The sequence below is a fragment of the Teredinibacter purpureus genome, assembly GCF_014217335.1.
GTDB classification, from domain to species: domain Bacteria; phylum Pseudomonadota; class Gammaproteobacteria; order Pseudomonadales; family Cellvibrionaceae; genus Teredinibacter; species Teredinibacter purpureus.
Genome location: NZ_CP060092.1, coordinates 2,497,374 through 2,555,044 on the forward strand (window position 1 = coordinate 2,497,374; position 57,671 = coordinate 2,555,044).

Below are 57,671 nucleotides of genomic sequence, written 5' to 3' on the forward strand. Positions count from 1 at the left end.
CTTCTAGGCCTTGAAAGACCAGTAAAGGACAGCTGATGTTGTTAACAAAATGAATGGGTGAACGGTCTAGGTAGCGTTGTTTGTGTGTGGTGTAGTCGCCGATTAACGAATCTAGATAGCGAGCTTCAAATTTGTGTGTATCGCGCACGAGAGTTTCTAAATCGCCAATACCATAAAGGCTTACCCCAGCATTAAAGGTTTGGCTAAAGGTGAGTGCGGCAAGTACGGTATAGCCGCCCGCGCTACTGCCCTTAATGATCAGTTGATTAGGGTTGGCCCATCCTTGGGATACAGCGTAGTTGGCCGCAGAACATACATCTTCTACATCATAAACACCCCATTTTTGGTGTAGAGAGCGCCTAAACGTTCGGCCATAGCCGGTGCTGCCGCGGTAGTTTACATCAACAACTGAAAAGCCTCGGTTTGTCCAATATTGTATTTTTAAATTAAGTGCGTTTTCGGTAGCGCCGGTTGGGCCTCCATGGCAAATAACAATACAGGGAGGGACGCCGTTGTCGTTTTTAAAATGTGCATTTGTAGGGGGGTAATAAAACCCATAGGCTTTGGCTTTGTGGTTTTCTCCCGTTGGGAACTCAATGGCGGTGGGTATTGATATATCCTTTTTACTTAGAGTTAAACCGCTCGCGGTAATGGCGTGGAGTTTTTTATCCTGTAAGCAATAAATACTGGGCATAGCGGTAGGCGAGGCGCCTACGAATACGCCCGTGGTGTTTGCTGAACGTGTATCGCAACTTATGCCGGTAATAACGCTTAATGATGAGGCTGCGTCTATAGGGGTTATTGTGTTGTTATTGAGGGTTAAAAGCGCGAGGGACCAGCTGCCGTTTCGTGTGAGGGTTAGGAGGATTTCACGCTCATTTAAAAAATCGTAGGTGGACATGCGAAAGGTCCACTGAGGTGTGGCGCATTCGGCCGTTTCTTGCGTTACAGGAAGTGGTTTGACGTTTTTCTCAAGTAGGCTGTGGTAAGGGATGCGGTATAGGTTCCACCAGTTATTGGTATCGGAGACGAAGAATAAATCGCCGTTGGGTGCGAAGCGAGGCTGAAATAGGCTTTCCTGGCCATTACCGGCCACGTGATTGGCGTAGTTTTTGTTAAATTTACCGTTAAGCGCGCGTTTATCGAGCCATAGTTCCGTCGCATCCCACGGCATGTTGGGATGGTTCCACGATAGCCAGCTTAAGTATTCACCGCAGGGCGATAGTGTTGGGTTGGCGTAAAAATCGTCACCGTAGGCAATAACACTAACGTCCATCTCGATAGGGGGTTCTTGGCTGAGTGATATGGAGACGAGCTGCGTTAGCGGCTCTTGTGACGCGTCGCTATAGTGCTGTTCACAAACGGCTATGAGTTGTTGCCCTTGCGAGTCGAGCGTTATATCGGCAAAGCGTCGATCGGGGTTCGCGTGTAGAGAGGGGTTATCGGGTGCTGTGGGAGTACGTGTTAAGCACGTGGGGGTGAACGTCGGTTGGCCCATATAGGCGTGATAAACCTGTTGGTCCTCGCCAAGTACAAAATAGAGATTGTCGCCGTCAATGCAATAACTGCCTCCGCCATACTCATGCACTCTAGATTTTGCGCTAAGGGGCCGTGGCAATATGCAAGTAGGCGCTTCTACCTCTGGGCCGCTTAGGTTGGCCATCATTATAGCTGTACGGCCTTTTTCTTCCGCGAGAGACTCTAACCAAAAGAGTCGATTATTATTGAGGCACGGCTCGCTTAGGCGTGGCGTTTTGCCGGCGACACAATCAGCAGAAATAGCAGATGGCCATGAGCCGTGCGAGAGTGTCTTTGGGGTAGGGTAGGGCATATTCGTTCGATAATGGTTGATTAGGTTACAATTAGCGTAGAGTTCCCGCGGTTACATTTTTATAGTGGGTATACACCTGTGCCAATCTCGAAGGCACGTCTTTGGGTAGGCACTTTTCCATTATGTCTTCAGTTTTTCAAGCACTTCATTATCGAAGCGAGCAACTCGCTGGCGCTCGACGCGTATGGGTTGCGTATAGCGGTGGCTTAGATTCAACAGTGCTGCTACATCAGTTAGTGGAGTTAGGGTTGAAAAACCTTGTCGCGGTTCACGTTAACCATCAGTTGTCCTCTCGTGCGCAGGGCTGGAGCAAGCATTGCGTTGAGCAGGCAAAAAGTTGGGGTGTTAGGTGCGAGGTCCATACGGTGGTCGTGGCGTCTGCGGGAGAGGGGCTTGAGTCGGCCGCTCGGGAGGCTCGGTTCAATATTTTTAATCGACTAGTAGAAGCATCCGATATTTTACTAACGGGACACCATGCCAATGATCAGGCGGAAACACTCGTCTTTCGATTGATGCGTGGCGCTGGATTAAAGGGGATGTCAGGCATGCCGCCACAGCGCGTATTAAATGAGCCGTTGGGGGCGGGGCTGTTGTTACGGCCATTATTAAACGTCACTCGCGAAGCGCTCGCCGCTTATGCGGCGGATCAACAGTTATCGTGGGTTGAAGATCACAGCAATGCTGATACCCGGTTCGATCGAAATTTTTTACGCCAAGAGGTGTTACCCCTCATCGAGCAACGCTGGCCGAAAGCGGTCAAGCGCATTGCCTCTAGCGCACAGTTGTTACAGCAAAGCCATGCGCTATTAGACGATTACTTGTCTGAAGATTTAAAACAGTGTTTACCCGTAAGTGAGCGTGTTGGCCATAGCCTTGACCTCACCGTTTTATCGGGGTTTTCATTAGTAAAGCAAAATCACTTACTGCGTTATTGGCTTGACTCATTGAATGTTCGCCTTCCTACGCAGGCGCAACTCAGCGAAATTCATAAGGTGGTGATGGCTGCAGATGATGCCTTTCCGCAGGTGAGTTGGGGGCGTGAGACTCATCAGTATTGTGATGGTTGCAGTGTGCACCGTTTTCGTCAGCGGTTATACATTGTGCCGCGACTGCCGGTAGGGGAGCGCACGGAAGTCATTGTGACATGGGATGGCGTTGGCGAATGCACGTTGAATGACGGGTTCGTGCTAGGCGCCATTCCATCTGAAACGGGTTTTGGGCTGCCTGCAGGGCGGTACCAGATTCAAACGCGCCAAGGTGGCGAGCGTTGCCGCCCCGAGCAGCGAGCCCGGTCGCAAACATTAAAGAAACTACTTCAGGAGTTTGAGTTGGAGCCTTGGCTGCGAGATAGGGTGCCATTGATCTATCGTGACGAAACCTTGGTGGCAGTAGGTGATTTATGGGTCTGTCAGGGGGTTGCCGTAGAAGGTGGCGCCGCATTGAGTTGGGCATTCAAACCCGCCAGCTAGGTGTATTTCAGATTGAGTCAGAAGCCGCTTTCTGGTACTCTGGCGCCCCATCTCAGGGGCAGTCTTCGCAAGGTTAAGGATCACGTTTTCCCTAGCTTTGCAAACCGCCAGATCGATGCGGTTTGCTGCGAAAATGGTCACTTTCGCCCCAAACATCAAAACTCCTAACATTCAGGCGCAGTAACGTTATGCAACCTCTTATCACCTTGTCTTTACGGCGTGTGAGAGTGGACCTGTGTGAGCACTACCAACAGTCAATTTAAGGGCTTCAATGACTCAATATATATTTGTAACGGGCGGCGTTGTGTCGTCATTGGGGAAAGGTATTGCTTCGGCATCCTTGGCAGCAGTTTTAGAAGCGCGAGGCCTTAATGTCACTATTCTTAAACTAGACCCCTATATCAATGTTGATCCCGGCACTATGAGCCCTTTTCAGCATGGCGAGGTGTATGTCACGGAAGATGGCGCAGAAACTGATTTAGATCTTGGGCATTACGAGCGCTATATCCGCACAAAGATGACCAAGCGTAATAACTTTACTACCGGCCGTGTTTACGAAACGGTACTACGCAAAGAGCGCCGTGGAGATTATCTTGGCGGTACCGTGCAAGTTATTCCACATATTACAGATGAAATTAAACGTCGCATATTAAGCGGTGGCGAGGGCTATGATATAGCGCTCGTTGAAATTGGTGGCACCGTCGGTGATATCGAATCACAACCCTTTTTGGAGGCTGTTCGTCAGCTTAAAGTTGAAATGGGTGTTCAGCGCGCATTATTAATGCACCTGACACTAGTGCCTTATATTGCGACAGCTGGCGAGACAAAAACAAAGCCAACCCAACATTCGGTGAAAGAGCTTCGCTCTATTGGCCTTCAACCGGATATCCTTTTGTGCCGTTCAGAGCAAGAAATTGATGAAGATTCACGTCGTAAAATATCGTTGTTTACGAACGTTGAAGAGCGAGCCGTTGTACCGTTGGCCGATGCCGATTCAATCTATGCCATTCCGAAGTTATTGCAAGGTTTTAACCTCGATAATATTGTTCTCGATAAGTTTGGTATTGACGCGCCCGAAGCTGATTTGAAAGAGTGGGAGCACGTACTCGAATTAGAGAACAATGCTACCCAAGAAATTACGGTTGCGATGGTCGGCAAATATATGGATTTGCTGGACGCGTACAAATCCTTAAATGAAGCACTTAAGCATGCAGGTATACATGCCGGCGCTGACGTAAAAATTAACTACATCAATGCCGAAGATATAGAAGAGCAAGGCACCGGAATATTGGCCGATGCAGATGCTATATTGGTGCCAGGTGGTTTTGGTGAGCGTGGCTTAGAAGGTAAGTTAATGTCCGTGCAGTATGCGCGAGAAAATAAAGTGCCGTACCTCGGCATATGTTTGGGTATGCAATGTGCGGTTATTGAATATGCCCGCAATGTATTAATGCTCGACGACGCCAATAGCACCGAATTTAATCCAAAATCAGCGCACCCCGTGATTGGTCTAATTACAGAATGGATCACCTCCGATGGCGACACAGAAAAGCGAGACGAAAGTTCTGATTTAGGCGGCACTATGCGTTTGGGTGCACAAGAATGCCACCTTGAGAAGGGCTCAAAAGTCTCGTCTATTTACGGAAAAGATTTAATTGTTGAGCGCCATCGCCACCGTTATGAAGTGAATAACCACTTTTTGGATCAATTGAGACAAGCCGGATTGCATATTGGTGGGTGGTCGGCCGACGACACCCTCGTTGAAGTGGTTGAGCTACCTGACCACCCTTGGTTTATTGCGTGTCAGTTTCATCCAGAATTTACCTCTACTCCGCGTGATGGACATCCCTTATTTTTAAGTTACATCAAAGCTGCAATGGCAGAGCGCGATTAAAATAGCGTCTAGGAGACAGTATTTGAAACATAAAATTATTAAAGTTGGCAACCTTGAGGTTGCCAACGATAGGCCCTTTACACTTTTCGGCGGAATGAATGTTTTAGAATCCAAAGAGATGGCTCTAAAAGTGGCGGAGAAGTATGTAACCGTCACGCGAAAGTTAGATATTCCTTACGTGTTTAAGGCATCGTTCGACAAGGCAAACCGCTCTTCTATTAGCTCTTATCGAGGGCCAGGGATTGATAAAGGCCTCGAAATTTTTCGAGCCATCAAGGAAGAGTTCGGCGTACCGATTATTACAGATGTGCATGAACCACATCAGGCGGCAATGGTTGCCGAGGTTGCAGATGTTATTCAGTTGCCGGCTTTTCTTGCTCGGCAAACGGATTTGGTCGAAGCAATGGCTAAAACGAAAGCGGTTATTAATGTAAAAAAACCGCAGTTCCTAAGCCCAGGGCAAATGAAAAATATTGTTGAAAAATTTGCAGAGGGTGGCAATGAAAACCTCATCCTATGTGAACGTGGAGCCTGCATGGGCTACGACAACTTAGTTGTCGATATGCTGGGTTTTCGCACTATGAAAGAAGTGAGTAATGGCTTACCCGTTATTTTTGATGTAACGCATTCCCTACAGTGTCGCGACCCCTTGGGCGCAGCGTCTGGCGGTCGTCGACATCAAACGGCGGAGTTAGCGAGATCCGGTATGGCCGTTGGGCTAGCGGGTTTGTTTATCGAAGCTCACCCGAACCCTGCAGAAGCTTTATGCGATGGTCCCAGCGCGCTTCCGTTGGAAAAACTGGAACCATTTTTGGCGCAAATGAAAGCGGTGGATAATTTAATTAAAGTTTTACCACCATTAGATATTCAATAGTTATTAACGTTAGTGTAAACAAAGAGAGACAGTCACTATGAGCAAGATTGTAGACGTAGTTGGTTTTGAGGTAATGGACTCCCGCGGTAACCCAACCGTTATGGCGGAAGTGGTATTAGAAAGCGGTGTCGTTGGAAGTGCATGTGCACCGTCTGGAGCCTCTACAGGTTCCCGTGAAGCCTTAGAGCTGCGTGATGGCGATAAAAGTCGTTACTTAGGTAAAGGCGTATTAAAAGCTGTTGCCAACATTAACGATACTATTAAACCTTTGTTAATAGGCAAAGACGCTGGCGCGCAACGTGAACTCGATAGCATTATGATCGATGCCGACGGCACTGAAAACAAAGGTAACTTCGGTGCGAACGCCATTTTGGCTGTTTCGTTAGCGGCTGCTAAAGCAACTGCCATCGACAAAGGTATTCCATTGTATGCCCATATTGCCGACCTAAACGGTACTTCTGGCCAATATTCAATGCCCGTACCCATGATGAACATCATTAATGGTGGAGAGCACGCGGATAACAATGTAGATATTCAAGAGTTTATGGTTCAGCCTGTTGGCGCACCTAGTTTTACCGAAGCATTGCGTATGGGCGCTGAAATATTCCATAGCCTGAAAAAAGTATTATCGGGCCGAGGTTTGAATACTGCCGTTGGTGACGAAGGTGGATTTGCTCCTAACTTGCCGTCCAACGAAGCGGCTTTAGAGGCTATTGCTGAAGCGGTTGCTAATGCTGGCTACAAGCTGGGTGAAGACGTAACTTTAGCGCTGGATTGTGCTTCTTCAGAATTCTATAAAGACGGCGTATACGACATGGCCGGTGAAGGTAAGACGTTTTCCGGTGAAGAGTATGCGGATTACCTAGCAGAGCTTTCGGCTAAGTTCCCCATTTTGTCTATTGAAGATGGCATGGACGAAAGTGATTGGGCGAGCTGGGAGATTCTTACCAAGAAAATTGGTGATAAGGTTCAGTTGGTAGGCGACGATTTGTTTGTGACCAACACTAAAATCTTGAAGCGTGGTATCGATGAAGGTATCGGTAATTCTATTTTGATTAAATTCAACCAGATTGGCTCTTTGACAGAAACGCTAGACGCCATCAAAATGGCTCAGGATGCAGGCTTTACCGCTGTAATCTCACACCGTTCTGGCGAAACCGAAGATACCACTATTGCCGATTTGGCTGTAGCCACTGCGGCGGGTCAGATTAAAACAGGTTCTTTGTCTCGTTCAGACCGTATAGCCAAATATAACCGTCTGCTTCGCATTGAAGCCGAATTGGGCGAAAAAGCGGTATACCGTGGCCGTGCAGAATTTAAAAACTAAGCGTTTGAGTGTAGAAATTTAATATAAGGCCGGCTATTGCCGGCTTTTTTTGTGTGCGGCTGAAACTCTTACTTTGTAGCGCATAACGGAACGAGTTGCAGGCCAATGAGTTGTCGATAAGCTGTATGCTTGAAGCTTCTACTTTACTTTTGTACGGATAAGCAATGAGCCGGCTGTAGTGTTAAACTGAGTCGGTTGGGCGGTAACCATTATATTGAGGGTTGCGTATTCTATTTTTTAATACTGTTTGAGTTATGACATGTCAGATAAATTTTTTTTCAAGGGTCGCCAAGCTATACGTGAAAATCACGTTAAATTTGGCTATGAAACAAACGCTATAAGCAAATCCGGGAGTAAAAAGTATCCTTTGACGTTAGTTGTTACCAGTGAAAAACGCAGGCAAGAAGTAGAAGCGTTGGTAGCGAAGGCTCACTTATATGCAGATATTAGCGTAGATAGCCGCGAGGGTGCCGTTGAATCTATTAGTGAACTCACTCTACACCTTAATAAAAGTGAAACAGTGACGCTCGATAAGGTGCCTGGGCGTAACGACCCCTGTAGTTGCGGTAGCGAAAAAAAGTATAAGAAATGTTGCGGCTAGCAGTTTGTAATTTTCTCGAAGACTAAGGCGTTTAATACAGTTATACCCGTATAAAAAAGCCGGCGACCCATCATGGGTCGCCGGCTTTGTTTTCCCTATCTACGTTCGGCCGAAAACAAAATAATTAAAGCTGTTGTGATAGGCTCAGCGTTTTTATACCGTGCTTTTCGTTTATAACATGCTTTCTTCATTACACACGACTTTTAACAGATCGCTCTGGTCTGTTTTGAAGGTGTTGTACCCACAGCCATCGCCACACAGAGCATAAATACTGTCTTCTTCCGCAGCCAATTCCCACGTTGTTCGGTTGCCATACAGTTCGCCTGGCGCTGTACAGAAGATGATGACATTACCGGGGATCTTAATGCTTGGCGAAGAACAGCTGCCGGTATTCGTAAAGGGTGAATATACGGAGAGCATATTACACGCAGGGCCGCTGCCATAATTTCGTTGTCGAGCAAACGCGACAGCTCGCTCGGTAGAGGGGCTGGGAAGGTCACATTCCATTCGGTCGTAAATGGTAGTGCCTTCGTTGACGATGGCAAAGGTAATTAATTCGCAATTCTGTGCTGGTTCCAGCGCACTTGCGTGGGCGCCCCAAAGGCAGGCGATACTCACACTCATGATGGTGGTTAATTTTTTAATCTGCATAGTAATGTCCTCAAAAGTTAATGATGTGCGACTCAACGCGTTCCATGTGTTGTGCACGTGCAGAACAATCTGCCATGAATGTGCTCTACGGCCTGTAAAGCATTACTTATTGCATAAAACCAAAAGTTTCACCTTGTCGAGAAACGAAGACAATTGTTTCGTTGCTATCTTGTTGAGGGTTTGCGAAGAGTGTTTGTGCTTGCCCGTTGGCAGGTAATGCGTTTGAAAGGCTGGCTGTAAAGGTGTTGCTGTGTTCAGTGTTTAAAGTGGCGACTGATAGCCGGCATTGAGTCGCTTTACATTGCACGTCGATTAACGAAAAGTCGGCCAGTGCTGGGCTTTCAAAGAAAAGATCCAAAAACACGTCCTCTTGTTCCGTTGCCCAGCTTGGATCTGGCTGTTCTTCTAAAAAATATGATTCCATTTTCTCTGAAAGATTAAAATTCTTATCGCCAACGATATGGGTGTTAATCCATGTGTTAAGTTGTGATGTAGTGTTGTCTACTGTGGGGGATGCAACGGTCTGAGACGCTTCCGCGGCGCGCTGTGATGCGGTGACTTGTGCTGCAGCGCTGTTTGTATCGGGGGAGCGGCTAAGTGTTGGGTTAGGCCGTAATAGTGAACTGTGTTGACCGTGCATTAAATGCTTCGGTAGTGAACCACTTTCATTTTGAATGGTGTCTTGAGTCGGAATGGATACATTGCACGTAGAGGTGTTGTTCTCAACGAAGTGACGTCCGGACCAATGCCCCATTCCAAAGAGCATCATCAATGACGGCACTGCTATGGCGATCGAACGTTTTTTCATACAGGCACCCTTTATTGATATCCAATGGCTTTATGTTGTTTTCTTCGTAATGCCGTTCTACGGTAATTTTTTAAACGGTATGTGTGCTTAGAAACACTAATTATTAGGTTTGTGCGGGCGGTAGTCCTGAAGAACATCTAAAGTTTTGGTTAAAAATAAAATTAACCTTTATTAAATGGCTAAATTAGTGCTAATGAACAATTGTTGATGTTATTTGTTTGTTTAAATTTCCATCTTAATAGTGAGGCGATAAATTACGAGGTCGAGATAAGGTGTGACGCTAGAGGAAAACATTGAGTTGTTGAAGAAGGTTGATCAGCAGGCGAACGGAAAAGGTATTGTAGTGATTTTAAAGTTGCGGATTTTTACGTTTTTTATTAGATAATGTATTAACTAATTTTTTCCTTACGTTATATTTCGGGGAAATTACTAATACCTAAACGTGTTGTCAGGGCAACAAAACGAGGTAATGTGCGCATGCCTGAAAATTTTGGTTCAACCTTTATCCATAAAAGTTTGAACGGTTCGTGTTTTTCAATGGCTTCAAGTAGATCCAGTGATTGCTCATGCTCTCCGGCGGCGGCGTGATAGCGAGCGGTGGAAAATGGTGGCGTACCTTGCCCAATATCGGCCAACTCTTTTTTGATATTAGCTAACCAGTGGTTGAGTTGTTTAAGGCCTCCATCGTTAAAGGCTTTGTTCGCGGAGGCGATATCCTCTTCTGAATAGCCAACTCTTTTAAATGACTGTAAATAAAATTCGAAGGCCTTTTTTTCTATGCCTTGTATTTCGTATAGTTTCATTCCTGATCGGTGATAATTGATAGAGTCTGGGTCTAGTGTAAATAGTTTTGCTAGGCTACGGCTTGCATTTTCGTAGTCTCCACCGATTGAAAATATCCATACATGAGAGGGCGATGCGTAATGCGCTGGTTTAAGGGACATGCCAATTTTGTTGTGGTGCAGAGCCCTATCAAAATTTCCCATGGCTAATAAACAGGTCGCGTAAGCGATATGGGCTTCCGCGAATTGCGGAGCTGCCGATATGGCGCGAATATAATAGTTTTTCGCAAGCAATAGATTGTGATGGATAAACATGCTCACTGACGCGAGCTGGTTTAACGACTGGTGATTTTTAGGGTTAAGGTAAATGGAGTGTAAAAATGCTTTCTCAGCTTCTGCGGCGTAAGTTTTTTTATGGGCAGGTGGTGAATAGAAATATTTGAATAGATACCCTTGCCCAAGGTAATAGTGGATCTCTGATGTGTTTGGATTACTGGTATCCAAGGAATTTAGTAATACAATCGCTTCGTCCAGTGTCTCTAGGGTGCGGTTGTTATCGGTAATGAGGTAGACGGATTTTAGGAAAAATTCGTCGGTTCGATAGTCTTGCATACCAAAACCGTTTTCGTCTTCGATATTTTTATCGGTTATTACGACATAGGCTACACTCGCGAGTAACACGGTTAGGAGGAGTGCAATCCCATAGCGGTAGAGTGTGAGGTTAGCTTTAGGTGGAGCTTTAATTATGTTGTCATTGGCCGCGCCAAAATTATGTTGAACAGGAACTAAAAGCCGATAACCGTAACCACTAATCGTTTCAATAAATGAAGGTGATTGGGGAGAGCAGCTAAATATTTTTCGTAAGTTACTGATAGCCACGGATAAAGTGTCGTCGGTTGGGTGTTTGCCTGCCCAAGCGGCTTCAAGAATAATGTCTTTCTTAACAGGCTCTCCATCATGCTCCGCGAGGACTAGAAGCACTTTTAATAAGCGCTTCTCTAAACGTTTTGATGTTCCTTCTTTGGCCGCAGAAGAGTGAATGGGGTCTATTAACCAGTCGCCAATTTTTATCGTTTCATTTGTATTCATAGGTGCTGAATGATTAGTACGCATAGATGTAGACGCTCAAGCTTACCACTTGGCTGTAGTCTTTGTATGGGTGCAAATCACTTATTGGCGGCATATACAGTATTCGGGCGGTAGTCCTGAAGAGCCTATGGCACATGTATCGTCATGTTTTTTTTGCGTCTATTTAATAGGGTTTAATCGGTAAAGTCTTTTCCAAAAAGTTATCGAGCAGGACGTTCTATACGGTTTTGGTAAAACAGTGATTATGTTCGCCCGCGATCTGAAAAATTTCTTATCCTGTAGGCTATGTTAATTGATCTAATTTTCTCAAGGCCAGCGATTTATTTGAGCGAATGAGGCTAGTCTATCCATACCTTTAAAGCAGAAGGGTTTTTGTCTTGCGTAGGCTGACCGTTGGGAGCGATGGATGTCGCACTTCTAACTTGATATTGAGGTATTTATAAAAAATATTACTTAAGTTTACCGGGGGTTGTCTTATGCCGCGTTGCGGTATCCAGCGTTCGGTCGAAAAGTGGCAGTGGCAGATTGAATTGAGGCAGAGGTTTTGCGTCGTGGGCTTTTACGGCGAGAGGTATTGCTTAGTGAACTCTGCTTATTAAGGTAGAGTACTGGCGCTGCCATTTTTATAAATACTGAGCGGCTCATTTCAATAGGAGGTATCTACCTGCGGGGTTATCTACGTTTTAACGAACCAAGTCTTAAGTTGTAACGAGTAGAGAAAGTAGGCATTCAATCAGATTTCCCGTGTGATAAAACTCACACAGGTTAAGTTCGCGCGCCCTTGTGAGGGGTTCTATGCGTTGCGTTAGTGTTTATTGATGTCGTTGCTTCGTTATTCGGAAAATGTACAAAGTGTTTGATTAAATCTTACGTGATTTGTGTGATTACACTAATAAAGTTAGTACTATGGATTTACTTCGTTAGTCCTTTTTTTTGTGTCGAGTAATCTAATTGCTTACGGGTATCATTCTATTTTATAGTCTTCCCTCGTGTAATTTTTAGTACAAAAGGCTAGCTTTTTTTTGTAGTACAAATGGGCTTGTTTATACATTGAACTACATGGTTAAATGCGGTTCTCAATTTTCTAGTTGATGGTATTACTGGGGTTCTTGTGGCTGTACGTCGTTGTTATGTAACTGTTCTTTTTGTCGATCTTTGTGCTTCCACAAAGCTGGGGGATGTATTAGACCCTGAATTATATGCTGATCTGCTAAGGCAGGTTCGCGAACTCGTTGAAGCGACAGTTATTGATTGCAGCGGTGTTGTTAATCAATTCTATGGTGATGGTGTATTGGCTATTTTTGGATTGCCAGAGCCGTTGGAAGATGATGTCACCCGTGCAATTAATGCGGCCCTAGCATTGCACGAACTGGTCGAAAAAATATCAGTTCCTCGCGTTAAGGGTATGCCCGAAAAATTGCAGTTTCACACAGGGTTAGACTCCGGTCTTGTCGTCGTTGAAGAAGGCGATTTTATTCAAGGGCGTTATAAAATAATTGGCGATAGTTTGAATACCGCGGCTCGCTTATCCGATGTGGCTGCGCCTGGCGAAATAATTGTATCTGAAAAAACAATTTCAGGTGTTCTTCCTTATTTTTCTACTCAGCGTATACAACCTCTTTTTCTAAAAGGTAAATCTGAAGCACTACAGGCTCACCGGATTTATTCTCAATCTAATGTTAGTTGCCGTTTCGAAGCCAGTGAAGTAAGGGGGTTTACCCATTTTATTGGTCGCGGCCGTGAACTGGCGGAATTAAGTCGTTTGTTTGCTGAAGTGGAAGCTAGCCACGGGAGAAGTGTTTGTATTGTTGGTGAGGCGGGCGTAGGAAAATCTCGTTTAGTTGATGTTTTTATTCAACAAGAGCGCTCGAATATGAGCGATATTCACCGTATCTATTGTAGAGAGGAGGATGATGCAGGGCCTATACAGCCTTTAGTCCAGCTCCTGCAGTCGGTCGCAGGTGTCAACGAGGTAGCCGATTACAAACAAATTAAAAATGGCCTAAAGCGTCGTTTTGACGAGTTGAGTGATGAGCAAATAGCGTTACTGCTTTCGTTTATGCGAGGGGCTGCTAACGGTGGCGCACCCGGAACGGTCAAAGGACATGAGGATATCGGCCGTGAACTCAAGCAAATTGCCGATGTTATCGTATTGGTTGTTGGGCTGATTACTGCTCACAAACCAATGGTGATATTTTTTGATGATTGGCAAAATGCAGATGAGCGTTCTCGGTATATTTTAAATTACGTACTCATCAAGACCACCCACCAAAAAATAATGGTGATTAGCACAACGCGAGCGGTGAGTGGTGAGCACGAAAGGCGTTTTAGCAATCAAATTACTGTGGGTACCTTTTCCTTTCAAGAGTCAAAACAAGTTGTCCATAGTCTAATTGATGAAAGCGAACTTGGTTTGGCGGTGCGTATTTACGAGCAATCGGGTGGCAATGCATTGTTTATCGAAGAGCTGTGTCGCTCAGCTATGGCCAGTGAGTTAGATCTAAGGGTCCTTAAAGATAGTTTGAAAATACCAACGTCTTTACATGGTTTAATTGCTGCTCGGATGAGCCGCTTAAGTGATGAGGGTCAAGCGATAGCGCGCGCAGCAGCGGTGATTGGTCATGTTTACGATATCCCGTTACTGGAGTTTGTTCTCGAACATGGTGTTGCAGAGCATCAAATACAAGCGTTGGTGGACGCCGGAATATTCTTCTCTTCTGATTCGCACCGAGCAATACATTTTAAACACGGTGTCATTAGGGATACGCTATACAGCGCAATAGGTTTGAAAGAGAAAAAAATGTTACATCAACGTGCTGTGGGGGCGTTGCTTGTTCATAACGACTCCGAGCCCGTTGAAGCGAATTATGAGCGTCTCGCCTACCACTACAGTCAGTGCGGCGATACGATCAAGACAATTGAGTTTGCCATTAAAGCGGGGAAAAAAGCGTTAGAGGTTGCTGCGTTGGATCGAGCGCGGTATCAATTATTTAACGCGCTCGCGGCCATGCGAGATCTTGGGCAAACGCGTGAGGTTATGATTCAGTATGTCGATGTAACGCGGCGTTACGCGTTAGCGTGTTCGTATTACCCTAATAAAAAAGACTTGGCTATTCTAGAGTATGCTCTAATTTGCGCGCATTTTATTGAAGATAATACGGCAATCGAGCAATCTGAATACTGGTTAGGTTGGGTGAACTATACACTTGGAAATGCGGATAAGGCGCTAATACATTTTCAGCGTTCTTATGCTGTTGTATCGGCTTCGGGTAATGGCATCTCATCTTCCTTTCGCTTGTTAACTCTGGGGCAAGCACTTTCAGCGTCGTCGGATAATAAAAAGGCCATTGAGTATTTTACAAAAGGTTTTAAAGGCGTTAATCCTGGCGAAATCGATATTTATGGCGAATTCGAATTAAGCTATGCACTAGCCTGCAGTGGAATGGTCTTGGCCGATATGGGTGATTTTGAAGAGGCCGAAAATAAATTAGTGGCATCAATGGAATTGATCACCGGTAAAGGTTTTGCGATAGAATCGTCGGTGTGTGCGTTTTATTCCGCTTCGCTTCTATGGCGCGGTGAATGGTATGACGCGATGCTATTTGGACAGCGCGCAAGGTTTCGTGCCGAGCAGGTAAATTCTCCCTATGCGTTTACTTTGGGTAAAGCGATGGAGGCCTATGCTAGCTGGAGGCTCTCTGCAACGCCTTCGGCCATTGCTGCATTGGAGCAGTCGCTCCAGTGGTTTGAAGGGAAGCAAATATACCTGCATCTCTCAATGGTTTATGGCTGGCTGTCGGAGGTAATGACTGAAATTGGTGAGTTGGCAAAAGCGGCTCGATACGCGAATAGCGGGGTGCAATGTGCTGCACGAGGTGACGTGATTGGTTCAAGTATGTGTTTGCGCGTGCTTGCAGAGCTTAGTGTAGGGGGCGAAGTAGAGGGGTTAGAGAGTGCAGAGCACTATATTGCAAAAGCAAAAGCGAATGTAAAACATCGCGATTCAAAGCACGAAATGGCCGTCGTCAATCTTCAGGAAGCACGTATTGCCATGCTAGAAAACGATTTGGTTACCGCAAAGATACTTGTGAAAAAAGCGTTGCTTGAATTTAATAAAATGGGAATGCACTGGCATTTTCAACAAGCGGAACGTTTATTGTCCGACCTCAAGGTAAATACAACGGAGCCGGCTTAGGCGTTGCATAGCATTGTCCATGCGATGCGCTTTTTCGTCCGTTAGAATAGGTACTGGAACAGTGCCTTACCGCTAAAAGCGGCTGCTTGTCGAAATGTTGCACGAATCGCCCTAAATTGGCTCGATTATCCTTAAATTTTTTGTTCTAAATTGAGTCTTGAAATTCCACTAAATTCAAACAAATGTTAGACTTCTGGGGTAAGTAGGACAATTTTTAAAAAAGGAATGGAGTGAAATATGGAGCCGTCGTACCATCAAGATGGAGTGGAAACTCAGAAAATAGTTGCGTTACTTGCAGAAAGTAGTTTGATGCAATCACTCAATGAAATTCAGCTGGAGCACGTAGCGCGTAGTTTTCGTATACGCACGTATTTAGCAGAGCAAACAGTGATCACTCAAGACGAAGAAAGTGCCGATGTATATTGCCTAGCGCGTGGCAGTGTAAGAGCAACATTATTTTCGCCTTCTGGGCGAGAAATATCCTACCAAGAGCTGAGTGTAGGCGATTTTTTCGGTGAGCTATCGGCCATCGACGGCGCGCCGAGATCTACCCATGTTATTACGAATGAGGCAAGCCGCTTCTTGGTTTTATCAAAAAGTAAATTTTTAGAGCTTCTGCAACAATACCCCCAAATGGGTACGGCCGTGTTACAAAAAATGGCTGGGCTTGTACGGTTTTTGTGCGATAGAGTGTACGAATACAGCGCTCTGGATGTCAATTGTCGTGTGCGTAGTGAGCTGATACGTATCGCTCAAACTAAAGGGGTGCCGGTTGATGGCGGCATATTGATCGACCCGATGCCTACCCATCAAGAACTGGCCAGCCGCATAGCCACTCATAGAGAGGCCGTCACACGAGAGTTAAATCGAATGGCGAAAAGTGAGGGCATTATTGTTCGTAAGGGTAAGGGGGTACTGGTTCCCGACCTTAACGTATTAAAAGCGCTTGTACCCTAGTACTTAAAGCGTTCATCGATGTTCTGCTGTCGGTGTTCTATATAGTCTGGAGCCGGTGCTGAGTATCGTACATTCTTCGGCTCATTGTCTCTTAAACCATTACGGTAACGGGTAGTGTTCTGCTACTCTTTATCTGTGAGTGAGTGATACCTACGTATCCGTCGTACTCTCCCCCAACATATCAATGTTAAATCCCTTTCTTGCGCTAGATGTAAGCGGGGTATTTAGGTGTAATCTTGTAAATGGAGTTTGTTGTGAATTTGATTGCCAAGTTTTTTAAAATTATAAGTTCTGAAACAAATCCCTGGCAAATTGCCTTTGCAATTATGTTAGGCATGATGGTGGGTATTTCACCATTAATGCGGTTGCACAATGTTGTTATTGTGTTTTTGGTGTTGTTTTTTAGAATTAATATTGCCACTTTTCTACTAGCTATCGCAGTGTTTTCTGGCGTCGCTATAGCGCTGGACCCATTGCTGATATCGGTGGGCGAAAGTATTTTAACGTCCTCTGGTGCAGAATCTACTTGGCAGGTTTTTTATAACTCTAGCTTTGGTCGTCTTTCTCAATTTAATCATACCTTAACGATGGGAAGTTTTGTTACGGGCTTAGCTATGGCTATCCCTTTGCTTTTACTGAGTAAAGCGTTTGTTGTGCAATACCGAGACAAAATTATGGTAGCGGTGAATAAAATGCAGATAGTACGAATGTTGAGAGCGAGCACTTTTTTTCAGCGTATGTCAGGGTTGGGAGATTAAGGTAATGAAAGTTATCCGTTGGAGTGGGCTAGGTATTTTTATTGGTGTAATGAGTGTGATATTACTCGTGACACATTTTTTTATGGATAGTTGGATTCGTACTGGCTTCGAAATGGTGGCCTCCGATACGGTAGGTGCAGAGGTGAATGTAGGGCGAGTTGAGCATTCTTACCGACCATTCGGTGTCACCTTGGTTGGGCTGCAAATTACGGATATCGATAAGCCTACGCATAATAAGGTGCAGGTAGAGTCCATTGCAGCGACCATTGATCTATGGCCGCTGTTAATGAATAAAGTCATTGTTGAGCAATTAACGGTAGCGAAATTAGAGTTTGATGTGAAGCGCGTATCTGTAGGCGCTGTGTTTCGCGAATCGGCGGTGAGAACGTCTAAAGAGGATGATAACGATACAATCGGTTTGGGAGTGGAAATCCCAAGTGTTGATACTTTATTGGCGAGTGCTTCCCTGAAAACACCGACGGCACAACAAGCGTTGGAAGATTCTTATCACGCTCACGATCAAGAGCTACGGCAACGCTACAATGATCTACCCGACGAAAAAGTACTGGAGCACTACGAGGAAAAAATTAAAGCGATAACGGAGCGCGACTATGGAACACCGGCCGATTTTCTCACGGCACAAGAAGAGTTGAGCGCGCTAAAAAAAGAATTGGAAGTAGAGAAGAAAAAGCTAAGTGTATTTAAAAATAGCGCTAGTCTTGCTTCGAAAGATATCGGGGTCAAAATTGCGGGACTCAAGGCTGCGTCGGAAGACGATTACGATAATCTAAAAGGAATGCTCGCAGGCGATTTAGCGGGTTTGAGTGAAATAACCGCTTTGTTGTTTGGTGAGCAAGCGAAGGCTTGGTCGAAGCGATTGTTTTCGGCGTACAATATTATTGTGCCAATGCTAGAGAGTAAAAAGGCGCAAGATCTTGATGTGGAGCGAGCTTCTGGTCGATGGGTTGAATTCTCTGAAACAGGGCCTCTTCCTGATTTTTTGATTAAAAAGGCGCATTTTTCGGCCGTATGGGAGGGGCAAGGGTTTGATTCGACCTGGCAGGATATTACGACCGAGCATGATGTATTAGGCCGGGCGACAACGTTTAATGTTGCCTCTTTAAATACACAAAAATGGAAGTCGTTAAGTTTGGACGGAGATTTTTGGCTTGCGGCATCAGGGTTGAAAGCGAATCAAAAGTGGGCAGTGGAAGAAATCGTGTTAAATGAACTGTCACTTTTCGCCGATAATGCGCTAACGGGTGAGCTTAAACAGGCAAATCTTAATAGTGTTGGAGATTTGAGTATACGAGACGGGGAAATGCTTGGTGTAGGTAACATCGATTTGATTGATCTAGTGCTGAAAATGGAGGGGCGCAATACTTTTACGTCGAATGTTGCAACGATGCTAAATGAGTTAAAAAATATTCGTATGGAGGCGGGTGTTACCGGTGATTTTCAGAATCCAGTGTTTAGCTTAGCGTCTGACCTTGATAAACAGTTGCAGAAATCGCTTGCTTCGGGCGTTGGCGCTGAAGGCCAGGAACGGTTAATTGAATTACAGAAAAAGCTTGGTTTAATGGGCAGCGATACGGTTGATGCGGGTAATGGAAAGCTCGGCGATTGGCGTCAATGGCAAGATATTGCTAACGGCAAAACCGAAAGCATTCAGGGTATGTTAAACGCTAAGCTAGAGGATCAGATAGACAAACAGAAAAGTCGTTTGGAAGATGAATTAAAAAAGCGGTTTTTCTAACCGGTTTTAATGGCCCAAAAAATATCCGGAAAAGCGTTGTAAGGCATCACCGGATATTTTTTGGGTTTTGAATAATCTTGTTTTAGATGTTATGACGTTACGTTTCTTGTTTGTTGGCTAGAGTGTGTCGATGATGCGTTGCTAAAAAATCAATTATTGGCCCTGAAGGCACGACACCTGTTGGATTTATTGTGTCGTGGCTTTCATAATAATGTTTTTTAATGTGGGTCATGTTGATCGTGGCTGCGACGCCTTTATGTTGATATAGATCTCGAGTGTACGCCCACAGGTTAGGGTAATCGATAATGCGTTTTAGATTACATTTGAAATGTCCGACATAAACTGCATCGAAGCGAATTAACGTGGTAAATAATCGCCAGTCGGCTTCGGTAATGGCGTTACCGGTGAGATAACGTTGATGCTCTAAGCGCTTTTCTAGCCAGTCAAGCGTTTCAAACAAGGGCGTTATCGCTTCTTCATAGGCCTGTTGTGTTGTGGCAAAGCCTGCTCGGTAAACACCATTGTTCACGGCCTCATAAATTTTCTCGTTTAGAGTCTCTATTTCAGTGCGTAATGCCTTCGGGTAGTAGTCGCCAGGCGTGGCTCCAACATCGTCAAACGCTGAATTAAACATTCGGATAATGTCAGCGGATTCGTTGCTTACAATCGTATTTTGCTTTTTATCCCACAGTACGGGTACGGTTACGCGGCCAGAATAATCGGCATCGGCGGCGGTGTATATTTCATGATAAAACTGTGCGTTTTGTATGGGATCGGCTATTACTCCGTCGCCCGACGCAAATGTCCAGCCCTTTTCCCGCATATACCAATGAACAACGGAGATGTCGATTATGTCTTCCAACCCTTTTAGCGCCCTGAATATCATGGTGCGATTCGCCCATGGACACGCTAATGAAACATAGAGGTGGTAGCGGCCTTTTTCAGCCTTGAAACCGCCTTGCCCTGTAGGGCCAGCGCTGCCGTCAGTTGTAACCCAATGCCTAAATTGGCTTTTAGAGCGCTCAAAGTGTCCATTGGAGGCTTTGGTGTCGTACCAGTGGTCTTGCCATTGGCCGTTAACGAGTAAACCCATAATGATTGTTGTCCTTAGCGTGCAGAATTTTGAAGTTTAGCATTACAGTTTTGCGGTACGGCTGTCGAGTGAAAAGGCGCCCGCACCCGAACTGACCAAAAGTAAAAAGCCACCTGCAATGGACAGGTTTTTCATAAAGTTGATCATTTCGCTTTGATTACTGAAATCGTTATGAAATAGAAGCGCCGATACCACGGTAAAGCCTGCCATTAGTAATGCCACAACACGCGTGTGCCAGCCAATCATAATCGCCAACCCGCCGACTATCTCCACCACAATCGCGATGGGCAGTAAAGCGCCCGGAACCCCCATAGATTCCATCCAGCCTTGCGTGCCTTCATAGGCGCCGATTTTACTGTAGCCGGAGGTTACAAATATAAGCGCAAGTAGAATGCGGCCAATAGGCGCGGATAATAATTGAATAGTGTGTTGCATTGATAATTCCTTAAGTGATTTAACGGTATGGGAGCTATTCTATTGATCTTATATTGGGTGATAAACAGGCTCTATTGGAATACACTGTTGTTGGAATTAGAACAATGGAGAGGGGTGATGGGTCAATTAGAAGATATGCAGGTTTTTGTTCGTGTGATTGAGGCCGGTGGGGTAGGAAAGGCTGCGGATCAACTGGGGCTTGCTAAATCGGCGGTTAGCCGTCGATTAAAAGAGTTGGAGGCACGGTTAGGCGTAGAGCTGTTGTATCGAACGACGCGGCGTTCTAGTTTAACGGAGTCGGGTCGGCATTATTATGAGCGTTCGTTGAGTGTTATTGACGATGTGTCTGAGTTGAATGCGCAAACGGCGGATCGCAGTAGTTTACTGATGGGCACGTTGCGTATTGCCGTTCCGGTTTCGTTTGGGCTAGCGCACTTGGCGCCGGCAGTCTCAGATTTTATGGGGAAGCACCCTGGTTTGAATATCCAGTTGAACTTCTCTGATCGGCATATCGATTTAGTGGAAGAAGGTGTTGATCTTGCTTTTCGTATTGGTGACCTTGCCGATTCAACATTGCGCGCGCGAAAAATCTCCCCCATTCGTATTATTCTGTGCGCAAGTCCCTGCTATTTGGCAGAAAAGGGCGCGCCTCAGGTACCTAGCGAGTTAAATGATCACGCATTATTGAAGTATAACGCGAGTTCGGACAGCGACTGGCGGTTGATGGAGCCGAACGGTAAGGAGCACAGGGTGGCACTGCAGCCTGTAATTTCCGCAAATAATGGTGACTTTTTACGTGATATGGCGGTAGCAGGTAAAGGTATCACGGCTACGCCGACCTTTATTTCGTGGCAAGCGATTGCAAAGGGTGAGCTAGTCCCTGTGTTGCCCAATTATGCGCTGCCTTTGCTTCACGCATACGTGGTGTACCCTGGAGGGCGGTATTTACCGCAACGTGCGCGTTTATTTATCGATTTTCTGGCCGAACGATTTGGAGAGCAGCCTTATTGGGATGCTACTACGGCACCTTTTGTGTAGTGAAATGTTACTAAACAAAATGTTTTTGTTATTGAAAACGGGATCGTTCGGCTGTGAATCGTAAAACCCTGATTAACGCTGATCTATTCATTCCCTTTTGATGATAGCTGATGGCAGAATAGGCACAATTCCATTTGCGTACGTTGTTCGTTACGTTCGAATTTACCTTAAGAGTTAAGGCTTTAAGCATGGTCGAAAAAGTTGTCATTAGTGGTACTGGGTTGTGGAACCCGCCTTACGTCATTACCAATGAAGAGTTAGTGACGAGTTATAATGCGTGGGTTGATCATTGGAACAATGAACATCAGCTGGCCATAGCTGCAGGGGAGTGTTTAGAAAAGCCCTACTCAAGTGCCGAGTTTATTGAAAAAGCATCAGGTATAAAACAGCGATTTGCGTATATTAAAGACGGCATTTTAGATGTTAGTCGTATGCGGCCGAGTATCCCTGCTCGTGCCGATGAGGCGTTATCGGATCAAGCTGAAATAGCGCTAAATGTTGCTCGAAAGGCAATGGTCGCCGCAAATAAACAGCCTCAGGATATAGATGCAATTATTGTGTCGTGTGCAATGACTCAGCGTGCGTTTCCCGCTATTGCGATAGAGGTTCAGCATGCATTGGGTGTTAAAGGATTTGCGTTTGATATGCTAGTGGCCTGTTCGGCCGCGACGTTCGGTTTGCACCGAGCGTACGATATGGTGAAGGCGGGCACGGCGAAAACGGTGTTAGTGATAAACCCTGAGTTAACGTCTCCTTTGGTGAATTATACCGATCGTGACAGCCATTTTATTTTTGGTGATGTGGCGACCGCCGCGATCGTTGAAGAAGGTGCGTCGTCAACCGGTGAGCACGTATGGGAAATTTTGGGCACACACGCCGAAACTGTTTTTTCTTCGAATATTCGCGCTAATTTTGGCTATGTGAATCATGCAAATGATTCCGACCCGGCATCTAACGATAAACTTTTTTCGCAAAAGGGTCGCAAAGTATTTAAAGAGGTATGCCCTATGGCTGCTACGCATATTAATACACACTTACACCGTAGAGGTGTGGATATTGTCGACGTAAAACGTTGGTGGTTACATCAGGCCAATATTAATATGAACCTGTTAATTACAAAAAAAATATTAGGCCGTGATGCTACTGCTGAAGAAGCGCCGATTGTGCTAGACCAATATGCCAATACGGGGTCAGCAGGCTCCATAATTGCGTTTCACTTACACCAAAAGGATTTAAACCGTGGTGATATCGGTTTGTTATGCTCTTTTGGTGCAGGTTATTCCATTGGTAGTTTAGTACTGAAAAAACAGTAATAGTTGCTTGGGTGTCCTTTTACTTTATGTTTAAGCGATTATCGCAAGTAATAATATAGCGACAATATTGGTGATTTTTATCATGGGGTTTATTGCTGGTCCTGCAGTATCTTTGTATGGGTCACCTACGGTGTCGCCGGTCACGGACGCTCTATGAGCGTTCGAACCTTTTCCTCCTTGAGCGCCATCCTCAATCATTTTTTTTGTGTTATCCCAAGCGCCGCCACCAGAGGTCATGGAGATAGCGACAAACATTCCTGTCACAATTGTACCGAGAAGCATCGCGCCTAAGGCAGCGAAGGCGGCGGATTGGCTGGCAACGCCATACACAACACCATAGATAAGAATGGGTGCGAGAACGGGCAAGAGTGACGGGATTATCATTTCCCGAATAGCCGTTTTGGTTAGCATATCGACACAAGCACTGTACTCGGGTTTTGTCGTCCCTTTTAGAATACCGGGTAAATCTCTGAATTGACGACGTACTTCATTGACAACCTCTCCTCCAGCGCGCCCCACGGCTTGCATGGCAATGGACGCGAACAGATAGGGAAGCGAGCCGCCTATGAATAATCCAATGACAACGTACGGGTCGGAAAGTGTGAAGTTTACCGATAGTGTGGGGAAGTAATGTTCTAGGTCTGCGGTGTAGGCCGTAAACAAGACCAAAGCCGCAAGACCAGCAGAGCCAATAGCGTAGCCTTTAGTGATGGCTTTAGTGGTATTGCCAACGGCATCTAAGGCATCCGTTATATTGCGTACTGTTTTGGAAAGGTTAGCCATTTCTGCGATGCCGCCAGCATTGTCTGTGACAGGACCAAAGGCATCTAGCGCAATCACTATACCGGCTAATGCCAGCATTGTGGTTGCGGCAATTGAAATACCGTATAACCCTGCAGCACTATAAGAGGCCACAATACCTGCACAGATTACCAATACGGGTAATGCGGTGGCCTCCATCGAAATAGCCAACCCTTGAATAATATTTGTGGCGTGTCCAGTAGAAGATGCTTGAGCAATCATCTTAACGGGGCGATGATTCGTACCCGTATAGTATTCTGTAATGAAAACAATCAGCCCTGTAACGACTAGGCCAGTGAGCGCGCATAGCGCGAGAGAAAACCCGGTAATGTCGAGGGTACCAATAGAACGACTAAATCCGAATTGCCAATAGGTGACAGCGGCAATGAGTAGCCCCGACATAATGGCGCTAGCGAAAAACCCTCGGTACAACGCATTCATAATATTGTTATTTTTACCTAAACGAACAAAAAATGTAGCGAAAACACAGGCGAGTATGCAGACGGCGCTAATAAGCAATGGGTACGCCATTAATTGAATGCGCGTTTCACCGCTAAAATGTAAGGCACCTAGGAGCATGGTCGCCACTAGTGTGACAACATAGGTTTCGAACAAGTCTGCGGCCATACCGGCGCAATCGCCAACGTTATCGCCTACGTTATCGGCAATAACGGCTGGGTTTCTTGGGTCGTCTTCAGGAATGCCCGCTTCGATTTTTCCTGAAAGGTCTGCACCTACATCGGCACCCTTGGTAAAAATACCTCCACCTAGCCGTGCGAAGATTGAAATTAAAGAAGCGCCAAAGCCCATTGCCACAAGCGATTCAAGAATATGGCGCGAACCTTCACTGGTAAGCACATCAAATTGATTTAAAAGCACGGCGTAGTAAAGCGTAATGCCCAAAATTGCCAGTGCGACCACCAGCATTCCGGTAATAGAACCTGAGCGAAAGGCAATGCTAAGTGCTTCGGCTAAGCCAGAACTGCGCGCGGCTTCTGCGGTACGTACATTGGCTCGTACCGAAACAATCATGCCAATATAACCGGCAATGCCGGAGAGAATAGCCCCGATAAAAAAACCGGTGGCCGCCCATCTATCCAACAGGAACCCTAAGGTAAACCCAATACCTGTACCGACTATCGCAATGGTGATGTATTGCCGGTTTAGGTAAGCTCGAGCACCTTCTTGTATAGCCTCAGAAATGTCTAGCATACGCTCGTTGCCCGTTGGCGAGCGGAGTATGGCGCGTGTCGCGTAAAGGCTATAAGAAAGTGCGATAATAACTGCGCTAAAAACAACAATGTAAGTGAACAACATGCTAATGCCTACGGCTCAATGGTAGAGCGTGGTGGGGTGAAGATTTATACGTTATCACTCAGAACGTGAATCGTTTGGATCTATATCAAGAATGAAATAGCTGTATAGCCTAGGTGAAATGACTATTCGCGCGATGAATTTTAGTGGGTAAAAAAATACTTGTTTAAGACGGAGGTGTTGACCTGAATTTCGCAATGAGTGGTATTTCGTTTTTGCTGGACGATAACTTGGCTAGGAAAGAAATATTACTGAGCGCCTAAGAACAGCGCCCAATAAGGCGCCTGTTGAGGTGTAGGCTAGATGAAGTGTAATACAGACTCTTGGGCGTGCGTTGCCCGTCTGATTGAAAACAAAGGGGTCTACGGTAGCAAAGCCGTTTTGCCTTTCGTGCTTGCTACCGATGTCCAAAAAACTGTTTTCATTGTTAGTTGGCTTTTTTGTCGAAGACGAGTTCTAAATAGACCGCAATTTTTGCTGGCGACTCTTCTAAGAATATGTCGATATTGCGTGTTGAGGGTGCCGATTGGTGTTCGGTTGTACAAAAATCTAAGGCGGCGTTTTCCAAAACAGTTTCTAAATTAATAGGGGCCGAAAAGCGCTTGCCAGGGTGTTTTTCATGGAACTTTATAAGAGCCGTTAATACCTCAATGAGCGCACTTTTAAAATACGGAGGGTGAAGTTGCGCCAGTGCGTTGTCAATTAGCTGGGCGAACATTTCTTCTCCTGGCGTCATAGATTTTTGAACCGTATCGCGCTTGATCACGCAGTTAGGATTATGTGCGTCGCCAAAAATTATTTGCGGCGTTACACTGAGGCACTGCCAAATTTTTTCCAGAAACTCTCTGTTTAGGCTCATAATCATTCCGCGTTCGAATCGCCATTCAAACCAATCCATGTCCATAGCATCGTAGGCTTCATCTTCCTTCGTGGGCTCGGTCGCAAGGTTTCGGCGTAAATCTGCAGAGTACTGCGCGTGCATCGACTCTAAGATTGCGCCAAGTTTGTCTATAAGGTCGCTTGGGCTGCTTTTCCCAACGCTGAGCACCGTTTCTAGCGGTGTGTTTTCTGTTCTGTTTTTGTCGCAAAGGCGAAGAAGGTCGTGTAACTGAATTGAGCGCAAACCTTCGAACAACTGTGGTTTGGTACGCTGGAATACGCCTATAAGTTCGAGCATTTCTTGGAGTAAGGCGTGCTCTACAGGATGTTGGCTAGCCTCTTTAAGTACTTCCACAATTTCATGGTTATTTAAAGAGGGGTGTAAACCAAAGGCATTGGTTTTGTCTCGACCAACGATAACGGAAAAATGCCGGGAGGATAAAACAGACAAATAATCGGATAGGTCTGTTTTTTCTCGGCCAGAAAGGGTAAAGCATGCGCGTGCTGTCAGCCATTGCTGAGTGTCGAGCATTTCGTGGTAAATATCGTTGAGCAAAATTTTGTAGGTAAGCGAACGGTCAGTATTACTGGCGATTGACTCTAATTTTTTTGATGCAAAAAAAGTTATAAGTGCAGCAACCGAATCTGCATCATCAGAATTTAACGATGTGAGTAACGATTGCGTTGCTTCGTCCCAGGGTTTAGAGAAGGTATTAGGCTCGAGGCTAGAAACAACTGGCGTCATACATAAGTCGGGAATCTGGAGGTGGCTTTCGCGAGAGGCAAGGTAAGCTAAGTTTGCCGAGGCATAGCTAATATTTTCATCGGTTGTGCGAAGCTGATAGTTTTTCAGGCATTCGTATAGCACGTTGGCATCAGGTGCACGACAAAGTTCCTCATTCATCATAAATGTAAACACCGCAACTTCTGGGTTTAGCCAGTGCTTACGAATATGGGAAATTTCTTTACGTACAATTTTGGCCACGAGGCTGGCATCACGCAAACTATAGTCGTCGCTTTGGTCGCCTTGGATCCACGATAAACATAAACATTGTTGTTCGTTTATATTGTAGGTTTGGGAGGTAGCAAGGCTTAACAGGCGTCGTTTAGGGCGCCCGCTGAGGCTAAGCTTTTTGTTTGCGCCGACGAGGGCATAGGCCTCAACGAGGTGCGGTGCCGATAATACGCGTATTGGCATAATGTCTTCTAGGCTTTCAGCGATAACACCGTTACTGGCTAAGATGTTTTTAACATTTTCGTTTTCCGCAAGCACAACAAGGGCTACTTGCGCTTTAGAAAATTGCGTTGTTTTTCGGCGCAGCCCTCGAGGGTCTAAATCTTTTGGTTCCAAATAATCTTCATCGATCAATATAGCGGTGTAATAAAGACTTTGCGCCCACACAAGCGGTAAATTGTCGTTGGGAATGCGGGGCTGTGAACGCGGGTTTTGTTTCTCCGCTTCGATATTTTCTTGGGCGACATAATATAATTCAGGGATTAGTTGAATGCCGTCTTTGGTGACCATGATGGATTCTATTTTCTGCCGGTAATGATTCGCTGTTTGTTGGTTACCCGAAAAAAGTGCATTAATGTAAAGGTAACAGAAGAAAAGTGGCCATTCAGATTCTATATGTTCAAAGCTCGCTAATTCTGAGTGTTCGTAATAAAGCCTTGACGGATCTTCAATAGCGGTTTGATGCCCGTCCCACAAAAATCGTTTAAGGCCGTATTCACCGCCTAGTTTTTTTAAAATATCATCACGTGTTCGAGTGACTAATGCATTATCGCCTACTGCGAAGGCAGGAAAGCCGATAATGCTGAGTAGCGCACTGTCGACTTCTTTTGATAATGATTCTCGAGGAAGCAGTGCACCCAAATTGGTGCGAGCAAGAGAAAGGGCGTCGGCTACTGAGTGAACTTCGGCCCGAGGTGCGCCTTGGGGACCAAACAGGTTAAATCCGTCGAGTGCCTGCAAAGCGGCTTTAGCCATACCGAGGGAGCTGGCATTTATTTCTGTTTTGCCGTTATTAATTTTATTCCCACGTTCCCATATGCCGTAATCGGGAATACGGAAAGCGCTGGCAACGTAGTAAATTAAATTTTGTACGAAATCAACTTCGTCGAAGGTGCGCACAATGCGTAAGCCTGAGGCCGACATCTGAGCGAGAAAAAGTAGATAGATGGAGGTAGCATCTATCTGCAGATGCCCCCAAGCGTCATCGGCGACGACAGTAAGCCCTGAGTGAGTGTCGTATTTTGCATGAAGCGAATCGAGTGGGTTGAGGGAATGCTTAAAGGCCTCCACTTTATCGGCTTGTCGCATCATTGATTGTAGTAGCCCACGCATAAGTTTAATGCTGGCTTGTTCTAATTCATCGCATTTTTGCTGGTCGCCACTGCGCCGAAAGGCCATGGCTAGCGCCCAAGGGGCGATAATTGAATAGACATTATCGCGTACCCAAGCGTCGGTGTAGTCGCCGTGCGCGTTAACGGCAGTACTCGCCGGTAGCAAGCCGGTAATAGGGCTTTGGCGTGACAGGATGACAGTTTGAATTTCTTGGTATAGCTGATTAAGACTATGGCTAGAGGCGCGATGCTTCATGACAGTATGATCATTCCCTAAACGTGAAGGTTTTCTATTAACGTGGTAGATGCTTCGATGGTATACAGAGCATATTGCATGCCCGTTGGCTAATGATAGCGCTAAAACGCCGGTTAGCCGCCAATTTTGGAAGGTGCTCACGTAAATTGATCGTTCTGCGAGCAAGCTGTCTATGAAAACGTCGGATCCTAAAACTTCGCCTATTGGAAGAAGGTTTTAGATTGGTGCGTCGGCAAGTGATATGGCCAAATAGTGAGGCGAAGCCCGTAGAGGGCAACGCACTGGCTTGGTGTTTTTAGAGCGCCTTGAAAAGGGCTTTTGTTCGTTCCACTGCGTCGCGGTGAACAACAATGGGGGGGGGATACCCAAGTTCAAGGGCTTGTGATTTCGACGGTAGATGAATTGATTTGTTGTCGAGGCTTTGCAAAGCGGGAACGTATTCTCGAATGAAAAGCCCTTTTGGGTCAAAGCGTTCTGATTGCCGAACGGGGTTGAAAATGCGGAAATAAGGGGCAGCATCGACACCGGTTGATGCACTCCATTGCCAACCGCCATTGTTGGAGGCGAGATCGCCGTCCACCAGATGCTCCATAAAAAAGCGTTCGCCCAAACGCCAGTCAATAAGCAAGTGCTTCGTCAAAAACATGGCAGTGACCATGCGTAAACGATTATGCATCCAACCGATGGCTTGGAGTTGGCGCATTGCGGCATCGACAATGGGGTAGCCTGTTGTGCCATTCGTCCATTTTTCAAAAAGTGCCTCGTTGTGCGACCACGGTATGGCGTCTGTTTTGGCGATAAAAGGCTGATAGCGGGATAACTTAGGGTGGCACGTGATCAGATGACGGTAGAACTCACGCCACACTAATTCGACTATCCAAGTAGCTGCACCACTCGAAATTGCATTTGCGATATCTTCGCGCCCTCGTTCGCCCGCATGGGCAAAACATTGGCGAGTTGAAATTGCGCCAATGGCGAGATAGGGCGATAGCGTGCTCGTGGCTTTAACCGATGGAAAATCTCGCCACTTATCATAGGTGTCAATGGGCGATTTTAAAAAAGCCTTTAGCCGCTTGTGCGCTTCGTTTTCACCTGCGGGCCATAGCGATTGCCACGGCTTGTGGTGATCGCCATGAGCACAACGTTTGATAACCGATAGGTCTGAGTGTATGCCGGTAGGCGCTTGCTTTTTGGGCGTCGGATATACTGGCCGCGCGAGAAGTAAAAAGTTATGAATATAGTTTTTTTTAAACGCAGTGAAGACTTTATACATATCACCACTGGCCGTAGTAATAGCGCCGGGACGAATCGCGCATTGGTCGTGATAGTCATGTACGGCAATGCCGTGTTGCGCGGCGGCTTGCGTGACGTCTTGTGTGCATTGTGACTCGTCTAGCTCGTACTCGTGGTTAAAGTACAGGGCGCAGGGAACGTGTGTTTCGGAGAGCGATTTCACTGCCTTAAATAGCGCGGCGGGTATGCGCGAAAAGCGCTCACAATCAACAATGATGAGAGGGATATTCAGCGTTGAGAGTGCGCGTTCCAGTTTATCCAACTGCCTGAATAGCAACGATTTTTTCGCAGGCGAAATGCGGTGCTCCGCCCACGTTTTCTCAGTTATACAAAAAACCGCAACGGTCGGCCCATTGCCCACGGCCTCGCTGAGAGCCGGGTTGTCGTGTACACGCAGGTCTCGGCGAAACCACATTATATTATGCATAGACCAACACCTTGCTCCACATTCAATAACTTATTGGAGCTTGTACGCGGCTATTATTTTTTTGGATGAATGGCCTAATGTAGGCTAAGTGGCAATTGGCCTTCATCAACAAGATAAAAGCTGGGAAGCAACCCTTGCAAATCTATTTTTGTGGTGAAGGAATAGCGTATGTGTTGCTGAGGGTTTTTCATTAAGCTATACAGCAATTTAGGCGCTGAAAAAAGATTGACGCTGAGTTGTACGGTGAAATCTTTGCTGCCATAAGCGGGTATATTGGCGATTGTGCTGCTAACACCTTTTAAAAGGCCTGTGTCGTTAATGGCAAGCTCATAGCTCATGCCCTTCAGCGGCAAAGGGATGCCATTAGGGTTTGATATGCGCATATGTAGATCAATTAGCGCCTCCATTCCTTGGGTTTTAGGAGGGCTTATACTCGTTATTGAGACCTGTGGCTGTTCCAATTCGAGGGTAGAGCAGCTGCATAGAAGTGTACACGCCAGCAATAGCACGATAATAATTGATTCGCTTTTCACAAGAATACGTTCCTTTTCACGTAATACTTAATCTTCTGTCTATTCTTACGTTGCATTCTCATAATGCAAAAAATTTCATTATGAGAATGCAAATTGTATCCGGTGTTGTATCGGTGTTACCACTAAGTTATTGAAAAATATATAAATATTGTATTGGTATGTTTTTTGTAATAGTTACTCTAACTTTCAATTCAATTCGACCGGATGTTGAGGATAGCATGAGTAAATTCATTAAAAGAGCAGCTGCGGGTTTTATTCTCGGGGCAATTAGCTTCGCGAGCAATGGGCTAAATGCTGCACCGTTTTCGGATTGCCCCAACGAGGCATTTTTAGTTCAGAACAAAGTTTCAACGCTTTTCGGGGTTCGGTTGGCGACAGGCTTTTATGAGCAAATATCACCGCTGGACTGGAACCAGAGTAAAATGAACGCTTTGGCGTTTAGCGTGCATGATAATTTCTTATATGCCTACAGCTATAGCCACGGCTCAATTGTTCGGATTCATTCCGATTTCGACGTAGAGCCTGTGTGGTTATCCAATATGCCGGATAAAGGGTTTTACGTTGGCGACATTTCGGTCGCCGAAAACGCTTATTACCTCTTCCGGCCCGGCGCTAATTACGGTCTATACCGTGTTTCCTTAGATGAAAATTCTGCAGACTATTTAGATCTCGTGAGGGTTGTTGATGGTAGTGCGTTAAATCTCGCAATCTACGATTTAGCCTTTCATCCCAGTAATGGTTTTGCTTACGCGGTGGACCGCTGGGGAAATCTTTGGAAAATTGATGTGAGTGCGGGTACATCAGAGCAATTAAGTAATGTGGGCGAGGCGGGTGTATTTGGTGCCGTTTATTTTGATGTGGATGGAAACCTTTACCTTAGTCGCAATAAAGACGGCCATATTTTCAGGATCAATACGAATTGGGATTATCCCATTGCGGAGTTTTATGCGCACGGCCCTTCTTCCAGTAATAATGATGGCGCTAGATGCGCACTTGCTCCCATCGTTTCGGCTGCAGCGCCCACCACCGATTTTGGTGATGCCCCAGATTCCTACGGCACGAGTATCAACGCCAATGGGGCTCGACATGAAATATCAGAAGAAGGCCTATTCCTAGGTCAACAAGTGACTGCTGAACCCAATGCCTATGCGAGTAACGGCAGTGGAATAGATGATAACGATGGCGTTAATTTTGTGACGGGTTCAGAAGCTGGCCAGTCGGCCATAGTAGAGGTGGAGTCGTCGGCAACGGGTTATTTAAATGCATGGGTTGATTGGGATCGAGATGGTGAATTTGATTCGGACGAACAAACAATTACGGCAAAGGCGGTTAATGCAGGGCAGAACATTGTTGTTTATGGGGTGCCCACCTGGGCCGAACCTGGCAGTACTTGGAGCCGTTTTCGCATCAGTTCGCAGCAGAACGTAGGCCCTACGGGAGGCGTGTCAGATGGCGAGGTGGAAGATTATAAAATTGACGTTGCGGAACAGAATGTCACGGTCGCCCGTTACCCCGCGGCAAATGCATGGGCGACATTGGCGTTTGAAGATAATTGGCCATTAATGGGCGATTACGATATGAATGACTTAGTTGTTCATTATCGTCTTTCTTCGTTTACCTCCGAAGATACGTTGTTACGCATAAAAATTGAAGGTGAAATTGTTGCAATTGGCGCGTCGTTTCATAACGGTTTTGCCTTTCGTATTCCGGGTCTTTTACGCTCGGAAATCGATCAGAGTCGAGCTGAATTTATTATTAATAATCAACGCCGCGAGTTGTTGTTAGAAACCAATCAAGACGATGCAATTTTTATTATCGCCAACGATTTATGGGATTTTGTAACGCCTGGTGAGAACTGCAAATTTTACCGAACGGAACCTGAATGTGGGTCCAATATCCAAATGACATTTTCATTGGAAATTCCTGTTGTGGCCAACGTTGCAGCGCAAAATATTGCTAGCTTCCCATACGACCCCTTTATATTTGGGACAGAGGGCCACGAGCGTAGCTATGTGTTTGGTGAGGCGCCTGGCCGTCGTTATGAGATCCATCTAAAAAATCAGGCGCCCACAGCGGCCTTCCAAGATAATTTTTTGGGAAGAGGTGACGATGCCTCGAATGCGGCGTTCGGCGAGTATTTTGTGAACGAAAATGGTATGCCTTGGGCCATTAATATTCCCTATGAATGGCAGTACCCTATTGAATATATGGATGTTAAATATGCTTACCCAGATTTTCATGGGCACGTTTCATCGGCCGGTGCCAATAATGTTGATTGGTTTACCGTTGAAAAAAGTAATCCTAACAATACGTTCACGCAGTAAGGGGACATCACATGAAATACACTACATTCCTATTTGTTTTAATCGCTTACTCTTCTCTTATCGCCTGTGGTGGCGGAGGCTCTTCTGCTTCAGGTGGCGGCGATGTCGCTGTCGTCAATTCTACACCGGTGCCTACAACAACCCCAACAACAACCGTTCCTGTTGTGGTTGAGCCAGAGCCCACTCTAGCACCCACTCCTGAACCAGTGTTTGTTGAGCCTAACCCTGATGCGGTGTATGACTCAACGGCTGAATTAATTGTACCGAGTGTGTTCACGTTTGAGCAGGAATACCCATTAAGTGTTGAGGTTAGTATTGCGGCAAATCGCAAAGCGTATATTTCGATTTGCAGTGATTTCAATCGAGAGGGCGATGGTGTTACGGTAAATTATGATAGCTGCTTGCTGCGAACCTCTATCGAAGGCGATTTTAATGGCGAATTAACAGTACCAAACGACAAATCCACACTCGTCATGGCTATTTGGTATTTGGATGAGCCTGAGTCGCCTCGGTTTGAAGAATGGCAAAAATCAGACGGAAGTAATACCGAAGAAATGGAGCAATTTATTGTGAACTAACGGCTTGTTTATGCGTGCTAACGACCCCCGCGATTGCCATCGCCCCATACTAAAAAATAATGGGACGATGGCTTTTTGGGTTGTGAACGCTCTTCAGTGTGCGTGGGCATGCAGGCTTTGACTGTACGAGTGGCTTGCCGGGAAAGCTCTCCATACAAAGTACTGTAAATTGTGGGGCTTTGGTAAATATGGTACTTTGAGGGGTTTAAATACGTGTCTTTGGGCGGCTTAATATGAAAGGGCTAATTTCAGTTCTCATCGTACTTTTTGTAATGTTGCAATATCGGCTATGGGTAGGCGAAGGAAGCATTGCAAATGTGGTGCGATTACAGAAGGAAATTACCAAGCAGCGAGCAGAAAATGATCGTTTATCGGAGCGTAACCGCTTGTTGGCCGCTGAGGTTAAGGCGCTCAAAAACGGAACAGATGCCATCGAAGGCCGTGCGCGCAGTGAAATGGGTATGATCAAAGAAGGCGAGACGTTTTTCATGATTGTCGAAAAAGATAAATTGCCGCAATAGTCTTCTACTCTAAGAGGCGCACATCAGTGACTGATACAAAAAAAATATGGGCCGTTGTGCCTGCCGCAGGTATAGGTCAGCGTATGGAGGGAGCTGTTCCAAAGCAGTATCTACCTTTGGCTGGCAAAACGGTATTGGAAACGACGTTAGAAAAATTGCTAGAACTAGAGCTGCTAGCCGGAGTGGTTGTGGCAATAAATGCACGCGATACTCATTGGCAAAAAACCTCGTTGGTTAATCACCCTAAAGTGTTTATCTGTCTTGGTGGTAAAGAGCGCAGCGATTCCGTTTTGAACGCGCTTAATTTTGTTCAAAGTTTGGGTGACGGTGCAGAAGAGGCTTGGGTGTTAGTACACGATGCAGCTCGGCCTTGTGTAACGTTAGATAACATTCGAACATTGATCGATTTAGCCTTTACGGAAAAATGTGGGGCCATTTTAGCGTCGGCCGTATCCGACACCTTAAAACGGGTGCATCGCAACAATATTATCGCTGCCACAGAAGACCGATCAACTTTGTGGCAAGCGCATACTCCTCAATTTTTTCCATTACAAAAATTACGCAGTGCGTTGGAATATTGTCGTGAGAAAGATTTGCCCGTTACGGACGAAGCATCTGCAATAGAGCAGGTAGGTGGCAAAGTGCTAGTTTTAGCGGATAGGCGAGATAATATTAAAGTCACCATGCCAGAAGATTTGGCATGGGCCGAATTTATTTTAGACAATCAAGGGTTACAAGTATGAGGATTGGCCAGGGCTTCGATGTCCATGCGTTTGGCGATGGGGACAAAATAGTAATAGGGGGCGAGGTTATTCCCTTTCAGAAAGGGTTAGTTGCGCATTCTGATGGCGATGTTTTACTGCACGCCTTGTGCGATGCGTTATTGGGAGCGGCAGGCTTAGGGGATATAGGTAAACACTTTCCCGATACCGACCCGCACTATAAAAATGCCGATAGCCGCGCATTGTTGCGGATGGTTGTCGCTAAACTGAAGCCGTTGAATTACGGTGTTGTGAATGTGGATATGACTATAGTGGCCCAAGCGCCGAAAATGGCGCCTTACATTGAGGCCATGAGAATGAATATTGCGCACGATCTAAATGTGGGCGTTGAAGCCGTTAATGTAAAAGCGACGACGACTGAAAAACTAGGCTTTAATGGTCGTGGCGAAGGTATTTCCGCTATGGCAGTGGTGTTAATTGATGAAAGATGAACTTGAGGCGTTACCGCTTCCCAGTATAGATTTCCCTTATTCGCTCGGCGCGCCAACGGCTGGCGCAGATTTTCGCTCCACCCCAGACGATTTTATCGTTGATGAAAATTTGGGCTTTAGCCCCGATGGTGCCGGCGAGCATCTTGTGGTGCAGTTACGTAAGCGCAGTGACAATACCGCATGGATTGTTGACCAATTGGCCACGCATTTCGGGCTCAAGCCTATGGATATAGGTTTTTGTGGTTTAAAAGATCGGCACGCTGTTACCAGCCAATGGTTTAGTGTGTACTTGCCAAAAACAGACCCTGCCAACGATGAAGCAGAGATAAACCGCTTAATAGACAGTAGTGAGAGTGAATTGGTGTTGTTGGCCGTTTCACGACACAGTAAAAAATTACGTCGCGGCCAGCACCACTCCAACCTATTTAAAATTTGTCTTCGAAACCTCACTAACGCCGACGATCTTTCCGAGCGTTTGACGCGCATTGCCGAAAGAGGTGTGCCCAACTATTTCGGCGAACAGCGGTTTGGTCGCGGTGGCAGCAATCTTTACTGGGCTAGGCGGTGGTTTGAAGCGGGCGATACGATTAGAAGCCGCAATAAGAAAGTTATGGCCAAATCTGCCGCGCGCTCATACCTATACAATTTAGTGCTCGCGGCCCGTGTAGAGCAAGGCAATTGGTTTCAAACGCTCGACGGGCTTCCAGAATCGAATACGGGCCCATTATGGGGGCGAGGGCGCTCTATCGTAGCGCCAGACCTTGCGGCACAAGAGGCCGTCATATTGGAGCCGTGGCAAGCATGGCTCGAAGGGTTGGAGCATGTTGGTTTGACTCAAGAGCGACGGCTATTGAGGCTAATGCCAGAAAATTTCAGTTGGGTGTTAGAGGGCGAATCGCTTACCTTAAATTTTGCTCTGCCCCCTGGTACCTACGCCACTTCTATATTGCGTGAGCTAGCCGTTCTGGATAACCGCTCTAGTCAGCCGGAAACTGTGGATGGCTAAATGGGTAGGCAATGTCTGTGATATAGTTCTGACCGCCATTTTTTGGCCTTACTTTGAGACATAGCTGTTGTTTGGCGAGTTGCAATACAGCGTAACGCTTAGAGAATTGAAGGTCGCAATAGAATAATGATGTGGAGATAGTGTGAATTCGTTAAATCTTGAAGGCGTTGGAATGACGTCCAAGCGCACGAGAGACCGTTTAATCGAGCGCTTGATAGACCAGGGTGTGAGTAATCAAGCCGTTTTAGATGTAATGGTGAATACACCCCGGCATATCTTTCTTGATGAAGCGTTGTCTCACCGTGCATATGAAGATACCGCCTTACCTATTGGGCATGGTCAAACACTCTCCCAGCCTTATATTGTTGCGCGCATGACGGAAGTGTTACTGGGCGCGGGTGGGGAAATGTCGCGGGTGTTAGAGGTTGGCACTGGCTCAGGTTACCAGACGGCGATATTGGCTCAATTGGTTAAGCAGGTATGGAGTGTTGAGCGTATTAAGCCTCTGCAGGACAAAGCCCGTGAGCGGCTCCGTTTATTGGGGTTGCGAAATATTCAGTTGAAGCATGCCGATGGAGGGTTTGGTTGGCCGGAAGACGCGCTTTTTAACGGAATTTTATCTGCTGCGGCCCCCAGAGAAATTCCAAAAGGTTTGCTCAAGCAGCTAGCACCTGATGGTGTTTTGGTTATTCCGGTTGGTGCCGACACCCAGTATTTGACGCTTGTCATGCGGGTTGGCGACAGCGAGGAATTTAAAATACAAAAGCTAGAGCCGGTTAAATTCGTACCGCTATTGTCAGGCGTTACTCGGTAATATTTATCATATCAGCACAACCTAATAAAAAGCGCCTTTCGGGGCGTTTTTCTCAATTAAACGGTTAAATAATAAACGAATATACGTTATGAATATGGAATTAAAGCAACGCACAAAACGGGATTACGCACTGTTACTGGTGAAAGGGATGGGCATGGGGGCAGCCGATGTGGTGCCAGGAGTATCGGGCGGCACTATTGCATTTATAACCGGTATCTATGACGAGCTACTGTATTCCCTTAAACAAATAGGCCCACAAGCGCTAGTTGTATTGTTTAAAGAAGGGTTCGTAAGTGCATGGCAATACATTAATGCAGGTTTCCTGCTTGCGGTATTCGGCGGTATATTAATTAGCCTAAAAACATTTGCCGCGTTAATAGGGTATTGCTTAGAGCAGTATCCCTTATTGGTTTGGGCGTTTTTTACGGGGTTAATACTGGCTTCCATCGTGTTACTTGCGAAGCACCAACAATACTGGCGGTGGAGGCAAGTATTGGCTTGTTTTATAGGTGCTACCATCGTCTACGGGGTATCCGTTGCGACACCGTCGCAATTGCCGGGCACATGGTGGATGCTGTTCTTAGGTGGGTTTGTTGCCATATGTGCAATGATTTTACCTGGAATATCCGGCAGTTTTTTGCTGTTGTTGTTTGGTCTTTATCAAGTGTTTTTAGAGGCTATAACAGAGCTAGAATTGGTTGCTTTGGGAAGTTTCGGCTTGGGGTGTATCGCTGGGCTGTTAGTGTTCTCGCGCTTTCTCTCGTGGTTGCTGGCTCGATATCATCAAACAACGGTTGCTACATTAATCGGTTTCTTAATCGGTTCATTGAACGTGACGTGGCCCTGGAAGGAAACGGTAGAAACTACACTTAACCGTCATGGCGACGTTATACCACTTGTTCAGCAAAATGTATGGCCTATGGCTTATGAGCACATTCAGGGCGAAAGCTCACAGTTGCTGGCGGCCTCATTACTCGCCGTAACCGGATTGTTATTAGTACTATTTGTTGAGTGGTTGTCTGCGCGTTATTCAATTAACTAGTTAAAAGCGTTGATGGTAAGCCATCAATTGGTAGGAGAAACTTCGGAAAAAGACTGAAAATCGTTCTTTTCGCGAATTTGCTATAGATCAATTTTTAATAGAATTTCAATGTTAAGCACAAATACTTCTAATTTTGGTTGGTAATTGTGCTTAGTGATCGGTAGTTCATCAGAGGAGTGTTCGTTGAGCATGATCAAGTGCACTTACAGGGTGTTCGGAATAATGATCACTGTCTCCATGCTAGGGCTGCTAGTTTCAGCGTGTTCTAGTGGTGGTTCGCGAGCCAATGTAACCGATCTCATTTCTCCGGAAGATCAACGTCTTAAATTCCATATAGTTGCTAAAGGTGAGACGCTTTATTCGATTGCGTGGCGTTACAACTTGGACTACAAAGTGCTCGCGCGTATGAATGGTGTGGGTTCAAGCTATAAAATCTACCCTGGCCAGACAATATCCTTATTGGTTGGCGCTTCAAACGTTGCGAGTAATCCCGCTGTCCCACCGGCTCCAAAGCCCGCCCGTCCTTCTACGAAACCGGTTTCATCCAGCCCTGTAATTCGTTCGATAAAAACACCGCCAGTAGCACCAAAAGATACAAAAAAAACGCCAAGCAAAAATCCAGAAAAATGGCAATGGCCATCTCAAGGAAAAATCATTGCTACTTTCAGCTCAAACGGGGGGTTAAACAAAGGTATTGATATCAAAGGTAAATTGGGAGAGCCTGTGTATTCATCAGCGGCAGGGATTGTTGTTTATTCCGGTAGCGGATTGAGAGGCTACGGTAAGTTACTCATTGTCAAACATAGCGATAAATATTTGAGCGCTTATGCCCATAACCACCGGTTATTGGTAAAAGACGGCGATCAGGTAACGACAGGTGAGAAAATTGCTGAAATGGGTTCCACAGGCACTGATGGTGTCAAATTACACTTTGAAATACGATACGACGGCAACCCTGTAGACCCTTTAAGGTTTCTGCCCCGTATATAGTCATATCGATCAACAGCGGTAGTAAAAAGTGCTAGCGATCGAGTTAAAAAGCTTAAAGATTTGTAATTGCTGCCGACAACTAGTGTTCTTTAGTTTCAGCCTTGTGCAGCAGAGCAGCATTACTATCTGAAAAATAACTAAACCGAAGGGGGGCAGCGGTATTGCCCAACCTGCTAAGCAGCGAGTGAATGGATTCTCGCTAACACAAAACTCGGTAACAGGAGTCAGGTCATGGCGGTTCAAGAACTCGATACAGTATTATCTTACGCTGAATTAGAGCAAGGTATTCAAGCTCATCAGACTATCCAGCAAGGTGTGACGGATGTTGATACATTAAAAACTGTCGCGCCAAAAAGCGCGGCCAAACCGGCAAAAAGCACCACCAAAAAGAAAGCTGCTCGCACCTCTGCTCGCAATGCGCCTATAAGCACTAATGTTGATGATACCTATCAGCGCAATCTGGACGCTACGCAGCTTTACTTGAATGAAATTGGCTTTTCGCCGTTGCTAAGTGCAGAAGAAGAGGTTTATTTTGCACGTAAGGCTTTAAAGGGCGACGATGCGTCACGAAAACGTATGATCGAAAGTAATTTACGGCTTGTCGTGAAAATATCGCGTCGTTACGTGAACCGTGGCTTGGCACTCTTAGATTTAATTGAAGAGGGCAACTTAGGTTTGATCCGTGCGGTCGAGAAATTTGACCCAGAGCGTGGTTTTCGTTTCTCTACCTACGCAACATGGTGGATAAGACAAACCATAGAGCGGGCGATAATGAATCAAACCCGCACGATACGGTTGCCGATACATGTCGTTAAAGAATTAAATGTCTACCTGCGCGCTGCGCGGGAGTTATCACAAAAGCTTGATCACGAGCCGTCCCCGGAAGAAATTGCCAATTTACTGGATAAGCCCGTTGAAGATGTTGAGCGCATGCTGGCATTGAATGAACGTGTCACGTCCATGGACGTGCCTATTGGCCCTTCCTCAGAAAAAACGGTTGTCGACACGGTACCGGACCAACAAGTATCGGACCCAGTGGATTTGCTACAAGATAGTGATTTGAGTACAAGCCTTAATGGCTGGCTGGATGAGCTAAGCGAGAAACAGCGTGAAGTTGTTGCACGTCGATTTGGCTTACGTGGCCACGAAACAAGCACGCTAGAAGAGGTTGGTCGTGAAATAGGCTTAACCCGTGAGCGCGTAAGACAAATACAGGTTGAAGCCTTGCGTCGTTTGCGCGATATTCTTGAAAAACAGGGTTTAGATGCAACGGCACTTTTTGGTGCAATGTAAGAAGTTAATTTGTTCAGTATTTAGTTAAGTTAGAGTTGAAAAACCCCTCAGTAGATCTTACTAGCGAGGGGTTTTTTATGCTTTTTTCGTCGGTAATTTTTACATTTTAGTATTTGCTAATCTTTTTGTTTGTGACGTAGACTGTTGAAAAACATAGAAAATAAAATATTGGCTCAATGTTTGCATTAGTGCAATTTAGATAGGAGGGTTTTCCTCTCTAGTTTAATTTCACTGTATGGAGACAGGTATGGTCGATAGAGTAATGCGGCTGGTAATATTAGGTGCATTGTTAAGTAGTTCTGGGCTGGTTATGGCTTCCGTAGCCGAAGTGCCAGAGCCTTCCTCCTTTGCGTTATTGGGAGTGGGTTTGGTTGCGTTAATAATCTCAAGGAGAAGAGTCAGACGCTAATCATCGCTAAATCGATAATTTAAATAAAAAAAACCGCCTAGTAGGCGGTTTTTTTTGCTCTGAATTTAGCGCTCTAAGTGTTTGAGCTTGCCTTCAACGCCATCCCAGTCTTCGTGGTCATCGGGCGCATCTTTCTTTTCAGTAATATTGGGCCAAACTTCTGCTAGTTCGGCGTTGAGCTCTAAGAAAGCTTCCTGATCTGCTGGTAGCTCATCTTCTGAAAAAATAGCGTCAACGGGGCACTCTGGCTCGCACAGTGCGCAATCAATGCACTCATCAGGATGGATAACCAAAAAATTGGGGCCTTCGTAGAAACAGTCAACTGGACACACTTCTACGCAATCTGTGTGTTTACATTTGATACAGTTTTCACCGACTACGAATGTCATGGGGCTAACCTCTGGCTGGTATTGTAAAAGCGCGGCATTTTAGCAGGATAGTCGAAGAAGGCATAGCCTTCCTCACCGCCCTTTTTAGAGTAATGCCTTGAGTTGGTAGATGAGTTCGAGTGCTTGTTTCGGTGTAAGTTCATCTGGATTCGTTTGCGTTAACTGTTTGTCGGCTTTGCTTGGTATGGGGGCTGCGAACAAATCAGGTTGTGGGCTTTGTGGTGGCGTGTTTCGCGAAGCGGTGCTCGAGGGCCTGGTTGTTTCTGTCTGGGCTTGCGCTCCTGCTTCTAGTGTGGCCAATTGCTGTTTTGCGTTCGTCAATACATCAGCAGGAATGCCGGCGAGCTTCGCCACTTGTAAACCGAAACTCTTACTCGCGGGGCCGGGTTGAATATTGTGTAGAAACACAATGTTGTCATTGTGCTCGGTCGCGTCCAAGTGAACGTTTTTAACGGTTGGCAAGGTGTCGGGCAGCGCGGTAATTTCAAAATAGTGCGTCGCAAAAAGTGTGAAGGCTTTTAGGTGTTGGGCAAGGTGTTCCACACAAGCCCACGCCAGCGATAAACCGTCATAGGTACTGGTGCCGCGCCCAATTTCATCCATAAGCACTAAGCTATTTTCGGTTGCGTTGTTCAGAATATTGGCGGTTTCGGTCATTTCGACCATAAACGTAGAGCGCCCGCCCGCTAAATCATCAGACGAGCCTATTCGGGTAAAAATACGATCAACCAAACCCATTTCGCAGGATTTCGCGGGCACAAAGCTACCAACTTGTGCGAGTAGCACCGTAATTGCGGCTTGTCGCATGTAGGTTGATTTACCGCCCATGTTCGGTCCCGTAATGATAAGCATGCGTTGCTGTTCATCTAAGGAAAGGTCGTTCGGTATAAAGGGGTCGTCTAGCACTTGCTCTACTACGGGGTGTCGTCCCTGCTTGATGTTGATTCCGGGTGTATTGGTAAATGACGGGCGAACAAAGTCCAGTTGGTCCGCGCGGTCGGCCATTGTATTGAGCACATCGAGTTCGGCGATGGCTGCCGCTGACGTTTGTAAGGGTAGCAGGTGTTCGTTAAGTGTTTCGATGAGTTCGTCGTAAAGTGCTTTCTCACGAGTGAGCGAGCGGCTTCGGGCAGAAAGTGCTTTATCTTCGAATTCTTTTAGTTCGGGCGTAATAAAGCGTTCGGCATTCTTAAGTGTTTGACGTCGAATGTAATCGACAGGCGCCTTTTCGGCTTGTGATTTACTGATTTCTATAAAATAGCCATGCACTCGGTTATAGCCAACTTTTAATGTGCTAAGGCCCGTGCGTTCGCGTTCTTGTGTTTCGAGTTTTACTAAAAATTCGCCAGCATTTGTGCTGATATTACGAAGCTCATCGAGCTCTTCGTCATACCCTTCTGCAATAACGCCTCCCTCACGAATTACCACGGGAGGGTTTTCAATGAGTGCTTTATTGAGCAATTCTACAAGCTCGGGAAATTGGCCAATGCTCGTGCAAATACTCCGTAATTTGGGCGTCTCGCCTGTCGCGAGTGCCGATTGAATATCGGGGCAGAGCGCAATGGAGCTTAGTAATCGAGAAAGGTCCCGTGGGCGTGCGGAGCGTAGTGCAATACGTCCTAAAATACGCTCTAGGTCGCCAACGTGTTTCAACGATTGTTGTAACGTGTGGTAGCGGTAATTATCGAGTAATGCGGTAATCACCGATTGACGGTCTTCGAGTATTTGCTGGTCGCGAAGAGGCGTATTTAGCCAGCGCCTAAGAAGGCGTGCCCCCATAGCGGTAGAGCTGGTATTTAATACACTATAAAGTGTATTGTCTTCGCCACCGGTAAGATTAATGTCTATTTCCAAGTTACGGCGAGTAGCGGCATCGAGCGTAACACTGTCATCAGGGTTTTCAACTTGAATGCTCGAAATGTGGCCCAGCTCGGTACGTTGCGTTTCTTTTGCATAACCGAAAAGACAGCCAGCAGCGCCCAGCCCAACCGTTAAATCGGCGCATCCGAAGCCGTCTAAATCTTTTGTTTCGAAGTGCCGGGTTAACAACCGTACGCCGGTATCAATATCAAACTCCCACTCGGCACGCGCTCTATAGCCGGGGCGAAGGGTAATGCTCGACGGGATACTGGTGGTGTCTTGGGCAAGAATTTCTGCGGGGCGTAAGCGTTCAACCTCCGCAATGAGAGATTCTTCTCCCGTAATTTCAAACACAAAAAATCGGCCGCTGCCCATATCGAGGCATGACACGCCGTAAACGTCATCGTGGCCACAGATGGCCATAAGCCAATTATCGCGGTACTCGTCGAGCAGAGCTTCGTCACTCACCGTACCAGGCGTAACTACGCGCATCACTTTGCGTTCGACGGGGCCTTTGCTGGTTGCAGGGTCGCCAATTTGCTCACAAATCGCAACGGACACCCCAAGGCGCACGAGTTTGGCTAAATAATTTTCGGCCGCGTGGTAAGGCACGCCGCACATAGGAATGGGGTCGCCACCAGATTTACCTCGAGCCGTTAAGGTAACATCAAGTAACTTCGACGCCGTTTTTGCATCATCAAAAAAAAGCTCGTAAAAATCACCCATCCTATAAAAAAGGAGTTCATTGGGGTGGTCGGCCTTAAGACGCAAAAACTGCTGCATCATGGGAGTGTGTTGTGGGGTAGAGGCTTCGCTTAGCTTACTTTTTTTACTGCTTTTTTTCGGTAAATTACTCATAAAATCAATACGTTAGATTATGTCTTGCTTTCGCAAGCGCTGTGTCAGGGCGTCTCAGTGAGTCTCAGGAATGTCATCAAAAACCACTCTCTGGCATAGCTTCCGGTATAGCGTGAGCTTCAGAGGGTGGGCGAAAATCGGCCAGATGTTGAACGTTATATGAGCGCTCAGAAGTAAATAGAAGTAATTATCAGTTCTATTTGCGAGTTAATATTGAGGGCATTATATCAATGAAAACGACTAAGACAGCTTTAACTTCGTCAATTGTGAAGAAACATAAGACGGGTGTACTTTCAGACACATCTCCGCACGTGGGTCTGCGTCTTGTAGCGACCAAAATGGCACAAAATTGTGGCTGTACAGATACCGAACACCTCGCCGAGAATGTCGCCTTAAGCCGATGAAGCTGGGGGACTACCCCGCAATGGGCTTAAGCGAGGCGCGAGAAGAAATTCAGCGGCAAAAGAAAATTCGTTTTGAACATGGTGACCCCGCCCTATACAAAAAGGAGTGTGAAGTTAAAAAGCGGGTAGAGCAAAAGCGAGTAAAGCAAGAAACCATGAAACCATGAAATTATCCAAGCTCATCGAACACTACTTAACCAAAGAGGTCGCGTTAAGTGAGATTAAAGAAAAAACCAAAGCAGAAATTCACCGATTATTGAAAGCGCCCGAGTTAGATTCGCTCAAAGCGTTAAGTATTTTGGAGCTTCAGCGACAGGAAGTTTTCGAGGTGTTCATGCATATTAAAACCATACGCACCCCCGGAACCGCAGAAAGAATTAGGCAGCGTTTGAAGCTGGTTTTTGAGTTTGGTTTAAATAGCGGTTATTTGCCCTCCGATTTTGCAATACCGCTTCCACAGAAACAAATAGCTAGAACCAGCAATTCCCGTGATCGCTATTTAAGTGGTGATGAGCTGAAAAAGCTTTTCGATTGGTTGCCCTTATCCGGTTTACCGCCTACAGGCAAGCGAGTCATATTGATCTCGCTATTAACTGGGTGTCGCAGTGGTGAGGTTGTGGCGGCAAGATGGCAAGATATTAATTTCTCACTTGGTGAGTGGCATATTCGAGATACAAAAAATAAGCGACCGCATAAAGTATTTCTTTCGCCTATTACGAAAGCATTGCTCGATCAAATTGACAGGCAAAAAAGTGAGTGGGTGTTCCCATCCAACGACTTGAGCCGTCATTTGGGGCAAAAAGCAGTCGGTGACCCTATTGGAAAACTTCGAAACAGCTTAGGTATCCCGCACTGGACTGCGCATGATTTACGTAGAACCTTCGCGACGGGGGTGGCATCCCTTCATGCCGACAGAACAGTAGTAAGGCGAATGCTTAATCATACTGGCGGTAGTGTGTCTGATATTTACGACCGTCACTCCTACGATACCGAAGCGCTAAGGTATTGGGGTGTTTGGTCCGATCATGTTAAGTCTCTTATGGGGCGAGATGATTTTTTGGCACCCTATACACCCCATAATCAATAAGCATCGCCAATTACCGCTCTTTTCGGCTTAAGCCCCACACAAACGATAATGTTACCCATATAATGCGATATAAATAAATTTATGTCGTAACAGAAGATATTCTATGTGTGGATTACAGGTCTATGGGTAAGGTTCTAGTGTCGTGGGTGGGCAATACTGATATTAGTGGCCTATCAAATACTGCAAACGGCTCAAAAGGCCCACTTGATGCCATTTTGTGTGCAGATAACTACGATCACATTTACCTCCTTCATAACCAGCCCCAATCGACCGTCAAGCCACTTATAGAGGCACTTAAACAGCGGTGTTCAAATGGTGGGGACAGCGTGCATGCGCACAAAGTAAAGTTATCTAGCCCTATCCATTTTGGCGATATCTACACGGCGCTCGATTCAGTACTCAAGATAGCGGTTTCGGCCAATCCTAATTATCAGCTCTATATACAGCTCACATCGGGTACATCCACGATGACGGCAGTTTCTATCTTAGTGGGCAAAACCAAATATCCGGCGCGCTTTATTCAATCCTCTATTGAGCAAGGCGTAAAAGAAGAGTTAATCCCGTTTGATGTGGCTGCCGACTTTCTTCCCGCCTTAGCCGAGCATAACGATACTCAGCTCACGCAGTTAATGAATGGCGATGCACCCATAACGGCCGCGTTTGATGACATCCTTACTCGCAATACTGACATGTTACGCCTAAAGCAATTGGCGGCTATATTGGCTGGTCGAGATGTGCCGGTGTTAATTACCGGTGAGAGCGGCACCGGTAAAGAGCTGTTTGCTACGGCTATTGTTAATGCGAGCCAGCGAAAGCATAAGCCCTTCCTTACCTTAAATTGTGGTGCTATCCCACCAGACTTAATTGATGCCACACTGTTCGGCCATACCAAAGGGGCTTTTACGGGGGCAACCGAAGCGCGTAAAGGGTATTTCGAACAATGCGATGGTGGAACACTTTTTCTAGATGAGTTTGGCGAGTTGCCCTTAACCCATCAAGTACGCTTGCTCAGAGTATTGCAAGACGGCACCTTTACCCCTGTAGGTTCAACCAAAGAGCAAAAGGTGAATGTTAGGTTGATCACGGCAACCAATAAGAATCTTATCGATGAGATTGCAGCGGGGCGCTTTAGAGAAGATCTATTTTATCGCGTGGCTATTGGTATTCTGCATTTACCTCCATTGCGTAACAGAAAAGAAGATATCGTAGTATTGGCGGAGTCACTGCTAGAAAAGATCAACGTGGAAGCCGCTACCCAGCCCTACTTACATAAAGGGAATAAACATAAAAAACTTTCTGTTAAGGCAAGAAATCTTATTAAATCGTACCCTTGGCCCGGCAATGTACGCGAACTAAACGCTACATTACTACGCGCGTCACTTTGGGGGGCGGGTGAGTCGATCAGTGATACCGACATACAGCAGGCTAGCTTCCAAAGACCTACGCAAGACAGCGACATGTTAAATCAAGATATCTCTCAAGGTGTTGATATACAGGGTGTTATTGCAAAAGTCAGCAAGCTCTATATCCACAAAGCCTTAGAGGAAAGCAGTGGCAGTAAAACCAAAGCAGCAGAGTTATTAGGCTTAAAAAACTATCAAACGCTCAATAACTGGATCGAAAAATACAACATTAAATAGCGTTGAATTTAAACTTGGCACGGCCTTCGCAATAAGGCTGATATGAAAAGAATAATATTTATGCAATCACAAAATTTCGAGTTTCTTAGACCGCATTGGCCAGACTTAGCCAATCTAGCGGGGCATGCCGAAGTGTATGCCCACGATGACCCGCAAAGTGCGCTCATTAAGCTGCGATGCTACGCCGAAATACTAGTGGGTATTGTTTATCGGGAGTGGCAGCTGCCTAGCTTGCCCAATGAGAAGTTCATAGATCGCCTAGAAAACCACGCCTTTGCCTCTGTGGTCGATCAGGCCATTATCGACAAGCTGCACGCCATTCGCAAAGAGGGTAATAAAGCAGCGCACGAGGGTAAGTTTGGTAAGGGCAGTAGTACATGGCTGCTCAAAGAAGCACACATACTTGGCAGCTGGTTGCTGCTATCACTTAAAAAAGGCACAAAGGCCGATTTAGCAACATTTGCAGAGCCCGCTAGAAAAGTCCCCGACGAAGCCCTAAGTAAAGCCGCAATCAAGGCGCTTAAGGCCAGCCAGCAGAGCGAAGCCGAACATAAAGCCCGCCTAGAGCAAGCCTTGGCCGAACTAGACGCATCGCAGCAAGCAGAGCTTCAGGCCCAGCGAGAGGCGGCTAAACTCAAAACAAAACTTAACGCAAAGTTCGACGACTCGGCGCTTGCCACACACAAACAGGCCAGCGAAGCCGCTAAAAACCTCTTAGAGCTAAACGAAGCACAAACCCGCCGTCGCTTAATCGATACCGAGCTACATAGCCGGGGCTGGGATATAGACCTCGTAAACGGCAAGAACACAGAACAAGTCACTTTTGAAGAAGAAGTAGACGGTCAGCCAACCCCCACAGGGTTTGGCTATTGCGATTACGTGCTGTGGGATGATAACGGCAAGCCGCTAGCGGTCATAGAAGCGAAGCGCACACGTGAAAATGCCGAAAAAGGTCGCCAGCAAGCCAAGCTGTATGCCGATGCACTAGAGCGTAAATACACACAGCGCCCTGTGATTTTTTACACCAACGGCCACGAGTTTTATATTTGGGATGACGCACCAAAGGGTAGCGATAAAGCTGCACCGGCACCCCGAAAGATTTACGGCTTTTACTCAAAAGAAAGCCTGCAATACAAAATCCGCCAGCGCACCGAACGCAAAGACCTCAACACCACACCCGTTGATACTGAAATTGCCGGTCGCACGTATCAATTAGAGTCCATCACACGCGTGTGTGAACGCTTCGCTAAGCACCACTTAAAATCGCTGATTGTACAAGCGACGGGTACCGGTAAAACAAGGGTATCCATAGCACTCACCAAGCGTATGATTGATGCCGGTTGGGCCAAGCGCATTCTATTTTTATGCGACCGCAAAGAACTTAGAAAACAAGCGGGTAAGGCCTATAACGAATTTCTAAGCGAACCCTTGTTTATTGTCGGTAAAACGAAAAAGAGCGACCGTAGCAATGCGCGTATTTTCGTTTCTACCTATCCCGGTATGATGACCATCATGGAAAAGTTCGATCCCGGCTATTTTGATTTAATTATTGCCGACGAATCGCATCGCTCTATCTACAACGTGTTTGGCGATATCTTTAAATACTTTGATGCCATGCAATTGGGGCTTACCGCAACCCCCGTAGAAATGATCAGCCGTTCTACCAGCCAGCTATTTGGCTGTGATTATAAAATGCCAACGGCCAACTACCCCTTAGAGCAAGCGGTAGAAGAAGGTAATCTTGTACCGTTTAAAGTCGTTACCCATACCACACAATTTTTACGCGAAGGCATACAAGGCAATAGCCTTAGCGATGAACAAATTGCCGAGTTAGAAGAGCAAGGCTTAGATCCAAACGATTTGGATTTTAACGCTAGTACTATCGATAAAGCGGTGTACAACAAAGACACCAACCGCGTCATATTACGTAACCTTATGGAAAGTGGCCAACGCATGGCCGATGGTCAAACACTGGGTAAATCCATGGTGTTTGCACGTAATATTCAGCACGCCGACTTACTCGCCACCTTATTTAGTGAAATGTTCCCAGAATACGGTGGCAACTTCTGCCGCGTTATCCATTCAAAATTTGAACGCGCCGAAGAGCTGATTGATGACTTTAAAGCCACCGACGGTAAAGATTCAGAAATCACCATCGCCATCTCGGTCGATATGCTCGATACCGGCATCGACGTGCCCGAAGTACTAAATCTTGTTTTTGCAAAACCCATCAAATCAAAAGTAAAGTTTTGGCAAATGGTTGGGCGTGGTACGCGCCTATGTGAAAACCTATTTGGCCCCGGTAAGCATAAGGAAAAGTTTCTAATCTTCGATCACTGGGGTAACTTTGAATACTTCGAAATGGAGCCGGAAGAGGAGGACTCACGCCGAACCAAGTCGCTCAGCCAAAAGCTGTTCGAGGCACGTTTAACCTACGCCGCAGAAGCCTTAAAGCGAGGCGAAATGGACAGCTTCGGTAAAATGATGGTACTGGTCAAACAAGATATTGATGCCCTAGATGACAACTCCATAACCATTAAAGATAACTGGAAGCTAAAACAACAGCTCAGTCAAATAGATGTATTGCACCAGTTTGCGCCCGTCACCAAAAACCAACTGGTCGAGCAAATGGCACCACTTATGCAATGGCGAAACATAAAGGGCCAAAGCGATGCATTAAAATGGGATCTCGACCTCGTTAACGCGCAATACGCAAAGTTGTGTAAACCCGACCTGCTAGAACCCGTAAAAGATCAAGTGCTTAACAAAGTGCGCACTCTCTCCATGCACCTTAACCAAGTGCGCAGTAAATCGAGCGATATCAACCGCGTGCAGCAAGACGACTACTGGCCCGTTGCCGCGTTTGATGATCTTGAAAAACTGCGGGTAAACTTACGCCCCGTTATCCACCTGCGTGACAAAGGCAAAGCGCCGCCGCCAGAACCGGTATTGATCTTTGATATTAAAGAAGACCCTGCCGAATATCACATAGACGAACGTAAAAGTAATATTCGTACCGTCGATTATGAAATCTTTCGGCAAGAGGTGGAAAAAATTCTGACTCCGTTATTCGAAAAAGACCCTGTACTGCAAAAAATACGCGCAGGCGAACCGGTAACCGAAGCAGAGCTAGCGGCACTTAATGCCTTGGTGCACACCCAAAACCCCCGCGTCGATTTAAGTTTGCTCGCTCAGTTTTACCCAGAATCTAGCGCGGGTGTCGATCAGCTATTACGAACCGTTATCGGCCTGGATGTAGCCGCAATAGAAAAGCAGTTTATGCACTTTGTGCAAGAGCATCACATAAACCTAAGTGCCTTGCAGCAACGCTTCTTAGGTTTGCTCAAAAGCGAGATATGCCGCAAAGGCCAAATGACCATAGCCGACCTTTACGAGCAACCCTTTAAAGGTTTGCATCAAGATGGCATTGACGGTTTATTTCAAGATAAACAAGCCGAACTTATCGCTACTTTTGTCGCGGGCTTTACCGTCGCAACACAACAACAAGCGCAGCAAGTTAACGTGCCTGAAAAGGGGCCCGACTAGGTATTGGCGTATTGGGCCTTAACATAAAGGAAAGGCCCAAACAGAAAACGCCCAAGTAAAAAACACTAAGCACAGTGATTTTATTAACGATTAACACTGTCCAAGTAACACAAACCAAGAAAGACTCAATAAGAAAGAGAATTGAATGATAACCGGCACACTAAAAAGCAGTATCGATAAACTATGGGAAGAATTCTGGACGGGCGGCATCACCAACCCGCTCACCGTAATCGAGCAAATCACCTTCCTAATGTACGCACGTTTATTAGATATGAACGAAACCAGTGACGAGAAAAAATCACAGCGTACCAAAAAAGAATTTAAAAGCCGCTTTAACAAAAAGCAACAAAACATACGCTGGCAAAACTTAAAACATATTGAATCCGCCGATTTGCTATTAACTACCGTACGCGACGAGCTATTTCCTTACTTTAAGCAAAGCAGTGCCGAAAGTAACGAAGGCACACTCTTTGCCGAGTTTATGAAAGACGCCCAGTTAATGATTCAAAAGCCCTCGCTGCTAGTAAAAGCAGTAAGCATGGTCGATGAACTACCACTCGATAAAGGCGATACCAAAGGCGACTTGTACGAATACTTATTAAGTAAACTCACTACAGCAGGCATTAACGGGCAGTTTCGTACCCCCCGGCATATTATTCGTGCCATTGTCGATTTAATGAACCCCGACGTGACTGATCGTATCTGCGACCCAGCCTGTGGTACAGCGGGGTTCTTAAATACCAGTTACGAGTTTATGTTACAAAAATACAGCTCACCCGAAGGCACATTTACAGAGACCGTTACCAATGAAAAGGGCGAAGAGGAAACTCAAACTACCTATACCGGCGACCTACTAGCCGAGCACCGCAAGCACGTCGATACCGACATGTTCCACGGCTTCGATTTCGACGCCACCATGTTACGTATCGCCGCCATGAACCTAGTGATGCACGGCGTAGAGCAACCGGATATTCACTATCAAGACACCCTAAGCCAAGGCTTTTTAGAGCGCTTCCCGCACGAGGCTAAAGAAGGTTTTGATCTTGTGCTCGCCAACCCGCCCTTTAAAGGCAGCCTAGACGAAGAAGACGTAGACCCAGAACTATTGCGCACCGTTAAAACCAAAAAGACCGAGCTACTCTTTGTCGCGCTAATACTGCGCATGCTCAAAATTGGTGGTCGAGCTGCTGTAATTGTGCCCGACGGTGTATTGTTCGGCTCCTCCAAAGCCCACCAACAACTGCGCACGACCTTAATTGAAGACAATCAGCTAGAAGCCGTTATCAGCTTGCCCAGCGGTGTATTCAAACCCTATGCCGGTGTGAGTACAGCGGTGATGATATTCACCAAAGGCGGCGAGACGAATAAAGTATGGTTTTACGACCTACAAGCTGATGGCTTCTCCCTAGATGACAAGCGGGTACCGCTTGTGCCTAAAGTGAAAGATGATGACGTGCAGGGACGCACTAATGCCGCGGGCGCAGGAAGCGCAGGAGCGGCCAAGCGCACTCACGATTTAGAAGGCGTTAACGATTTACCAGATTTAATTAAGCAGTGGGAGAAGTATCGAGCCTTAATCGAGAAAAACTCACGCCCCGCCACAATCGAAAAACAGTTTGGCGACAAAACACAAAAAGCCTTTGTGGTAGATGCGGCAGATATCAAAGCCAACAAATATGACTTGTCGATTAACCGCTACAAAGAAGTGGTATACGAAGAAGAAACCTACGAGCCCCCTAAGAAGATATTGAAAAAGTTGAAGAAGTTGGAGCTGGAGATTTTGAAGGACTTGGATGAGCTAGAGGCCATGCTGTAATGAGTAAACCCTCAACAAAAAAAATACCCCTAGCGCATAACGACGATTATAAGGGCTGGTTAAGCACCCTTAAAAAACGCTTTATGCAAACACGTATGCAAGCCGCGGTTAAGGTAAACCAAGAGCTGTTGCAATTTTACTGGCAGCTGGGCGAGCAAATCATAGAAAAACAGCAAAACAGTACTTGGGGCGACGGTTTCTTAACCCAGCTCAGTCAAGACTTGATACACGAATTCCCCGACATCAAGGGTTTTTCATTGCGTAATCTTAAGTACATTCGCCAATGGGTTCAGTTTTGGCAGGGCGCACCGGCAATTGGGCAACAAGCTGTTGCCCAATTGTGCCAAATCCCCTGGGGGCACAATATAGCCATTATGAGTAAGTGCCCAAACGTTGCCGAGGCCCACTTTTATCTTGCCAGCACCTTGCAACACGGCTGGAGCCGAAATGTGCTTATCCACCAGATCGAAAGTGGCTTGTACCAGCGCGAGGGCAAAGCCATCACTAATTTCGAGCAAACTTTACCACCGCTGCAATCAGACTTGGCCCAACAAAGTTTAAAGGACCCTTATGTTTTTGACTTTTTGAGCCTTACGGATAACTACAACGAACGGGAGCTGGAAAAGGACTTAGTTAAACATATTACCCAGTTTTTATTAGAGCTAGGCGCAGGCTTCGCCTATATGGGCCAGCAGGTACCGGTACCCGTGGGTGATAAAGACTTTTACTTAGACCTGTTGTTTTACCACACTAGGCTGAGTTGTTATGTGGTGATAGAGCTGAAAACAATAGACTTTGAGCCAGAGCATGCCGGCAAGCTTAATTTTTACATTAACGCGGTGGATGCACAGCTCAAAAAAGACAGCGATCAACCCACCGTTGGCCTGTTGTTATGCCGCAAAAAAGATAAGTTGGTCGCCGAGTACGCGTTAAAGGGCATAGAGACACCCATTGGCGTGTCTGAATACCAACTGACCCAAGCCTTGCCGGATAACTTAAAAGCCAGCTTGCCGAGCATTGAAGAGATTGAAGCCGAGTTTGCGAAAGATATGGCGAAGGAGCTGGGAGGTGAGCATGAGTAAGTTGAAAGCGTTAAGTGGGTATCGCGCAGTGAAGCCACTACCTAGGCAATTGCTGGGCACGCTGGGCCTACAGGGAGGTAGGTCATGCAGGAATGGCTGGGAGCATTTTCCTGCCAAGACATCCATGGCCGCTCTGCGCCTGCTCTCGGCAGCGTGCTCCTGCGCTGCTCTACCATTTGCATCCATGCAAAAGCCAGCGGGCGAAGGCACCAGCAACTGCCTTGGCAGTAGCTCTTTACAAAATGGTGGTTTGTCATACAGTCATTCTCGCAAATCATCGCCCTGTCATTCCCGCGAAGGCGGGAATCCATTGTTGTTGCTTGTGAAGGCGGTTAAGCGTTTGGAGGTGGTGTTGTGAGTTGGCCAACAATATTAGCGTCTGAGGCAATGCTTAAAAGGGGAGGGTCTGTTAATCCATCGAAATTCCCAGACGAAGTATTTGATTTATTAAGTATCCCTGCATTCGATAGAGGTAAAGTCGATGTTTTAGAGGGGGCTGAGATAGGGTCTTCTAAAAGTTGCGTAGAACCGAATGACGTATTGTTATCAAAAATCATACCTCACGTGAAGCGGTGCTGGGTTGTCCCTAAAAAGGGAGTAAATAGACAAATTGGTTCTGGTGAGTGGATAATTTTTAGAGATAAAAGGTTTTACCCTCCATTTCTCAGGCACTTTTTAACATCCGATAAATTTCATCGGCAGTTTATGAATACTGTTGCTGGTATTGGTGGTTCTTTGGTGCGTGCCCGTCCAGCATTTGTGGAAAAAATAGAAATCCCCCTCCCCCCTCTAAAAGAACAAAAACGCATCGCCGCCATCCTCGACAAAGCCGACGCCATCCGCCGCAAACGCCAACAAGCCATCAAACTCGCCGATGATTTTTTACGGTCAGTGTTTTTGGATATGTTTGGTGATCCGGTGAGTAATCCGAAGGGATGGAATGTTGTGAATATTGAAGCAGTGTGTTCTGAAATAGTCGATTGTATAAATAAAACAGCTAAGACAGTTAATTACAGAACATCTTATAAAATGATTCGTACAACGAATGTTCGTAATATGAAAATTGATTTAACTGAAGTTCGATTCGCTGAAAAATCCATTTACGATAAATGGGTTAGTCGACTAAAACCAGAGCGTGGAGATATTGTATTCACACGAGAAGCGCCTGCCGGCGAAGCGGGAATAGTGGATTTTGACGACCTAGTGTTTTTGGGGCAAAGAACTATGCAGTTTAGGCCCGATAGAAAGGTAGTAGCATCATCATATTTACTTTACGAAATGATGGGATCTGGTATTAAGCAGCAAATGGGGAAAATGAGCTCCGGCTCTACAGTTAAACATTTGTCTGTACCTGAGTGCAAGAAATTTAAGGTTCGTCGACCACCAATCGATTTACAAAAAAAGTTCGATGAAATTCGAATGAAAACGCTTGGAAGTATAAATGATATGAGCAAGTCAAGCAGGGCGTCAATTTTTGAGTCCTTAAGCCAAAAAGCCTTTTCAGGAAAACTAAGTTAGTTTATGTCATCTTTAGTGGGAGCCAAACTTAAAACAGAGGAGCAGTTTCTTCGCCTGGCTTCCGCTTTAGTGTCCCGGAAGGAACTGGAAAGCGCGGTTATTGAGCTTAAGCAAGGCTTGTCTTGCTTTCCTCAGAGTTCGAGAATACTTAATGCACTCGGAAAGGTTTTATTAAAAGCATCGAGACCAGAAGAGGCTGTTTTCTATTTAAAAAAGTCGTTAAGTCTCCATATTGGAAAAATAGCTGAAGATGACCTCCCGTCTGATGATGACCTCGATTATCTAGATGAGCAGGAGGTGACTCTAAGCGAAAACGAATATTTTTTTGAAAAAGATGATGAAGAGAATAATAAAGCGCCTAAGAGAAAGACCCTTTCGCTAAAATCTAAGCGAGAGGAGAAGGGTGTACCCAATAAAAAAATTATCGTAAAAAAACGTGTTGTACCCAAGCCTGATGATGAATTCGATCAGGTTAGTGAAGAAAAGGAGTTGACTGATCTAGAAGTTAGTGGCCACCTCTTTGGTGAGCCAGAGCCAGAGCCAGAGCCAGAGCCAGAGCCAGAGCCAGAGCCAGAGCCAGAGCCAGAGCCAGAGCCAGAGCCAGAGCCAGAGCCAGAGCCAGAGCCAGAGCCAGAGCCAGAGCCAGAGCCAGAGCCAGAGCCAGAGCCAGAGCCAGAGCCAGAGCCAGAGCCAGAGCCAGAGCCAGAGCCAGAGCCAGAGCCAGAGCCAGAGCCAGGGCCAGAATTATGTTCTGAGGATTTACCTAGTGATGAATTAGATGAAGAGTTACTAGATGATTATGAAGCTCAAGATTCAGAAGACTATTTTCCCGATTCAATACCAGGTTTTGACGACGATAAACCGAGTGAAGATGAAGGTTCTGGTAAGAAAAAGGATTTGCTTGATGATGAAGAGCAATTTGACTTATACGGATTTATCGAGGAGCAAGAAGATTTTGAGGAAGAGGAAAAACAGGAAAAAGATGTTCTTGAAGAAGAAAGGTTGGGCGTTCTCGCTAACGAAATAAGTAAACCCCAACGGGCGAGGCAAGTTGCAATTGCTTTAGTGGAGTCTGTCGGCTGGAATAAAGTCGATATAGCATTTGTAACGGATATTTTTCTCGAAAATGGATGGAAGGCTGCAAGAGTTGCGTTAGAGCGTGAAATTAATATTGGGGCAACGCGAAATGAATTAGAGCTGGCTTTTGAGATTAAAAAAATATGGAAAGAGTGTGATCGTTATTGGATTTCGTTTTCAAAAGTGTGGGCTCTAGGCGAGACAACTGATGCAACGCATCGCCATTGTAGTTGGAGGCAAGCGCTGAGGCTTGTTCGTTTGTTTGAAGGTGTTCCAAGTATTGAAGAGGTTGTTGATTTTTTGGATAACGAATTTGAATACTGGTTTGATAGCAGAATTCTACGTTCTCGATTCAAAGCCTTTAGTAAATATTTGTTTAGCTATCGATTGAATGATTACCTTTTAAATATCGATATCTCAGAGTTTCGACGGTTTGACCAACACGTCGCTTTCGACGAGTTGAATTCATCGTGTTTTATGTCTACTCATTCCGATGAGGTGGCGTTTTTACGATTGCACGGTATTGATCTGTTTGAAAAATACGCTCCTAAGAGTTATTACATATCAGATAAACCGTTTGATCCTGCTTTTGATGACAAGCCTAAGAAAATTAGATCCAGCGACAATAATGAAGAGGATGAAACACAGTGATAGGTGTAAGTACCAGAATTCCGGTAAAAAAATGTTGGGTAAAGCATGATAGCTATGGGCTTGGCATGGTTCTAGGTTCTATGGAAGGTGTTGATGGGATTAGCCTTAAAGTGAAATGGAATGATAGGGAGGTGACAGACAATATTGTTGCGCTGAGCGCAGTAACCTCTGGCTTTAAAGTTGGCATGGAAGTTAAGCATACCCCTATATCGGCAACGGAAACTTCGTTAGGCGAGGGCGTCATTTTAAAAACACGAACAGTGGCGGGATTCGCGCAGGTATTAGTGGATTTTAATAGTCGAGCAATTTCTCGCTGGCTTCCTTATGAGACCTTATCGTGGATAAAAGGAGTAAAGCATCGTTTTATCACTGGGGATAGAGGGAAACAGGGGGCTGAAGAGAAGTTTCGTTTAAAAATCTTGGCTCACGCATTAGAAATATGGAATGAAAATACCGGTGCGTTGTCGCGTATGGATATTGATCCGTTGCCTCATCAGATTCATTTGGTACACCATATTTTGGCATCGGGTCATTTGAACTGGTTAATCGCAGATGACGTAGGTTTAGGTAAAACAATTGAAACCGGAATGTTGCTTAAGGCGTTGGAGCAGCGCGGGCAAGCTAAGCGAGTTCTGCTTATTACCCCTGCGGGATTAACTAATCAATGGAAGGAGGAGCTGCATCATAAGTTCGCACTCAGTGAATTTCGTGTATATGGTGAAAACTTTTTCATTGATGAAGATCGTGAATGGAAGATGTATGACCATGTAATTGGTTCTATCGATAAGTTGAAAGATGAAGGCCATTTAGAAAAGCTTCTAAGAGCTGATACA

Annotated in this window: 44 protein-coding genes (2 of these 44 cut by a window edge); 32 read left to right on the forward strand and 12 right to left on the reverse strand. The window is 45.9% G+C overall.

The window, feature by feature from the left end:
- Positions 1 to 1,831: the 5' portion of a S9 family peptidase gene (locus tag H5647_RS10695; protein WP_045858477.1), read on the reverse strand. The gene continues 182 nt to the left of window position 1, outside the view; only the first 1,831 of its 2,013 coding nucleotides appear in the window; the start codon lies at positions 1,829 to 1,831; its stop codon lies beyond the left edge, outside the window.
- Between the two features lie 122 nt (positions 1,832 to 1,953).
- Between H5647_RS10695 and tilS the strand changes: the two genes are divergently transcribed.
- The 5 genes from tilS (at position 1,954) to H5647_RS10720 (ending at position 7,996) form a co-directional block, all read left to right on the forward strand.
- A complete protein-coding gene (gene tilS / locus H5647_RS10700; RefSeq protein ID WP_045858478.1) occupies positions 1,954 to 3,300 on the forward strand; it encodes a tRNA lysidine(34) synthetase TilS in 1,347 nt (448 codons plus the stop codon).
- A 271-nt stretch (positions 3,301 to 3,571) separates the two neighbouring features.
- Positions 3,572 to 5,194 (forward strand): CTP synthase, encoded by a 1,623-nt coding sequence (locus H5647_RS10705; protein ID WP_045858479.1) that lies wholly within the window; start codon positions 3,572 to 3,574, stop codon positions 5,192 to 5,194.
- A 22-nt stretch (positions 5,195 to 5,216) separates the two neighbouring features.
- Positions 5,217 to 6,068 (forward strand): 3-deoxy-8-phosphooctulonate synthase, encoded by an 852-nt coding sequence (gene kdsA / locus H5647_RS10710; RefSeq protein ID WP_045858481.1) that lies wholly within the window; start codon positions 5,217 to 5,219, stop codon positions 6,066 to 6,068.
- Positions 6,069 to 6,105: 37 nt separating this feature from the next.
- Positions 6,106 to 7,395 (forward strand): phosphopyruvate hydratase, encoded by a 1,290-nt coding sequence (eno, locus tag H5647_RS10715; protein WP_045858483.1) that lies wholly within the window; start codon positions 6,106 to 6,108, stop codon positions 7,393 to 7,395.
- 259 nt (positions 7,396 to 7,654) lie between these two features.
- A complete protein-coding gene (locus H5647_RS10720; RefSeq protein ID WP_045858485.1) occupies positions 7,655 to 7,996 on the forward strand; it encodes a PBPRA1643 family SWIM/SEC-C metal-binding motif protein in 342 nt (113 codons plus the stop codon).
- A 171-nt stretch (positions 7,997 to 8,167) separates the two neighbouring features.
- On the opposite strand, the gene H5647_RS10725 is transcribed toward H5647_RS10720, so the two are convergent.
- From H5647_RS10725 to H5647_RS10735, 3 genes are all read right to left on the reverse strand, one after another.
- On the reverse strand, positions 8,168 to 8,647 hold the full coding sequence (locus tag H5647_RS10725) for a hypothetical protein (RefSeq protein ID WP_045858487.1): 480 nt from the start codon (positions 8,645 to 8,647) through the stop codon (positions 8,168 to 8,170).
- 106 nt (positions 8,648 to 8,753) lie between these two features.
- On the reverse strand, positions 8,754 to 9,455 hold the full coding sequence (locus H5647_RS10730) for a hypothetical protein (protein ID WP_045858489.1): 702 nt from the start codon (positions 9,453 to 9,455) through the stop codon (positions 8,754 to 8,756).
- A 410-nt stretch (positions 9,456 to 9,865) separates the two neighbouring features.
- Complete coding sequence (locus H5647_RS10735; RefSeq protein ID WP_045858491.1) at positions 9,866 to 11,350, reverse strand: helix-turn-helix domain-containing protein; 1,485 nt, start codon at positions 11,348 to 11,350, stop codon at positions 9,866 to 9,868.
- A gap of 1,087 nt (positions 11,351 to 12,437) precedes the next feature.
- Here H5647_RS10735 and H5647_RS10740 point away from each other — a divergent pair.
- From H5647_RS10740 to H5647_RS10755, 4 genes are all read left to right on the forward strand, one after another.
- On the forward strand, positions 12,438 to 15,521 hold the full coding sequence (locus tag H5647_RS10740; RefSeq protein WP_045858493.1) for an ATP-binding protein: 3,084 nt from the start codon (positions 12,438 to 12,440) through the stop codon (positions 15,519 to 15,521).
- Between the two features lie 237 nt (positions 15,522 to 15,758).
- The gene (locus tag H5647_RS10745; RefSeq protein WP_052692016.1) at positions 15,759 to 16,478 is read left to right on the forward strand and encodes a Crp/Fnr family transcriptional regulator; all 720 of its coding nucleotides are present in this window, start codon (positions 15,759 to 15,761) and stop codon (positions 16,476 to 16,478) included.
- Positions 16,479 to 16,732: 254 nt separating this feature from the next.
- Positions 16,733 to 17,236 carry a TIGR03546 family protein gene (locus H5647_RS10750; protein WP_045861308.1) on the forward strand — a complete coding sequence of 168 codons (504 nt, stop codon included), beginning with the start codon at positions 16,733 to 16,735 and terminating at the stop codon, positions 17,234 to 17,236.
- A 4-nt stretch (positions 17,237 to 17,240) separates the two neighbouring features.
- On the forward strand, positions 17,241 to 18,992 hold the full coding sequence (locus H5647_RS10755; RefSeq protein WP_045858495.1) for a TIGR03545 family protein: 1,752 nt from the start codon (positions 17,241 to 17,243) through the stop codon (positions 18,990 to 18,992).
- 97 nt (positions 18,993 to 19,089) lie between these two features.
- On the opposite strand, the gene H5647_RS10760 is transcribed toward H5647_RS10755, so the two are convergent.
- Entirely contained in the window at positions 19,090 to 20,085 is a 996-nt protein-coding gene (locus tag H5647_RS10760) for a glutathione S-transferase family protein (RefSeq protein WP_045858497.1), read from the reverse strand.
- Positions 20,086 to 20,127: 42 nt separating this feature from the next.
- A complete protein-coding gene (locus H5647_RS10765) occupies positions 20,128 to 20,520 on the reverse strand; it encodes a DoxX family protein (protein WP_045858499.1) in 393 nt (130 codons plus the stop codon).
- Positions 20,521 to 20,637: 117 nt separating this feature from the next.
- On the opposite strand from H5647_RS10765, the gene H5647_RS10770 reads away from it, so the two are divergent.
- The gene (locus H5647_RS10770) at positions 20,638 to 21,558 is read left to right on the forward strand and encodes a LysR family transcriptional regulator (RefSeq protein WP_045858501.1); all 921 of its coding nucleotides are present in this window, start codon (positions 20,638 to 20,640) and stop codon (positions 21,556 to 21,558) included.
- 188 nt (positions 21,559 to 21,746) lie between these two features.
- Complete coding sequence (locus H5647_RS10775) at positions 21,747 to 22,871, forward strand: beta-ketoacyl-ACP synthase III (protein WP_045858503.1); 1,125 nt, start codon at positions 21,747 to 21,749, stop codon at positions 22,869 to 22,871.
- A gap of 30 nt (positions 22,872 to 22,901) precedes the next feature.
- Here H5647_RS10775 and H5647_RS10780 read toward each other — a convergent pair whose 3' ends face one another.
- From H5647_RS10780 to H5647_RS10795, 4 genes are all read right to left on the reverse strand, one after another.
- Positions 22,902 to 24,989 carry a sodium-translocating pyrophosphatase gene (locus H5647_RS10780; RefSeq protein WP_045858505.1) on the reverse strand — a complete coding sequence of 696 codons (2,088 nt, stop codon included), beginning with the start codon at positions 24,987 to 24,989 and terminating at the stop codon, positions 22,902 to 22,904.
- A gap of 424 nt (positions 24,990 to 25,413) precedes the next feature.
- Positions 25,414 to 28,467: a glycoside hydrolase family 15 protein gene (locus H5647_RS10785; RefSeq protein WP_045861309.1), complete on the reverse strand. Its 3,054-nt coding sequence runs from the start codon at positions 28,465 to 28,467 to the stop codon at positions 25,414 to 25,416.
- Positions 28,468 to 28,762: 295 nt separating this feature from the next.
- Positions 28,763 to 30,187, reverse strand: coding sequence for a cryptochrome/photolyase family protein (locus H5647_RS10790; RefSeq protein WP_236074869.1), 1,425 nt, complete (start codon positions 30,185 to 30,187; stop codon positions 28,763 to 28,765).
- 74 nt (positions 30,188 to 30,261) lie between these two features.
- Positions 30,262 to 30,720, reverse strand: a complete 459-nt coding sequence (locus H5647_RS10795; protein WP_045858507.1) for an LEA type 2 family protein — start codon at positions 30,718 to 30,720, stop codon at positions 30,262 to 30,264.
- Between the two features lie 218 nt (positions 30,721 to 30,938).
- On the opposite strand from H5647_RS10795, the gene H5647_RS10800 reads away from it, so the two are divergent.
- The 11 genes from H5647_RS10800 (at position 30,939) to H5647_RS22410 (ending at position 40,910) form a co-directional block, all read left to right on the forward strand.
- The gene (locus H5647_RS10800; protein ID WP_045858509.1) at positions 30,939 to 33,044 is read left to right on the forward strand and encodes an LruC domain-containing protein; all 2,106 of its coding nucleotides are present in this window, start codon (positions 30,939 to 30,941) and stop codon (positions 33,042 to 33,044) included.
- A gap of 11 nt (positions 33,045 to 33,055) precedes the next feature.
- On the forward strand, positions 33,056 to 33,622 hold the full coding sequence (locus tag H5647_RS10805; RefSeq protein WP_045858511.1) for a hypothetical protein: 567 nt from the start codon (positions 33,056 to 33,058) through the stop codon (positions 33,620 to 33,622).
- 233 nt (positions 33,623 to 33,855) lie between these two features.
- On the forward strand, positions 33,856 to 34,143 hold the full coding sequence (gene ftsB, locus H5647_RS10810; RefSeq protein ID WP_045858513.1) for a cell division protein FtsB: 288 nt from the start codon (positions 33,856 to 33,858) through the stop codon (positions 34,141 to 34,143).
- A gap of 26 nt (positions 34,144 to 34,169) precedes the next feature.
- Positions 34,170 to 34,886: a 2-C-methyl-D-erythritol 4-phosphate cytidylyltransferase gene (gene ispD / locus H5647_RS10815; protein WP_052692019.1), complete on the forward strand. Its 717-nt coding sequence runs from the start codon at positions 34,170 to 34,172 to the stop codon at positions 34,884 to 34,886.
- On the forward strand, positions 34,883 to 35,356 hold the full coding sequence (ispF, locus tag H5647_RS10820) for a 2-C-methyl-D-erythritol 2,4-cyclodiphosphate synthase (protein WP_045858515.1): 474 nt from the start codon (positions 34,883 to 34,885) through the stop codon (positions 35,354 to 35,356). The genes ispD and ispF overlap by 4 nt, the downstream gene beginning before the upstream one ends.
- On the forward strand, positions 35,346 to 36,362 hold the full coding sequence (gene truD / locus H5647_RS10825; RefSeq protein ID WP_045858517.1) for a tRNA pseudouridine(13) synthase TruD: 1,017 nt from the start codon (positions 35,346 to 35,348) through the stop codon (positions 36,360 to 36,362). Before ispF ends, truD begins: the two co-directional genes overlap by 11 nt.
- A 172-nt stretch (positions 36,363 to 36,534) precedes the next feature.
- Positions 36,535 to 37,176: a protein-L-isoaspartate(D-aspartate) O-methyltransferase gene (locus H5647_RS10830; RefSeq protein WP_045858520.1), complete on the forward strand. Its 642-nt coding sequence runs from the start codon at positions 36,535 to 36,537 to the stop codon at positions 37,174 to 37,176.
- A gap of 88 nt (positions 37,177 to 37,264) precedes the next feature.
- Entirely contained in the window at positions 37,265 to 38,218 is a 954-nt protein-coding gene (locus H5647_RS10835) for a DUF368 domain-containing protein (protein WP_045858522.1), read from the forward strand.
- A gap of 222 nt (positions 38,219 to 38,440) precedes the next feature.
- On the forward strand, positions 38,441 to 39,208 hold the full coding sequence (locus tag H5647_RS10840; protein ID WP_236074870.1) for a peptidoglycan DD-metalloendopeptidase family protein: 768 nt from the start codon (positions 38,441 to 38,443) through the stop codon (positions 39,206 to 39,208).
- A gap of 231 nt (positions 39,209 to 39,439) precedes the next feature.
- A complete protein-coding gene (rpoS, locus tag H5647_RS10845; RefSeq protein ID WP_045858526.1) occupies positions 39,440 to 40,501 on the forward strand; it encodes an RNA polymerase sigma factor RpoS in 1,062 nt (353 codons plus the stop codon).
- Between the two features lie 310 nt (positions 40,502 to 40,811).
- Positions 40,812 to 40,910 carry a PEP-CTERM sorting domain-containing protein gene (locus H5647_RS22410; protein WP_408034024.1) on the forward strand — a complete coding sequence of 33 codons (99 nt, stop codon included), beginning with the start codon at positions 40,812 to 40,814 and terminating at the stop codon, positions 40,908 to 40,910.
- Between the two features lie 65 nt (positions 40,911 to 40,975).
- Here H5647_RS22410 and fdxA read toward each other — a convergent pair whose 3' ends face one another.
- Both fdxA and mutS read right to left on the reverse strand, forming a co-directional pair.
- Positions 40,976 to 41,299, reverse strand: a complete 324-nt coding sequence (gene fdxA / locus H5647_RS10855) for a ferredoxin FdxA (protein WP_045858528.1) — start codon at positions 41,297 to 41,299, stop codon at positions 40,976 to 40,978.
- A gap of 84 nt (positions 41,300 to 41,383) precedes the next feature.
- Positions 41,384 to 44,017: a DNA mismatch repair protein MutS gene (gene mutS, locus H5647_RS10860; RefSeq protein WP_045858530.1), complete on the reverse strand. Its 2,634-nt coding sequence runs from the start codon at positions 44,015 to 44,017 to the stop codon at positions 41,384 to 41,386.
- A 301-nt stretch (positions 44,018 to 44,318) separates the two neighbouring features.
- Between mutS and H5647_RS22415 the strand changes: the two genes are divergently transcribed.
- From H5647_RS22415 to H5647_RS10910, 10 genes are all read left to right on the forward strand, one after another.
- Positions 44,319 to 44,588, forward strand: coding sequence for an Arm DNA-binding domain-containing protein (locus H5647_RS22415; RefSeq protein WP_082087030.1), 270 nt, complete (start codon positions 44,319 to 44,321; stop codon positions 44,586 to 44,588).
- The gene (locus H5647_RS10870; RefSeq protein WP_045858532.1) at positions 44,585 to 45,508 is read left to right on the forward strand and encodes a tyrosine-type recombinase/integrase; all 924 of its coding nucleotides are present in this window, start codon (positions 44,585 to 44,587) and stop codon (positions 45,506 to 45,508) included. Before H5647_RS22415 ends, H5647_RS10870 begins: the two co-directional genes overlap by 4 nt.
- Before the next feature lie 122 nt (positions 45,509 to 45,630).
- Positions 45,631 to 47,148 (forward strand): sigma-54 interaction domain-containing protein, encoded by a 1,518-nt coding sequence (locus H5647_RS10875; RefSeq protein ID WP_045858535.1) that lies wholly within the window; start codon positions 45,631 to 45,633, stop codon positions 47,146 to 47,148.
- Positions 47,149 to 47,208: 60 nt separating this feature from the next.
- Positions 47,209 to 50,694: a DEAD/DEAH box helicase family protein gene (locus tag H5647_RS10880; protein ID WP_236074871.1), complete on the forward strand. Its 3,486-nt coding sequence runs from the start codon at positions 47,209 to 47,211 to the stop codon at positions 50,692 to 50,694.
- A 145-nt stretch (positions 50,695 to 50,839) separates the two neighbouring features.
- A complete protein-coding gene (locus tag H5647_RS10885) occupies positions 50,840 to 52,510 on the forward strand; it encodes a type I restriction-modification system subunit M (protein WP_045858540.1) in 1,671 nt (556 codons plus the stop codon).
- Complete coding sequence (locus H5647_RS10890) at positions 52,510 to 53,592, forward strand: PDDEXK nuclease domain-containing protein (protein WP_045858542.1); 1,083 nt, start codon at positions 52,510 to 52,512, stop codon at positions 53,590 to 53,592. The genes H5647_RS10885 and H5647_RS10890 overlap by 1 nt, the downstream gene beginning before the upstream one ends.
- A complete protein-coding gene (locus tag H5647_RS10895; RefSeq protein ID WP_045858544.1) occupies positions 53,585 to 53,950 on the forward strand; it encodes a hypothetical protein in 366 nt (121 codons plus the stop codon). The genes H5647_RS10890 and H5647_RS10895 overlap by 8 nt, the downstream gene beginning before the upstream one ends.
- A complete protein-coding gene (locus H5647_RS10900) occupies positions 53,947 to 55,110 on the forward strand; it encodes a restriction endonuclease subunit S (RefSeq protein ID WP_045858545.1) in 1,164 nt (387 codons plus the stop codon). Before H5647_RS10895 ends, H5647_RS10900 begins: the two co-directional genes overlap by 4 nt.
- A 3-nt stretch (positions 55,111 to 55,113) precedes the next feature.
- Positions 55,114 to 56,838, forward strand: coding sequence for a hypothetical protein (locus tag H5647_RS10905; RefSeq protein WP_052692020.1), 1,725 nt, complete (start codon positions 55,114 to 55,116; stop codon positions 56,836 to 56,838).
- Positions 56,835 to 57,671: the beginning of a DEAD/DEAH box helicase gene (locus tag H5647_RS10910; protein WP_200911579.1), read on the forward strand. The gene runs 1,983 nt beyond the window's last position; the window shows 837 of its 2,820 coding nt (coding positions 1-837); the start codon lies at positions 56,835 to 56,837; the stop codon falls past the right edge of the window. The genes H5647_RS10905 and H5647_RS10910 overlap by 4 nt, the downstream gene beginning before the upstream one ends.

What these genes read in the sequence shown, in the direction of transcription:
- tilS (WP_045858478.1), top strand. Translation starts at nt 1,954, where the DNA reads ATGTCTTCAGTTTTTCAAGCACTTCATTATCGAAGCGAGCAACTCGCT.
- H5647_RS10705 (WP_045858479.1), top strand. Translation starts at nt 3,572, where the DNA reads ATGACTCAATATATATTTGTAACGGGCGGCGTTGTGTCGTCATTGGGG.
- eno (WP_045858483.1), top strand. Translation starts at nt 6,106, where the DNA reads ATGAGCAAGATTGTAGACGTAGTTGGTTTTGAGGTAATGGACTCCCGC.
- H5647_RS10720 (WP_045858485.1), top strand. Translation starts at nt 7,655, where the DNA reads ATGTCAGATAAATTTTTTTTCAAGGGTCGCCAAGCTATACGTGAAAAT.
- H5647_RS10725 (WP_045858487.1), bottom strand. Translation starts at nt 8,647, where the DNA reads ATGCAGATTAAAAAATTAACCACCATCATGAGTGTGAGTATCGCCTGC.
- H5647_RS10730 (WP_045858489.1), bottom strand. Translation starts at nt 9,455, where the DNA reads ATGAAAAAACGTTCGATCGCCATAGCAGTGCCGTCATTGATGATGCTC.
- H5647_RS10735 (WP_045858491.1), bottom strand. Translation starts at nt 11,350, where the DNA reads ATGCGTACTAATCATTCAGCACCTATGAATACAAATGAAACGATAAAA.
- H5647_RS10745 (WP_052692016.1), top strand. Translation starts at nt 15,759, where the DNA reads ATGGAGCCGTCGTACCATCAAGATGGAGTGGAAACTCAGAAAATAGTT.
- H5647_RS10755 (WP_045858495.1), top strand. Translation starts at nt 17,241, where the DNA reads ATGAAAGTTATCCGTTGGAGTGGGCTAGGTATTTTTATTGGTGTAATG.
- H5647_RS10760 (WP_045858497.1), bottom strand. Translation starts at nt 20,085, where the DNA reads ATGGGTTTACTCGTTAACGGCCAATGGCAAGACCACTGGTACGACACC.
- H5647_RS10765 (WP_045858499.1), bottom strand. Translation starts at nt 20,520, where the DNA reads ATGCAACACACTATTCAATTATTATCCGCGCCTATTGGCCGCATTCTA.
- H5647_RS10770 (WP_045858501.1), top strand. Translation starts at nt 20,638, where the DNA reads ATGGGTCAATTAGAAGATATGCAGGTTTTTGTTCGTGTGATTGAGGCC.
- H5647_RS10775 (WP_045858503.1), top strand. Translation starts at nt 21,747, where the DNA reads ATGGTCGAAAAAGTTGTCATTAGTGGTACTGGGTTGTGGAACCCGCCT.
- H5647_RS10780 (WP_045858505.1), bottom strand. Translation starts at nt 24,989, where the DNA reads ATGTTGTTCACTTACATTGTTGTTTTTAGCGCAGTTATTATCGCACTT.
- H5647_RS10785 (WP_045861309.1), bottom strand. Translation starts at nt 28,467, where the DNA reads ATGAAGCATCGCGCCTCTAGCCATAGTCTTAATCAGCTATACCAAGAA.
- H5647_RS10790 (WP_236074869.1), bottom strand. Translation starts at nt 30,187, where the DNA reads ATGCATAATATAATGTGGTTTCGCCGAGACCTGCGTGTACACGACAAC.
- H5647_RS10800 (WP_045858509.1), top strand. Translation starts at nt 30,939, where the DNA reads ATGAGTAAATTCATTAAAAGAGCAGCTGCGGGTTTTATTCTCGGGGCA.
- H5647_RS10805 (WP_045858511.1), top strand. Translation starts at nt 33,056, where the DNA reads ATGAAATACACTACATTCCTATTTGTTTTAATCGCTTACTCTTCTCTT.
- ftsB (WP_045858513.1), top strand. Translation starts at nt 33,856, where the DNA reads ATGAAAGGGCTAATTTCAGTTCTCATCGTACTTTTTGTAATGTTGCAA.
- ispF (WP_045858515.1), top strand. Translation starts at nt 34,883, where the DNA reads ATGAGGATTGGCCAGGGCTTCGATGTCCATGCGTTTGGCGATGGGGAC.
- truD (WP_045858517.1), top strand. Translation starts at nt 35,346, where the DNA reads ATGAAAGATGAACTTGAGGCGTTACCGCTTCCCAGTATAGATTTCCCT.
- H5647_RS10830 (WP_045858520.1), top strand. Translation starts at nt 36,535, where the DNA reads ATGACGTCCAAGCGCACGAGAGACCGTTTAATCGAGCGCTTGATAGAC.
- H5647_RS10835 (WP_045858522.1), top strand. Translation starts at nt 37,265, where the DNA reads ATGAATATGGAATTAAAGCAACGCACAAAACGGGATTACGCACTGTTA.
- H5647_RS10840 (WP_236074870.1), top strand. Translation starts at nt 38,441, where the DNA reads ATGATCACTGTCTCCATGCTAGGGCTGCTAGTTTCAGCGTGTTCTAGT.
- rpoS (WP_045858526.1), top strand. Translation starts at nt 39,440, where the DNA reads ATGGCGGTTCAAGAACTCGATACAGTATTATCTTACGCTGAATTAGAG.
- H5647_RS22410 (WP_408034024.1), top strand. Translation starts at nt 40,812, where the DNA reads ATGGCTTCCGTAGCCGAAGTGCCAGAGCCTTCCTCCTTTGCGTTATTG.
- fdxA (WP_045858528.1), bottom strand. Translation starts at nt 41,299, where the DNA reads ATGACATTCGTAGTCGGTGAAAACTGTATCAAATGTAAACACACAGAT.
- mutS (WP_045858530.1), bottom strand. Translation starts at nt 44,017, where the DNA reads ATGAGTAATTTACCGAAAAAAAGCAGTAAAAAAAGTAAGCTAAGCGAA.
- H5647_RS10870 (WP_045858532.1), top strand. Translation starts at nt 44,585, where the DNA reads ATGAAATTATCCAAGCTCATCGAACACTACTTAACCAAAGAGGTCGCG.
- H5647_RS10875 (WP_045858535.1), top strand. Translation starts at nt 45,631, where the DNA reads ATGGGTAAGGTTCTAGTGTCGTGGGTGGGCAATACTGATATTAGTGGC.
- H5647_RS10880 (WP_236074871.1), top strand. Translation starts at nt 47,209, where the DNA reads ATGCAATCACAAAATTTCGAGTTTCTTAGACCGCATTGGCCAGACTTA.
- H5647_RS10885 (WP_045858540.1), top strand. Translation starts at nt 50,840, where the DNA reads ATGATAACCGGCACACTAAAAAGCAGTATCGATAAACTATGGGAAGAA.
- H5647_RS10890 (WP_045858542.1), top strand. Translation starts at nt 52,510, where the DNA reads ATGAGTAAACCCTCAACAAAAAAAATACCCCTAGCGCATAACGACGAT.
- H5647_RS10895 (WP_045858544.1), top strand. Translation starts at nt 53,585, where the DNA reads ATGAGTAAGTTGAAAGCGTTAAGTGGGTATCGCGCAGTGAAGCCACTA.
- H5647_RS10905 (WP_052692020.1), top strand. Translation starts at nt 55,114, where the DNA reads ATGTCATCTTTAGTGGGAGCCAAACTTAAAACAGAGGAGCAGTTTCTT.